The 57,671-nt window shown below is 32.2% G+C and carries 49 protein-coding genes and 1 riboswitch (1 of these 50 running past the window's edge); of the genes, 35 read left to right on the top strand and 14 right to left on the bottom strand.

Features of this window, described 5'->3' with window-relative positions:
• Together thiO and HMPREF2561_RS00260 are read right to left on the bottom strand one after the other, a co-directional pair.
• Positions 1-968, bottom strand: partial view of a glycine oxidase ThiO gene (gene thiO / locus HMPREF2561_RS00265; protein WP_048762224.1) — the 5' portion only. Its footprint begins 148 nt before the window's first position; 968 of the gene's 1,116 nt are visible here — the first part of the coding sequence; its start codon is at positions 966-968; the stop codon falls past the left edge of the window.
• Complete coding sequence (locus tag HMPREF2561_RS00260; RefSeq protein WP_019834974.1) at positions 961-1,551, bottom strand: thiamine phosphate synthase; 591 nt, start codon at positions 1,549-1,551, stop codon at positions 961-963. The genes thiO and HMPREF2561_RS00260 overlap by 8 nt, the downstream gene beginning before the upstream one ends.
• 68 nt (positions 1,552-1,619) lie before the next feature.
• A riboswitch (TPP riboswitch) is annotated at positions 1,620-1,729 on the bottom strand.
• A gap of 347 nt (positions 1,730-2,076) precedes the next feature.
• On the opposite strand from HMPREF2561_RS00260, the gene HMPREF2561_RS00255 reads away from it, so the two are divergent.
• From HMPREF2561_RS00255 to HMPREF2561_RS00160, 20 genes are all read left to right on the top strand, one after another.
• Positions 2,077-3,357 carry a pyruvate MFS transporter gene (locus HMPREF2561_RS00255; RefSeq protein ID WP_048679550.1) on the top strand — a complete coding sequence of 427 codons (1,281 nt, stop codon included), beginning with the start codon at positions 2,077-2,079 and terminating at the stop codon, positions 3,355-3,357.
• A 177-nt stretch (positions 3,358-3,534) separates the two neighbouring features.
• On the top strand, positions 3,535-3,819 hold the full coding sequence (locus tag HMPREF2561_RS00250) for a putative quinol monooxygenase (protein ID WP_002448351.1): 285 nt from the start codon (positions 3,535-3,537) through the stop codon (positions 3,817-3,819).
• A 95-nt stretch (positions 3,820-3,914) separates the two neighbouring features.
• A complete protein-coding gene (locus HMPREF2561_RS00245; RefSeq protein ID WP_176743826.1) occupies positions 3,915-5,852 on the top strand; it encodes an FUSC family protein in 1,938 nt (645 codons plus the stop codon).
• A gap of 72 nt (positions 5,853-5,924) precedes the next feature.
• Positions 5,925-6,338: a DUF2188 domain-containing protein gene (locus HMPREF2561_RS00240; RefSeq protein ID WP_048683330.1), complete on the top strand. Its 414-nt coding sequence runs from the start codon at positions 5,925-5,927 to the stop codon at positions 6,336-6,338.
• A 155-nt stretch (positions 6,339-6,493) separates the two neighbouring features.
• A complete protein-coding gene (locus tag HMPREF2561_RS00235) occupies positions 6,494-7,195 on the top strand; it encodes a GTP pyrophosphokinase (RefSeq protein WP_048762219.1) in 702 nt (233 codons plus the stop codon).
• 123 nt (positions 7,196-7,318) lie between these two features.
• A complete protein-coding gene (locus HMPREF2561_RS00230) occupies positions 7,319-8,194 on the top strand; it encodes an alpha/beta fold hydrolase (protein ID WP_049413694.1) in 876 nt (291 codons plus the stop codon).
• Between the two features lie 91 nt (positions 8,195-8,285).
• The gene (locus HMPREF2561_RS00225) at positions 8,286-9,008 is read left to right on the top strand and encodes a MerR family transcriptional regulator (protein WP_070468219.1); all 723 of its coding nucleotides are present in this window, start codon (positions 8,286-8,288) and stop codon (positions 9,006-9,008) included.
• A 117-nt stretch (positions 9,009-9,125) separates the two neighbouring features.
• The gene (locus HMPREF2561_RS00220; RefSeq protein ID WP_049434387.1) at positions 9,126-9,806 is read left to right on the top strand and encodes a GntR family transcriptional regulator; all 681 of its coding nucleotides are present in this window, start codon (positions 9,126-9,128) and stop codon (positions 9,804-9,806) included.
• 22 nt (positions 9,807-9,828) lie between these two features.
• On the top strand, positions 9,829-11,367 hold the full coding sequence (gene gntK / locus HMPREF2561_RS00215) for a gluconokinase (protein WP_070468217.1): 1,539 nt from the start codon (positions 9,829-9,831) through the stop codon (positions 11,365-11,367).
• Positions 11,368-11,410: 43 nt separating this feature from the next.
• Positions 11,411-12,766, top strand: a complete 1,356-nt coding sequence (locus HMPREF2561_RS00210; protein ID WP_070468215.1) for a gluconate:H+ symporter — start codon at positions 11,411-11,413, stop codon at positions 12,764-12,766.
• Between the two features lie 157 nt (positions 12,767-12,923).
• Complete coding sequence (gene galU / locus HMPREF2561_RS00205; protein WP_048680479.1) at positions 12,924-13,790, top strand: UTP--glucose-1-phosphate uridylyltransferase GalU; 867 nt, start codon at positions 12,924-12,926, stop codon at positions 13,788-13,790.
• Between the two features lie 384 nt (positions 13,791-14,174).
• Complete coding sequence (locus HMPREF2561_RS00200) at positions 14,175-15,782, top strand: hypothetical protein (RefSeq protein WP_049379292.1); 1,608 nt, start codon at positions 14,175-14,177, stop codon at positions 15,780-15,782.
• Between the two features lie 65 nt (positions 15,783-15,847).
• A complete protein-coding gene (dcm, locus tag HMPREF2561_RS00195) occupies positions 15,848-17,062 on the top strand; it encodes a DNA (cytosine-5-)-methyltransferase (protein ID WP_049379293.1) in 1,215 nt (404 codons plus the stop codon).
• A 142-nt stretch (positions 17,063-17,204) separates the two neighbouring features.
• On the top strand, positions 17,205-19,973 hold the full coding sequence (locus tag HMPREF2561_RS00190; protein WP_049379294.1) for a Z1 domain-containing protein: 2,769 nt from the start codon (positions 17,205-17,207) through the stop codon (positions 19,971-19,973).
• Positions 19,970-22,006, top strand: coding sequence for a hypothetical protein (locus HMPREF2561_RS00185; RefSeq protein ID WP_049379295.1), 2,037 nt, complete (start codon positions 19,970-19,972; stop codon positions 22,004-22,006). The genes HMPREF2561_RS00190 and HMPREF2561_RS00185 overlap by 4 nt, the downstream gene beginning before the upstream one ends.
• A 2-nt stretch (positions 22,007-22,008) precedes the next feature.
• Complete coding sequence (locus tag HMPREF2561_RS00180) at positions 22,009-22,965, top strand: hypothetical protein (protein WP_049379296.1); 957 nt, start codon at positions 22,009-22,011, stop codon at positions 22,963-22,965.
• A 1-nt stretch (position 22,966) separates the two neighbouring features.
• Complete coding sequence (locus HMPREF2561_RS00175) at positions 22,967-23,653, top strand: DUF6339 family protein (protein WP_048680958.1); 687 nt, start codon at positions 22,967-22,969, stop codon at positions 23,651-23,653.
• A 5-nt stretch (positions 23,654-23,658) separates the two neighbouring features.
• A complete protein-coding gene (locus HMPREF2561_RS00170) occupies positions 23,659-24,621 on the top strand; it encodes a phospholipase D family protein (protein ID WP_049379297.1) in 963 nt (320 codons plus the stop codon).
• A gap of 199 nt (positions 24,622-24,820) precedes the next feature.
• On the top strand, positions 24,821-25,891 hold the full coding sequence (gene dcm / locus HMPREF2561_RS00165) for a DNA (cytosine-5-)-methyltransferase (RefSeq protein WP_239682551.1): 1,071 nt from the start codon (positions 24,821-24,823) through the stop codon (positions 25,889-25,891).
• 259 nt (positions 25,892-26,150) lie between these two features.
• Entirely contained in the window at positions 26,151-26,342 is a 192-nt protein-coding gene (locus HMPREF2561_RS00160; protein ID WP_002448449.1) for a hypothetical protein, read from the top strand.
• 155 nt (positions 26,343-26,497) lie between these two features.
• Here HMPREF2561_RS00160 and HMPREF2561_RS00155 read toward each other — a convergent pair whose 3' ends face one another.
• Positions 26,498-26,779: a DUF1413 domain-containing protein gene (locus HMPREF2561_RS00155; protein ID WP_049379299.1), complete on the bottom strand. Its 282-nt coding sequence runs from the start codon at positions 26,777-26,779 to the stop codon at positions 26,498-26,500.
• A 156-nt stretch (positions 26,780-26,935) separates the two neighbouring features.
• Here HMPREF2561_RS00155 and HMPREF2561_RS00150 point away from each other — a divergent pair, with 156 nt between their 5' ends.
• Both HMPREF2561_RS00150 and HMPREF2561_RS00145 read left to right on the top strand, forming a co-directional pair.
• The gene (locus HMPREF2561_RS00150) at positions 26,936-27,631 is read left to right on the top strand and encodes an SDR family oxidoreductase (protein ID WP_049379300.1); all 696 of its coding nucleotides are present in this window, start codon (positions 26,936-26,938) and stop codon (positions 27,629-27,631) included.
• A gap of 125 nt (positions 27,632-27,756) precedes the next feature.
• Positions 27,757-28,989: an acetylornithine deacetylase gene (locus HMPREF2561_RS00145; protein WP_048762209.1), complete on the top strand. Its 1,233-nt coding sequence runs from the start codon at positions 27,757-27,759 to the stop codon at positions 28,987-28,989.
• Between the two features lie 56 nt (positions 28,990-29,045).
• Here the strand turns inward: HMPREF2561_RS00145 and HMPREF2561_RS00140 are convergent, their stop codons facing one another.
• Positions 29,046-31,211, bottom strand: a complete 2,166-nt coding sequence (locus HMPREF2561_RS00140) for an RNA degradosome polyphosphate kinase (RefSeq protein ID WP_049379301.1) — start codon at positions 31,209-31,211, stop codon at positions 29,046-29,048.
• 102 nt (positions 31,212-31,313) lie between these two features.
• Complete coding sequence (ppx, locus tag HMPREF2561_RS00135; RefSeq protein ID WP_049379302.1) at positions 31,314-32,855, bottom strand: exopolyphosphatase; 1,542 nt, start codon at positions 32,853-32,855, stop codon at positions 31,314-31,316.
• A gap of 215 nt (positions 32,856-33,070) precedes the next feature.
• Here ppx and HMPREF2561_RS00130 point away from each other — a divergent pair, with 215 nt between their 5' ends.
• On the top strand, positions 33,071-33,889 hold the full coding sequence (locus HMPREF2561_RS00130; RefSeq protein ID WP_049379303.1) for an SDR family oxidoreductase: 819 nt from the start codon (positions 33,071-33,073) through the stop codon (positions 33,887-33,889).
• 387 nt (positions 33,890-34,276) lie between these two features.
• Here the strand turns inward: HMPREF2561_RS00130 and HMPREF2561_RS00125 are convergent, their stop codons facing one another.
• The gene (locus tag HMPREF2561_RS00125; protein ID WP_049379304.1) at positions 34,277-35,353 is read right to left on the bottom strand and encodes a M42 family metallopeptidase; all 1,077 of its coding nucleotides are present in this window, start codon (positions 35,351-35,353) and stop codon (positions 34,277-34,279) included.
• Positions 35,354-35,517: 164 nt separating this feature from the next.
• Between HMPREF2561_RS00125 and HMPREF2561_RS00120 the strand changes: the two genes are divergently transcribed.
• The gene (locus tag HMPREF2561_RS00120; protein WP_029376762.1) at positions 35,518-35,976 is read left to right on the top strand and encodes a DUF1307 domain-containing protein; all 459 of its coding nucleotides are present in this window, start codon (positions 35,518-35,520) and stop codon (positions 35,974-35,976) included.
• 53 nt (positions 35,977-36,029) lie between these two features.
• Here HMPREF2561_RS00120 and HMPREF2561_RS00115 read toward each other — a convergent pair whose 3' ends face one another.
• The gene (locus tag HMPREF2561_RS00115; RefSeq protein ID WP_048762202.1) at positions 36,030-37,610 is read right to left on the bottom strand and encodes an FMN-binding glutamate synthase family protein; all 1,581 of its coding nucleotides are present in this window, start codon (positions 37,608-37,610) and stop codon (positions 36,030-36,032) included.
• A 183-nt stretch (positions 37,611-37,793) separates the two neighbouring features.
• On the opposite strand from HMPREF2561_RS00115, the gene lnsB reads away from it, so the two are divergent.
• The 5 genes from lnsB to HMPREF2561_RS00090 all read left to right on the top strand — a co-directional run bounded on the left by lnsB (position 37,794) and on the right by HMPREF2561_RS00090 (position 42,276).
• Positions 37,794-38,576, top strand: a complete 783-nt coding sequence (gene lnsB / locus HMPREF2561_RS00110) for a CPBP family lipoprotein N-acylation protein LnsB (RefSeq protein WP_048762200.1) — start codon at positions 37,794-37,796, stop codon at positions 38,574-38,576.
• 22 nt (positions 38,577-38,598) lie between these two features.
• Entirely contained in the window at positions 38,599-39,408 is an 810-nt protein-coding gene (locus tag HMPREF2561_RS00105; RefSeq protein ID WP_017175004.1) for a CPBP family intramembrane glutamic endopeptidase, read from the top strand.
• A gap of 129 nt (positions 39,409-39,537) precedes the next feature.
• A complete protein-coding gene (locus HMPREF2561_RS00100; protein WP_049379305.1) occupies positions 39,538-40,200 on the top strand; it encodes an ABC transporter ATP-binding protein in 663 nt (220 codons plus the stop codon).
• Positions 40,193-40,969 (top strand): ABC transporter permease, encoded by a 777-nt coding sequence (fetB, locus tag HMPREF2561_RS00095; protein ID WP_048682571.1) that lies wholly within the window; start codon positions 40,193-40,195, stop codon positions 40,967-40,969. The genes HMPREF2561_RS00100 and fetB overlap by 8 nt, the downstream gene beginning before the upstream one ends.
• A gap of 131 nt (positions 40,970-41,100) precedes the next feature.
• On the top strand, positions 41,101-42,276 hold the full coding sequence (locus HMPREF2561_RS00090) for an MFS transporter (protein WP_049379306.1): 1,176 nt from the start codon (positions 41,101-41,103) through the stop codon (positions 42,274-42,276).
• Positions 42,277-42,324: 48 nt separating this feature from the next.
• Here the strand turns inward: HMPREF2561_RS00090 and HMPREF2561_RS00085 are convergent, their stop codons facing one another.
• From HMPREF2561_RS00085 to HMPREF2561_RS00075, 3 genes are all read right to left on the bottom strand, one after another.
• Positions 42,325-43,674 (bottom strand): carboxylesterase family protein, encoded by a 1,350-nt coding sequence (locus HMPREF2561_RS00085; protein WP_049379307.1) that lies wholly within the window; start codon positions 43,672-43,674, stop codon positions 42,325-42,327.
• Positions 43,675-43,775: 101 nt separating this feature from the next.
• Positions 43,776-45,419, bottom strand: a complete 1,644-nt coding sequence (locus HMPREF2561_RS00080) for an APC family permease (RefSeq protein ID WP_049379308.1) — start codon at positions 45,417-45,419, stop codon at positions 43,776-43,778.
• A 298-nt stretch (positions 45,420-45,717) separates the two neighbouring features.
• Entirely contained in the window at positions 45,718-46,773 is a 1,056-nt protein-coding gene (locus HMPREF2561_RS00075; RefSeq protein WP_029376761.1) for a 2,3-butanediol dehydrogenase, read from the bottom strand.
• Between the two features lie 447 nt (positions 46,774-47,220).
• Between HMPREF2561_RS00075 and HMPREF2561_RS00070 the strand changes: the two genes are divergently transcribed.
• From HMPREF2561_RS00070 to HMPREF2561_RS00055, 4 genes are read left to right on the top strand one after another with little or no spacing between them, the layout of a single operon-like run.
• Entirely contained in the window at positions 47,221-48,519 is a 1,299-nt protein-coding gene (locus HMPREF2561_RS00070; RefSeq protein WP_017174997.1) for a betaine/proline/choline family ABC transporter ATP-binding protein, read from the top strand.
• A complete protein-coding gene (locus tag HMPREF2561_RS00065; protein ID WP_017174996.1) occupies positions 48,519-49,154 on the top strand; it encodes an ABC transporter permease in 636 nt (211 codons plus the stop codon). Before HMPREF2561_RS00070 ends, HMPREF2561_RS00065 begins: the two co-directional genes overlap by 1 nt.
• Positions 49,155-49,178: 24 nt before the next feature.
• On the top strand, positions 49,179-50,117 hold the full coding sequence (locus tag HMPREF2561_RS00060; RefSeq protein WP_048762189.1) for an osmoprotectant ABC transporter substrate-binding protein: 939 nt from the start codon (positions 49,179-49,181) through the stop codon (positions 50,115-50,117).
• A 2-nt stretch (positions 50,118-50,119) separates the two neighbouring features.
• Positions 50,120-50,797, top strand: a complete 678-nt coding sequence (locus HMPREF2561_RS00055; protein ID WP_002448417.1) for an ABC transporter permease — start codon at positions 50,120-50,122, stop codon at positions 50,795-50,797.
• Positions 50,798-50,860: 63 nt separating this feature from the next.
• Here the strand turns inward: HMPREF2561_RS00055 and lrgB are convergent, their stop codons facing one another.
• The 4 genes from lrgB to HMPREF2561_RS00035 all read right to left on the bottom strand — a co-directional run bounded on the left by lrgB (position 50,861) and on the right by HMPREF2561_RS00035 (position 54,778).
• The gene (lrgB, locus tag HMPREF2561_RS00050) at positions 50,861-51,562 is read right to left on the bottom strand and encodes an antiholin-like protein LrgB (RefSeq protein WP_002448343.1); all 702 of its coding nucleotides are present in this window, start codon (positions 51,560-51,562) and stop codon (positions 50,861-50,863) included.
• The gene (lrgA, locus tag HMPREF2561_RS00045; RefSeq protein ID WP_017174993.1) at positions 51,562-52,017 is read right to left on the bottom strand and encodes an antiholin-like murein hydrolase modulator LrgA; all 456 of its coding nucleotides are present in this window, start codon (positions 52,015-52,017) and stop codon (positions 51,562-51,564) included. The genes lrgB and lrgA overlap by 1 nt, the downstream gene beginning before the upstream one ends.
• A gap of 235 nt (positions 52,018-52,252) precedes the next feature.
• Complete coding sequence (locus tag HMPREF2561_RS00040; protein ID WP_070468212.1) at positions 52,253-53,023, bottom strand: response regulator transcription factor LytR; 771 nt, start codon at positions 53,021-53,023, stop codon at positions 52,253-52,255.
• Positions 53,024-54,778, bottom strand: coding sequence for a sensor histidine kinase (locus HMPREF2561_RS00035; protein WP_048762185.1), 1,755 nt, complete (start codon positions 54,776-54,778; stop codon positions 53,024-53,026).
• A gap of 264 nt (positions 54,779-55,042) precedes the next feature.
• Between HMPREF2561_RS00035 and HMPREF2561_RS00030 the strand changes: the two genes are divergently transcribed.
• Together HMPREF2561_RS00030 and HMPREF2561_RS00025 are read left to right on the top strand one after the other, a co-directional pair.
• On the top strand, positions 55,043-56,443 hold the full coding sequence (locus HMPREF2561_RS00030; protein WP_017174990.1) for an MFS transporter: 1,401 nt from the start codon (positions 55,043-55,045) through the stop codon (positions 56,441-56,443).
• A 256-nt stretch (positions 56,444-56,699) separates the two neighbouring features.
• Entirely contained in the window at positions 56,700-57,632 is a 933-nt protein-coding gene (locus HMPREF2561_RS00025; protein ID WP_048678842.1) for a 2-dehydropantoate 2-reductase, read from the top strand.
• The last annotated feature ends 39 nt before the right edge of the window (positions 57,633-57,671 follow it).

Below are 57,671 nucleotides of genomic sequence, written 5' to 3'. Positions count from 1 at the left end.
TATAAATCTTCATCAATACGGTCCATTATCGGTATTTCTCCTTCAGTATATGGACGGACACCAGACCATTGTTTAATGACTTTGCCGTGTGCGAGTTCTGGTATACGTTCATTTGCAAAGTGGTGTAACCAAGAGATACCATCGTCTGTATTACCAACTGAATAGTTATCAAACTCGCTTGTGGCACCAATTAAGAAACGATTTGGATATTTTGGTACGATGTAACAGCCATTGGTCATAAATACGGTTTCTTTTAAATCCAAATGATCATTTTCAATCAGTAAGACTTCACCTTTTACACCGACTACATCTCTAGGTAATGAGTATTGATTTAATAATTTAGATGTCCATGCGCCCGCTGCCACAATGACTTTCTTAGCTTGTAATGTGCCTTGTGACGTTTCAACATCGTAGTACCCATTTTGGCGATGAACAGATTGTACCTCTGTATTAAAATATCGCTTAATTTGACGTTGCTTTAAAGCTGTAAATAAAGCTTTAGTGTAGTGATTGGCATTAATTTGTCCATCTTGTGGAATGTAAATAGCCATTTCACTTGATGTTACTGTACCATTCGTTAAATGAGTAAGTTCCTCATCTGAAAGAACAATGACGCTAGAATCTAAACCGCTTAAAAATTGATACTGCTTTTCTAAACTTTCAACATCTTCAGGACGATTAGCCACTTTAATTAATCCTGAATTTTGAAACTGAATATCAATACCTGTCTCATCTTCTAAATCTTGACATAATTGTGGAAAGAGACTTCGTGATTCAAGAGCAAGTCTAAATAAATCAGTATCTTCAGTAAATTCATTTTGAGCACCTAACATACCACCTGCTTTATATGATGCGTGTTTACCTGGCACGTCACGATCGATAAGTGCAATGTCAAGGTGAGATTGGCTTAATTGTCGCGCAATAGACATGCCAATCACGCCCGAACCTATGATTAAAACATCATGCATCTTTCAACCACTCCTTTCGCAACAGTTCAATTTGTTGTAAAGATGCGTTCATAAAAAAAGAAATCGCACAAATTCCTTTAAAACCATGAGGTAATTGAGGAATCGTTTTTTCAGTGATACCTCCAATGGCATAAATTGGAATAGGAATCTCTAGCACACGTTGAATCTCTGCTTTTGATCGAGGCAATTGATTAGGTTTTGAAGGTGTCTTAAAAATGTGTCCAAAAAAAACATAATCAAGATCGTGTTCATAAGCTGCTTTAACAGATTCAATTGAATGTGTAGACATACTCACTTCAATCTCTGGATGTATGGATTTATAGCTAAATGCATCTTCATCCATTTCTCGAAAATGAATATGAGAGAGATGAAGTTGTTCAAGTAAATGTACATCACTATGAATAATGATTTTTGATTTATGAAATCCTTTTTCTATAAGTGTTTTTAAAAATGAAGACAAGTCACTTGATGACATGGGAGTACGAAACAATAACCCATCTATTCCATCCGAGATATCAAGAAAATGTTGTACATCATCATTGGTTAAATCTTTATATTTCGTTATCGCTATAAAAATGAACATCACTCCTTAGTAAACAAAAAAACGCTATTTCCCTGTAGTAGGGAAATAGCGTTTTGCTTAACTTTATGATATCCTAGTCGCCACTTTCCTACGCCAGTACAAACTGGATCAGGTTCCAGGAATTATAAAGTTCGTTCTTTACTCTCAGCCTTAAACAAAGGCACTTCCAGTGGATCGTTTATTCAGTTGTGTTTAAAATAAACATCAGCATTTTTGCTTCATTTTTATTCTACAACCTTTTTTAATAGAGTTCAAATGCAAAAACAAATTAGATTTATAGCAATATACTTTTTAATCAGGAAAACACGTTTTACATAGCCATGTATAAATTAAATAAAAAATATTCAAAAAGTAATTGTAAACGTTTACAAAAACTGTTAATATTATAAAAAATATATCAGAAAGCCTATGAGATGAGGCTCGAAAGGCGGTTGGAAACAACAGGGAAAGACGTGATTGGGAGTTTTCATTGTCAACGTATAAGTAGAATCAACACAATTTTAAAGGGAAGCAGGAAAAATAATTATGGTACAAAGACAAAAGAAAAGTAAGGTTCGTTGGTATTTCGCTATCGCATTCTTTATTATTGGGGTTATTGCATATATGGATAGATCTAATATCTCATTTATTGCACCTCAAATGATGGAAGATCTTCACATGACAAAGCAACAATTTGGTTTATTAGCTTCATTCTTCTCACTGGGTTATGCATTGATGCAAGTCCCTTCAGGTATGTTAGCAGAGAAGTTTGGTCCGCGTAAGATGATTTCAATCGCATTATTATGGTGGAGTGCATTTACAATTTTAACGGGAATGATTAAACATCATGGTCTATTATATTTAGTACGTTTCTTATTTGGTATCGGAGAAGCGCCAATGTATCCATCTAATGCAGTATTCAATTCAACTTGGTTTGCTAAAGATGAAAAAGGGAGAGCATCGAGTGCGTTGTTAGCAGGATCATATTTCGGTCCAGTATTAGCACCAGTAGTTACCATCGCAATTGTTAATGTATTTAACTGGCAAGCTGTATTCTATATTTTCGGTGCGGTTGGTATTGTGATTGCAGCACTTTGGGCAATTATTGCAAAAGATTTACCAGAGCAACATCGCATGGTCAATGAAGCAGAAAAACAGTATATCATGCAACATCGTGATTTAGTAGAAACAACTAAATCCGTAGCACCTTGGAATCAATTTTTTAAACGCATGAGTTTCTATGCCATTGCAGGGCAATATTTCGTAGTTCAATTTGTTATTGCTCTATTCTTAATTTGGTTACCTACTTATTTAACTGAGCAATATCATGTACAATTTAAAGATATGACAATTAGTGCTTTACCATGGTTTATTATGTTTATTTTAATTTTATCTGCGGGTGCGATTTCAGATAAAATTTTGCATAGCGGTCAAAGTCGTTTTGTAGCGAGAGGGTTAATTGCAATTGTTGGATTTATCGTATTTGCTATCTCCATCTTCTTTGCAGTTCATACACAAAACTTATATGTGACCATCTTTTGGTTATCACTTGGCTTAGGTGGTATGGGTATTTCAATGGGAATGAGTTGGGCAGCAGCAAATGACATTGGACGTAACTTTGCTGGTACAGTATCGGGTTGGATGAACTTATGGGGAAATATTGGTGCGTTAATCAGTCCGTTTTTAGCAGGTGCATTAGTATCATCACTTGGCTGGACAATGACATTCCAATTATTAATTATTCCAGCGGTGATTGCAGCTGTATTATGGTTCTTCGTGACACCAGACAAACCATTAATTAAAGACGAAAGCAGACATATTAAATAATATTTATACATTATCTACAAAAGTAAAAGCTTGGGACATCATCAGTTGTCTCAGGCATTTTTAATATATTGACTATCGATGACTGAATTGAAAATCAATGTTACCGCGCTTCTTCCTACTGTTTTCTTTTTATAATATCCGGGTAAAACGTTATAATTATATTTGGAAGGTGATTATATGATTATTATTAATGCGAAACTTAAAATTAAAGAAGATGTGCGTAATGACTATTTAGATTTAATGAACAAATTAGTTCAAAGTTCACGTCAAGAACCGGGTAATACATTTTATGCTCATTATGAAGATGTAGCAGAACACAACACATTCGTTGTTGTTGAAAATTATAAAGACCAAGAAGCGGTTCAAGCACATAACCATTCAGATCATTTCAAAGCATTTAGTGAAAATATAGGAAAATATGTCGCTGAAGAACCTGTCATTGATGTAGCAGAAACAAAATAATAACTAAACTTGCCTTGTCTAAGTGATATTTGTGCTTAGGCAAGGCGTTTTTCATGTTATGATAAGATGTATGAAAAATGAAAGGAAAGATAGTAGTGGGACATGTGATTGCTTCATTAATAAGGTTTGATAAGCCTAAAATTAATCTATGGAAAGGTATACGCCAAGGATTATTAATGATTATCCCAACATTGATAGGGTATTTACTAGGACATTTTAGTTTTGGTCTACTCGTAGCAACTGGAACTTTGGCACATACTTATGTATTTAAAGGTTCAGCACAATCCATGTTAAGAACAGTCATTATTTGTACGTTATCCTTTACCATTTGTATGATGCTTGGAACATTAACTGTCAATCAGCCAGTTCTGTACGGCGTATTATTATTAATCGTTACTGTCATTCCATTCTATGTATTTAATGTGTTAAAAATTGCGGGTCCTTCATCCACATTCTTTTTAGTTACATTTTGCTTATCCAGTAACTTACCTGACGCTCCAGAACAAGCACCGATTCGTGGCTTAGCGATTTTTATTGGAGGAATGTTAGCGACATTAGTCGTCATTTTAACTATTGTATTCCAAAAACAAAAAGCTGAAGATCGAGCGATTACCTCTGACTTTCAGACGATTAATAATTTAATGCATCACTTTAATGATGCTGAAAAATTTAAAGACATTTCACAAGACACAGTAACGAAATTTAAAAATTCAGAGAAACTATTGATTACATCGACTACTGCGATGAGTGAAAAGTTAAGTTCTCGCTTTGAAAAGTTATTGCTTCTTCATACATCAGCCCAAGGAATTTATGCCGAGTTACTTGAACTAAATGAAAAAAATATTCGTCCCATCCCTCAAGAATTGATTGAGATGATGGATATGATTACAAGAAATGCCTATAAATTATCTTCAAAACGAGAAAAATGGACTAAAAAAGTCGATGTGGATGAACCATTTGAAAGTTTGATGCAACACATACTTAAAATAGACGAAATTGCACAATTACAACCAGAACAAATAGAATCTGAAGCGAGTATTCGTAAGCCATTATATAGTAAACGTATCGTTCAAAACTTAACACTCGATTCCATTATTTTCCGCAATGCATTAACGTATGCTGTTATTATGGGCGCAGCTATTTTTGTCTCGTTATTTTTCAATATCCAACGTTCATATTGGATTCCATTATCCGCCCATACAGTATTATTAGGATTAACGACGATTCGGATGTTAGACCGTTCATTAGCACGTGGTCTTGGAACAATTGTAGGGACTTTACTTCTATCAGCCATACTCTTTTTCCAACCTCATTTAATTGTCGCAGTCATTTTAATGGGGCTGTCTGCTATGATGACAGAAGGATTTGTCGCAGCAAATTATGCGTTTGCAGTTATTTTTATTACAACACAAGTCATCCTGTTAAATGGTTTAGCCTCTGGTAATTTATCCATTGATATTGCGTATACACGAATTGTTGACGTATTGATTGGGATTGTGATTGCGGTCATTGGTATTTTAATCATTAATCGAAAAAATGCTTCAACCATGTTACCTACTGTGATTGCAGAAGTGGTACGTAAAGAAGCGGTTATTTTCCAATATTTATTTTCAGAAAATAAATACCAAGATACAGCACGTGATAGAACAGAAAGTTTATCATTATCTGTGAAAATGAATAACATGACACAAGTGTACAATTCAGCCAATGGCGAATTATTCTCGAATAAAGAGGCCATTCGTTATTATTATCCAAGTATGTTTGCCTTAGAAGAAATTAGCTTTATGTTAATGCGTGCAATGCAAGACAAACAACGTCAACGCATTTCAGATAAACAAATGGGAGAATATCTTGTCACATTTGAAAATGTAGCAAAACACTTTGAATTGCGCGGTAGTCTTAATGAAAAAGAATTGACGGATTTACCACAGTATAATTATTTAAAATCGGCCTTAATGAAGTTACAAGATAATTGTGTAGCAACACGTAAAGACGTTGATCATACAAATCATCAGAAAACGGTGGACGCTTAATATCAATGTATGACGTTTCATTATAGCGTAGGGTGGTAAAGCTTACTAAACACTATAGAGGAGCGTGACATCATGCCTTGGACAATGAATGATTATCCACAAACTTGGAAACATTTAGATGAATTAGAGCGTAAAAAAGCAATTGATATTGCAAATGCGATGTTAAAAGACGGCTACAAAGAGGGAGACGCTATTCCTATTGCAACAAAACAAGCAGAAGAATGGTACAAAGATGCCAGTAAAGAAGAATTAGAAGAATTAAAACATAAACATATTACTCAACATCAAAAAGATCCATCAGCACGACCTGAACTTAATGATGAAGATGTTCATGTATATTATGAAGATCATGAATGGAAAGTCAAAACAGAAGATGCAAAACAAGCGTCTGATACATTTAGTACTAAAAAAGAAGCAAAACAACGTGCTAAAGAAATTGCTGATAATCGTGATACACAAGTGATTGAACATAAAAAAGATGAATAATGTATAAAGTCCGAATAGCAATTAAACCTGCTATTCGGCTTTTTTTATGACTAAATGACTCAGACTAAATGAGTAGCGTAAAGTCTAGGTTATCATTTTTAGTTCACTTAAGAGTTAGATATAATATACAGTGATGATTAAAGGAGGCAACAAATATGTACGTAGAGAGAAAACCATCATTGTACATTGAAGAGTTACGCAGTGAATTCAAAGAAAATATTAATAAGTTTAAGAATGGAGATGAAGCATTCGATAAACTCGTGGGTTTCGTAGAACTCGATCATTTATACTCTTCTGCATTAAAAGAGATTAGTACAAAATTAGATATTTTAGATGACAATTTTAATCATATTTACAAACATAATCCAATTCATCATATGGAACGTCGCGTCAAAGAAATGACGAGTTTAGTTAAAAAATTGCAACGTAAAGGTTTAACTATAGATGCAGAAACAGCGAAAGCCAATATTTTAGATATCGCTGGTATCCGTGTGGTGTGTAATTATCTTGAAGATATTTATGTGATTGAGAAGTTATTATTAAAACAAGAGGACGTTAAATTACTTAAACGTAAAGATTATATTGAACATCCAAAAGAAAATGGTTATCGCAGTCTTCATATAGTCGTGTCGATTCCAGTTTTTCTAGCCGATAGAGTAGAGGCTACACCAGTAGAAATTCAAATTCGAACAATAGGTATGGACATGTGGGCAAGTTTAGAACATAAAATTCGTTATAAAAATAATACCAATACTGAGGACTATAAAGATAAACTTAAAGAATGTGCAGTAGAAATCTCAGATGTCGAAGCAAAAATGCAAACCATTCACTCAGACATTCAAGATAAAGATAAATAATTTAGTCATATAGCGAAACGATAGAAACGTATAGCTATTGTTTCGCTTTTTTATGTAAGATAAAATGATATATTTTTATGATAAAATAAATGAATAGTAATATATATTTTTTGGAGTTTTAAAATGATTGAGCAGAATTTTAAGTCACAACGATATGAACTAAAACAATTTAAGGGTGAACACATTGAAGTCGCATTTGCCGGAAATAGGGATGCAGATAAAACCATCGTATTTATACATGGAGCAATGATGACATATCGCATTATGTTGTTGTTTGAACCTTATTTTAGAGACAACAACCTGATTTTTGTTAATTGTCCAAGTAGAGGCGAAAGCTCTAACATTGTAAGAGAACAACATACGTTAGATGATTATTCTGAGCGTATCAATGATGTGCTTTCACAAGTTATAGAAACATACGGTATTAAAAATTTAGTTATCATAGGTTATTCTATGGGAGGGATGATTGGCACACGCTTATTAAAATTTAATACTTTACCTATTTCACATCTAGTTTATTTAAATAGCGCCGCACGTATTACACCAAATCAAAGCATGTTGTCACGTTTATTTACTTCAAATAGTAAAAGAGATCATTTTAAAGATGAGATGATTGCTTTTAAAAATTTACCGCAATATATTTTGAAAAAATCTTTTCATAACAAAAATAATAGCATTCGTAATTTATTTTCATATATTGCACCCATTAAAACGATTATTACAGATATCATTTATTCTACAAACGCAGATTACCTTCCAGATATAGAAGAAATAGAACAATTTCCTAAACTTTTATTTATTTCAGGTGAAGATGACGAAATCATTCCTTACACGGATTCACAAGAAACAATGAAAATGTATAAAAAATATGGCGGTGAAGTAAATGAAGTCATATATTCTGGTATCGGACATATCGACTTTCCTGCTGTCTTGGATAATCTGCCTAATGGCACAATAGGTATTATTGACCACATTAAACAGTGGATTCAAGAAGAATGAGACCTCCGGCAGACTTCATAAGCAAATGTTAAAATAATACTTGCTTATGACGTAGCGTCATTAGCTATGTTAACAGTAGGAGGTGAATGATATGTCACACTATACGATTGGAGAATTGGCAAAACAGAGTAAAGTCACGATTCGAACATTACAATATTACGATCGAAGAGGATTACTTATAGCTCATCGACAAACTGACTCTAATCGCAGATATTATACTGACGAACATGTAAAGCAGCTTGAACTGATTTTAGTATTAAAACAATTAGGATGTACGTTAGATGAAATAAAGACATTACTTGATGAAGATACAAATATGAACACGTTTAAAACATTACTTTCATTGAGAAAAGATGCGTTACATTCAAAAGTAGAGATGTACAGTCATACGTTAAATCAAATTGAAAAAGTCGAAACATACATTTCTGAACAGTCAAGTGCGCCTATAAACCATCTTACTGACATAGATGACGCTATGAAACAAGAATATAAAATAGCATACTTTAGAAAAAAGATTTGGATAAGTGCTGGAATCTTAGGGATCATACAATATAGTGGTTTACTATTAAGTCTATTAGAACGTTCAATTAAGCCATTGATTGTTATATTCCCCATCTTAATCACATATGCCATTGCGCTGACAGCAATATATTTAAAAAAAGTGTTATATCTATGTCCGAATTGCCAGCATACATTTAAACCTACATTAGGTGCCTTCGTGAAAGCGAAACATACACCTAAAACAAGACAATTAACATGTCCCAACTGCCATCAAACACATTATTGTATCGAAGTATATCAAAACGAATCGTAATAAACACCTGGCTTATCATGAGCTAGGTGTTTTAAATTACAAAAAAGTAAGCGCTTGCAAAATTTGAAATGGTGTATTACTATACTTGTATACAAGTTAACGTATTGAGGTGAAAAGATGGAACAGCATTATCCGAAACAATGGAAAAACAGAATGACTACAGGGGAAAGTATCGCTGCGGAACTCAGGTTTCAGATTGTTAACAGTACACTTGAACCCGATACATTACTAACTGAAAATCAAGTGGCTAAACAATTCGATGTGAGTCGCTCTCCAGTTAGAGATGCATTTAAATTGCTGCAAACGAATCAACTCATTCACCTCGAGCGCATGGGTGCAAGGGTTCTTGAATTTGGTGAACAAGAAAAGAAAGAATTATATGATTTAAGATTAATGCTTGAATCCTTTGCATTTTCAAAATTAAAGCATATGGATAGAAAAAAAGTGATTAAAGAAATGAAAAAACATTTAGAAATGATGAAAGTCGCTGTTCAATTTGAAGATGCTGAATCATTTACGCAACACGATCTTCAATTTCATGAAGCATTGATTCATGCCTCTCGACATCATTATCTTCAAACATTTTGGAATCATTTGAAACCCATTGTAGAAGTGCTTGTATTATGTTCAATGAGAGAGCGAATGAGAACAAATAAAGAAGATTTTGATAGAATACACCGTAATCATTCGATATTTATAGAAGCGGTAGAACGTTATGATACGGATACGTTAAGAGAAGCGTTTCATTTAAACTTTGACGATGTAGGTAAGGATATTGAAAGCTTTTGGTTACAATAAATAGAAGGAAGAAGGAATACATATGAAATACATGATTGGAGTAGATATTGGAACAACAAGTACAAAGTCAGTACTTTATGATGAACAAGGTCAATTTATTACAAAGCATAATATTGGCTATCCATTACATACGCCAAATGTTGATGTTTCAGAAGAAAATCCTGATGAATTATTCGATGCCGTATTAATGACAGTCAAACATGTGATTCGCGAATATGGGGTGCATAAAGAAGATATTAAACTCATTTCTTTTAGTGCGCAAATGCATAGCTTAATTGCATTAGATAGCCAACACGAGCGTTTAACTGAAAGCATGATTTGGGCGGATAACCGTGCGAATCAATATGCTGACTTGATAAATGAACAATATGAGGGGCATGACATTTATAAACGCACAGGTACACCCATTCATCCTATGTCACCACTCTCTAAAATCTTTTGGATGAAACATGAACAACCAGATATTTATCAAAATACTGCAATGTTTGCGGATATTAAAACATATATTTTCTATCAACTTTATGGAGAATACGTGATTGATCACTCTATGGCTTCAGCAACAGGTATGTTTAACTTACAGCAATTAGACTGGGATCAAGAAGCACTTGAATTACTCGGTATTTCAGCCTCTCAATTGCCTCAACTTGTACCAACGACCCATATTTTAAAAGGGATGAAAAAACGTTATGCCACATTGATGGGCATCGATGAAAATACGCCGGTTGTAGTTGGCGCAAGTGATGGCGTGTTATCAAATTTAGGCGTCAATAGTTATAAAAAAGGGGAAGTTGCAGTCACAATTGGGACATCAGGTGCGATTCGTACAGTTATTGATAAGCCGCGTACAGATTATAAAGGTCGCATTTTCTGTTATGTCTTAGATGAAGACCATTATGTGATTGGTGGACCGGTCAACAACGGGGGTGTCATTCTTCGATGGTTAAGAGATGAATTACTCGCCAGTGAAGTTGAAACAGCTAAACGCTTGGGAGTGGATCCTTACGATGTGCTTACTAAAATAGCGAGTCGTGTTAAGCCAGGTGCAGATGGCTTAATTTTCCATCCGTATCTTGCAGGAGAACGTGCACCCTTATGGAATGCGAATGCGCGTGGTTCATTCTTTGGCTTAACATTGTCACATCAAAAAGAACACATGATACGCGCTGCACTTGAAGGGGTGTTGTATAACCTTTATACCGTTTATTTAGCACTTATCGAAGTAATGAATGAAACACCAAATACGATTAAAGCAACAGGTGGCTTTGCGAAAAGTGAAGTATGGCGTCAAATGATGGCAGATATTTTTGATACGGATGTCATCGTACCAGAAAGTTATGAAAGTTCTTGTCTAGGTGCGTGTGTCCTTGGTTTAAAAGCATTGGGAGATATTGAAGATTATTCAATTATCGAAAATATGGTTGGTACGACTTATGCACATCAACCGAACCAAGATACAGTAAATATGTATCAACAACTTGTAACGATATTCATAAACTTAAGCCGTACACTCGAAGATCGCTATGAAGAAATTGCAGATTTTCAACGTAAACATATGAATTAATCGACGTATTTAAATAAATGAAACATTAAAGGGGAGAAGACAAATGGGAACAATATGGACACTAGCAAGTGTGGTTATTGGAATCGTATTACTATTAACATTGATTATTTTCTTAAAACTCAACACATTTATTTCATTAATTATTACATCTATTGTAACGGCCATCTTATTAGGTATGCCTTTAAATAAAGTAATGGAAACGATAGAAGCAGGTATGGGCGGCACCCTAGGTCATATTGCACTGATTTTTGGATTAGGCGCAATACTTGGTAAATTACTGGCAGATGGTGGAGGTGCCAACCGTATTGCGGATACACTGATTGATAAATTTGGACAAAAACATGTTCAATGGGCAATGTTGATTGCAGCTTTCATCGTTGGTATTGCATTATTCTTTGAAGTAGGATTAGTATTACTCATTCCACTTGTTTTTACAATTGCTAAACGTGCGAAAGTGTCACCACTGAAACTAGGATTACCTATGGTAACAGCATTATCTGTGACACATGGTTTTTTACCACCACATCCTGGTCCAGTAGTTATAGCAAAAGAATTAAAAGCGAATATTGGACATGTGTTACTATATGGGATTATTATTGCCATTCCAGTGACACTCATTGCAGGTCCAATCTTTAATAAATTTGCACAAAAACTCATCCCATCAGCTTATACACGTGAAGGGGATATTTCAGCACTTGGTTCACAAAAAGAATTTAAAGAATCTGAAATGCCAAGTTTTGGTTTAAGTATTCTCACTGCTGTATTACCTGTGATTTTAATGTTATTATCAACGGTTGTTCAATTAGTGACTGGACATGAAAATGCTAAAAATCTGTTTGAACAAATCATTTACTTTATCGGTACAGCAGGTACAGCGATGTTAATTTCAGTCATCTTTGCTATTTTTTCAATGGGCTTACATAGAGGAAGAAAAATGGATGACATTATGAAATCTGTAACGAATGCTATTTACCCAATTGGGATGATGATTTTAATTATTGGTGGTGGCGGTACATTTAAACAAGTTCTCATTGATGGCGGTGTAGGGGATACGATTGCTAAGCTATTCGAAGGTTCAACTATGTCACCTATCTTACTAGCATGGATTGTCGCTGCAGTATTACGTATTGCACTAGGTTCAGCAACAGTCGCAGCAATTTCAACAACAGGTATCGTCTTACCATTATTACAACATTCAGATGCCAATGTGGCACTTGTCGTACTTGCTATTGGCGCAGGGAGCGTTATCTTATCACACGTTAACGATGCTGGATTTTGGATGTTTAAAGAATATTTCGGATTGACTGTGAAAGAAACATTCTTAACTTGGTCATTACTTGAAACCATCATTTCAGTATCGGGCATCATCTTTATCTTATTCATTAGTTTATTTGTATAACTTATCAAAGAAGTGAGAGAGAAATCATTGAATTTCAATCTTGCTTCTTATTTTTTATATCATGGAAGAATACAGTCAATCGCTATGAATGACAATAAAAGAATGATAAACTTACTTATAATATAAAAGACAGAATGCGCAAAGGAGATATTCGAGTTTGAAACAGATAAAGAAAGCCATCATACCTGCGGCTGGTTTAGGGACACGTTTTTTACCAGCGACAAAAGCCATGCCTAAGGAAATGCTTCCTATTTTAGATAAGCCAACGATTCAATATATTGTTGAAGAAGCAGCACGTGCGGGCATTGAAGATATTATTATTGTGACTGGTAAACATAAACGTGCGATTGAAGATCACTTCGATAATCAAAAAGAATTAGAAATGGTCCTTGAAGAAAAAGGTAAAACAGACTTACTAGAAAAAGTACATTATTCTACAGATTTAGCGAATATCTTCTATGTACGCCAAAAAGAACAAAAAGGATTAGGACATGCCATTTATACTGCACGTCAATTCATTGGTAACGAACCATTTGCAGTATTATTAGGCGATGATATCGTAGAGTCTGAAGAGCCAGCGATTAAACAATTAATGAATGTATATGAAGAAACAGGACATTCTGTTATTGGGGTGCAAGAAGTGCCTGAAAATGTAACTCACCGTTATGGCATAATTGATCCATTAGAGAAACAGGGTCGTCGCTATGAGGTGAAACAATTTGTTGAAAAACCTGAACAAGGTACAGCACCTTCTAATTTAGCGATTATGGGACGTTATATTTTAACGCCAGAAATTTTCGATTATTTAAAAACACAAAAAGAAGGCGCCGGTAATGAGATTCAATTAACCGACGCGATTGAACGTATGAATAGTGCTGTTCCAGTGTATGCATATGACTTTGATGGTGATCGTTATGATGTTGGAGAAAAATTAGGATTCGTTAAAACGACAATAGAATATGCGTTAAAAGATCCTAAAATGAAAGAAGAACTTGTAACTTTTATTAAACATTTAGGATTATAATAATTAAAGTGCCTAAGACATTGAAGAACAAGTGGTTATTCTTCAATCTTCTTAGACACTTCAATCTCATCAAAACTAAACCTAAAAACAGGACACACCCTATTTTCCGCTAAGGCGTGCCCTGATTAGAGAAGATATAAATTGTCGACAAACACTTCTCTAATCATAAATCCTCAACATCCCAGAAAATTTTTTTCTGAGAAACTTTTCCTCAGCGTCTTAGGACTTCTCCTAAGACATTTTTATTATATAATATAAAATTTGAATATCATAGATGTTGCAATAGCAATAATTCGACTAATAATAGCACTTTTAGGGAAAATTAATGTATATTTTAAATAGTAAGTATTAAAATAATTTAATTTTGTAATTAGGTGAATAAATATGTGGTTTACTCTAGACAAAGATGAAAAAGCAAAATATAAAAATTTAATAACTAATTTTGCTAGTCTAAGTGAAGCTTTTTCTCAAAAAAGTGAAGATATTAATACAACAGTTGCTCCTATAGTGAATTCAAAATTTCAAGAAACAGTTTTTCAAAAATCATTTGGAGCTGTTGGTGAAGATATCGCAAACACTTCATATGATGCTTCATTATTGATTGACGAAAATAAAAAATATTTAATTGGTATTAAATCATTTGGATTATATTCAGGAGATCAAAAAATAGCTCAATTTAAAAAAAATAGTCAAATTGATAATTGGGGAAATATATTAAATAAAATAACTGTGAATGCCAAAAATTCTGAAACAAAAGAACAAGCAAATGAGAAAAATAAACAATTATATAAAAAATTAGCTTTTAAAATAGCAACTTTAAGAAATAAAAGAATTAAATCATCTAAAGAACAAATAAAAGGATTTAAAGGAACTGATGTAGAAGTAGAATCTGTATATCATGTATTGATGCCATCTAAAAAAGGTGAAAAACCTCAAATACATGTTGGAGAAACTTCCTATAATTTCATAAACTTAGAGAAGTTAGAAATTATAGGTGCTACAAGTTTAAAAAATCCTACAAATTTTAAATTTAAAGATGATAAGCATGAATACAAATATACTTCAGCAGATAGTCAATTACTTATGACTTTTAATAATAGAGAAATTATAGTAGAGTCTTGGGACGTGAACTATATAGAAGATCCATTTGAGGTTTTTGAGCAATTAAATAGACAAAAAGATAATAATGATTATTTTAGTCAACTGCTAGAAGATGAAATTGAGGACTCTGTATCTTGGATAATTTATAATAAAAATGGAAGAGTTGAAGAAAGTTCTGGTTTTAATGGTTTTAATGGTGGTTTTAAATTAGGTAAATCTAATAATAATAGAGAAAAAAGAATAAAAAATATAATAAGTAAATATAAAGATCATGTTAATATACAAAAGTTAGATTATATTGAGAATGAATTAAAAACACTTTTATTAAATGAATGGAAATCTAAAGATAAAAAAGAAGAAATGAGAAATATCCGTAATAATTTAATGGAATATGTTGAAAACATTGGAAATAAAAATTTAGAAAAAGAAATAGAGAAAACAATTTTTAGACCAATAAGTGAAATGTATATTCCCATTCCTAATTCTAGAACATTTCACAATCAAAAACCTGATTTTTTTGGTAAAGACATTGGTAAGTTTAAAGAGAATTCAAATAAATTATTACTACCAAAGGAAAAAAGAATTTTCAACTTAGAATTTATATCTTCAAAAAATATTATAAAAGCTTATATAAATCAAGATAATGGTAAAAGTATACAATCTTACAAAGATCAACAGATACTTGGTGAATGGATTTTAAGAGGAGTATTTCAACTTGAACCTAGAGAAGTATTAACTAAGCAAAAATTAATTGAAGTTGGTATTAATGGAATAAGGTTGTATAAATTTAAAGATTATAAAAGAGGAATTGGAATAGAATTTATTTGGATTGATGAAAATAATCCGCCATTAGATTCGATTGGTTGGGTATCTGAAAATAGATTAAAATAGAACGTAAGTACGCATTTAGAAGTTAATGTTATAGTTTAAAAAATATCTGAAAGTGAGTGAATAAAATGTCGTCCAAGAGCAATAAAGTTAAGAATAAAAAATATTCACTTGCTGCTTTTTTTAGTGGTGTTGGAGGAATTGAATTAGGTTTTGAACAAACTAATAAATTTAAAGTTCATTACGCGAATGAGTTTGATAAAAATGCTCAATTAACTTATAAGGAAAATTACGATAGTACATTTTTAGATACTAGAGATATTCATATAGTTAATGAAAATGAAGTTCCTGAAAGTGACGTTATAGTTGGTGGCTTTCCTTGCCAAGCATTTAGTATTGCTGGTTATAGAAAAGGATTTGAAGATGAAAGAGGAGATTTATTTTTTGAGTTACTACGAATTATAAAGAAAAAAGAACCTAGAGCTATTTTTATAGAGAATGTAAAAAATATGGTAACACATGATGATGGAAATACTTTTAAAGTTATTAAAGAGGCATTGACTATGAACGGATACTTTATAAAATGGAAAGTATTAAATGCTAAAGATTATGGTAATATTCCTCAAAATCGTGAACGTATATATATCGTTGGTTTTAAATCATATGAAGCTTTTGATAGTTTTAATTTTCCAAAAGCTATTGAGCTAAAGACTTCATTAGAAGAAGTAATAGATTTTGCTGACCCTAAAGATGAGAGATATTATTACAGAAAAGGAAAACAACCTTTTTATGATACTTTGAATGAAAGCATAGTAGACTCTAATATAGTTTATCAGTGGAGAAGAAAATATGTTAGAGCTAATAGAAACGGTGTAGTTCCTACACTTACCGCAAATATGGGTACTGGAGGGCATAATGTCCCTTTAATTAAAACAAAATATGGAATTAGAAAGCTAACACCTCGTGAAACTTTTAATGTTCAAGGATTTCCTAAAGAATTTAAGTTACCTAAAGAAGTATCACATGGTCAATTATATAAGCAAGCGGGTAATAGTGTCGTGGTTTCAGTAATTAGAAGAATTGCAAATAATATTTCTAAAGCTTTAGAAAATGATAAATTAAATTTTTCTTTTGATATTAATGGATATTATAATGTTTTATATACTAAAATGTTAGGGAAATTTGAAGGTGAAAGTTACCTAATCAATAGCTTTGATAGTAAAGGTGAATTAGATTTATTCACAAATTCAACTACTATAAATTATGTATCGGATGAAGAATACCAAAAAATTATAAAAAACAAAAAAAATATAGAGTTTTTAACCTTAAATATTATGAATTAAATAAAGATATCATAAAAAACTGCTAAGTCAGTATTTTATGATATCTTTTTTGTTTTATAGTATTATGGTTTGCAATATATTTATTTATACATATACATATTATATAATTAATATATTAAAAATACTTTATAAGGGGATATTTATGAAAATAAACGATAGTAAATACGAAGTATATGTAAATCATATTCATCATAGATTAAATAAGATAGGTCAAAGTTGGGAAGAAATCAAAAATTTAGGTAATGAAAATACCGATACACAACAAATGTTAGATAATCTATCTTCTGCTTTGATTGCTGAGAGATTGACAGTACAAGAATGGGAAGAACTTGTTGATGAAATGTATCAGTTAGAAAAGGAAGTTAATATTGTCAAATTAGGAAGAAACGCTGAAAATGATGCTAAAATACCTAATACTATTTATTCATCTTGGCAAACATATAAACAAAAACTTGAAGATAAAGGTTTTTCTGAAAAATCAATTACTAATATAGAAAAATCTTCATTTGAGATATTAAAATCATTACAATTTGATACTCGAGAGAGCGGACCTATAAAAGGTTTAGTAGTTGGTAATGTTCAGTCTGGGAAAACAGCTAATATGGCAGGATTAATGGCTATGGCTGCTGATAATGGTTTTAATTATTTTATTGTTTTATCAGGTGTCATAGAAAACTTAAGACGACAAACAGCTTCAAGATTATACGATGATTTAAAAAATGTGAAGTTGAGAAATTTGGATTGGACACGTGTAGATAACCCGACTATTAGATCTAGAGAACCTGAACACGATATTAGCAAATATAATTTAAGTAATAACTCTAGGGATAAGTATTTTACTGTGTGTCTGAAAAATAAAGGAAGACTGGAAAGTTTGATTAAATGGCTAAAATCAGACCCTAATAAAGCAAAGCAATTGAGAATACTAGTAATAGACGATGAAGCTGATCAAGCAAGTATTAATACTAAGGATATAGAAGAAGAAAATTCAACAATTAATAAATTAATTAAAAAATTAGTGAACGATAAATCATTCTTAGCGATGAATTATATATCTTATACTGCAACTCCTTATGCAAATGTATTAAATGAAACTAGTAAAGACTCTTTATATCCTAAAGACTTTATAACTTTATTAGAACCATCCGAAGATTATATAGGACCTACACAAATTTTTGGTATGGAAGAGCCAGAAAAAAGTCCAAAAGTTGAAATTATAAAAGAAATTAGTGAAACAGATGCAAATTTGGTAAAAGATATTCAAAAGGGGGAAACTGGACAAAATATACCAAGAAGTTTTAAAGATTCAATAAGATGGTTTATATTGACGGTTTGTGCTATAAGAACATATTCACTAAAAAAACCTATTAGTATGTTAATACATACAAGTTTTAAAATAGATCATCATGAAATCATTGCTGACAAAGTTCAAAATTATATTAAATATTTAAAAGATAATTTTGACGAACAAGTGTTATCAGAATTTCATGAATTATATAAATCTGAACAATATGTTATGAATAAACGAGTTTTTCTTGAGGGTATGGGAAGTTATTCTACACCAGAGCTTGTGCCAGAATATCCGATATGGGAAAAAGTTAAAGAACAATTAATTAAAATGATTTCTCTTGATGATGATGAATTTATAAGTTATATACCATTAAATGAGGAAAAGGCCCCAGTATTTCATAATGGAATACATTTAGCAATAGATAATAGTAGAACAAGAGTAAATAATCAACAAGTAAGATTAATATATCCTGATAAAAATAATATGCCTGAGGTTGCTCCAGCATTTATTGTTATAGGTGGAAACACTTTATCAAGAGGTTTAACATTAGAAGGATTAACTACTACTTATTTCTTACGTACCACAAATCAAGCTGATACTTTAATGCAAATGGGAAGATGGTTTGGTTATAGAAAAGGATATGAAATTTTTCCTAGAGTATGGTTAGATGAAAATGCTAATAGACGCTTCTTATTTTTAAGTCAAATGAATGAAGAATTAAGAGAAGAAATACAACAATATGCCATAAATGGAAATACACCTATAGACTATGCTCCACGTATTAAGAACTCACCAGATTATCAACTAATTAGAATTACATCAAATAATAAACAACAGTCATCTATTGAAAGAGAATTTGACTTTTTTGGATTTAATAGTCAAACAGTATATTTCGAAAAAAATAGTGACATGTTAAAACATAATTTAAATATAACAAAAGGGTTTCTTGAAGAGTTAAAGAACTGTGAAGTTAAAAATAATAAACTTATATGGAGAAATGTTGATAATTCGAAAATTAAGGCTTTCTTAGAAGATTATAAAGTATCACAAATAGATACTAAAATGCGAGCGTTACCTGCCTTAATTGAATGGCTCGAAACAAATGGAGGTACCCTTAACGGTTGGAGTGTTATTTTATCAGGAACAGGAAAGGTTTCTTCTTCAGAAAACCATAAGTGGAATATCAATGGATTTCATGTGAATTCAGTTGTTCGTACGAAATTGGTTAAAAGAAGTCAAGGAGATACAATTTCAATTGGCACCCTAAGAGTACCAGAAGATTTATATTCTGATATAGAAACTCCTCTTGAAAAAAAAGAAGGAAGATCAGCTAAAATGATAGATGTTCGTAATACTAGGGAAAAATATGGATATGGTAATGTGCCTCAATTAATTATTTATAGAATTAATAAGGGAGATAAGGATATTAAAGTCAAAAATCCAGAATCTAGAGAAAAACTAGATTTTCCAGAGGACATTATTGGAATAAATATTATGCTTCCAGGAGTCTCTAAAGGTAATAATACTACTTATATTTCTGCAAAAATTGATTTTAAAGATGAAATGATAGATGAAGATGAATTTAAAGAAGATTTTAAAAATGAGGAGAAAGAAAAATGAAATTAAAAAATGCTCCCAATGATTTACAAAGCATGGCTCAAGATGGTGATGCAATTTTAAGATCGTTACAAAATAAGAGTTTACCTATTGTAGATCTTATGGTTAGAGAGTCTTTACAAAATAGTTTAGATGCTACACTACCAGAAAGTAGTGAAACAATTGTAGATTTTACATTAGGAAATTTCAATTCTTATCAACTTGCAACTAATCTTGAAGGTGTAGAAGACAATTTAAATAGTAAATACAATAAATATGAAAATTTCATTGCAATAAGAGATAAAAATACTTCTGGTTTAACAGGAAATTATAGTTCTACTGACCCAGAAGAATTAAATAAAAGTAATTTTTATAAATTAGTATTTGGAATAGGCAAAAATCAAGAAGCAGAAGGAGCAGGTGGTAGCTGGGGTTTAGGAAAAACGAGTTATTTCAGAATTGGAGCAGGAATAGTTATCTATTATACTCGTGTGAAGACTGATAATGGTTTTGAAGAAAGACTAATTGCTTCGCTTATAGAAAGTCCAAAACAAAAAGAGAAACTACTACCGAATAATGTAAGAGGCATTGCTTGGTGGGGAGAATATAAAGATGAATCAGATGAAAGAATCTTTCCTCTGACTGATTCAGAAAAAATTAAAGAGTTCTTAGAAATATTTGGATTAAGTCAATATACAAATGAAGAAACAGGCACAACGATTATCATACCTTACTTAAAAGATTTTAATTTAAATGAAGATGAAGAAAAGCTTTATCCTTGGGAAGAAGATAAAGAGATAGCATTAAAATATGCAATTCAAAGATGGTATAATCCAAGATTAAATAATGAAGAATATAGAAAGCTAGTTAATAATTCTAAATTAATTGCACGAGTAAATGAAGAACCATTACTTGATAACTATAATATAGAACCATTTTTTGAACTTATGAAAGAGTTATATACAAGTGCTTTAAAGGGAGAAAGTAGAGACAAAACTATAGTCACTCAACCCATTTATCTAAAGAAAAATGGTATGGATAAGCCGAGCAAAACACCGGTAGGACATATTGCTTTTAAAAAAGTTTCTAAAGAAGAGCTTAAAATGACACCCCCTGATAATAGATATTCACCGCTAGAATTAATTGGCCTAAAAAATGAGAAAAAAGTCTTAGAAAATACTTCTAAAATAATTGCTTATTGTAGAAAACCAGGGATGATTGTTGAGTATAGTATTGATGGTGAATGGGCACCTAAAGCAAGTTTGTTTAATGAAAATGATTTACTAATTGGTTTTTTTGTACCTAATTCAGAAGGACCATTAGCAATAAAATTTCAAAAAGAAGGCTATGATAAGCTTGAACAATATTTAAGAGCAACAGAAAATGCTGATCATGCTAATTGGATAGACGAAGATGGATTCGGTATTATAAATAGAATGAAAATTACAACAAGTAAAACAATAAGTGATTTTTATCAAGGTAATGATAGTGAAAAACAATCATCAGCTACGTCAGGCATTTCGAGAAAATTTGGTAAGTTATTTTTACCTCCAAAAAATTACGGAAGAACTTCTACAAGTAAGAGAAAAAATATTACTAATTCTAGAATCTCAAGTGATAAGAATAGATTAGCTGATATCAATATTTTATCTTCTGAACCAATTGATAGAAATACAGTGAAAGTAGAGTTTGAAGCAAGTATTAAAAATACAGCTACTAGTGTTGTTTATCTTGAAGTTTTATCTCAAGAGAAAAAAATGACGAAAAAAGACTGGATAAAAACGATGGGAGAAGAAATTCAGTTTCCTTTTGAAATTAGTGACATTAAAATAAATAAAATTAATGAACAGATTTTAAATAAAAATATTGAACAATTTAATGATGAACAAATATCAATTTATCAAGAGTCTAATAATTTAGATGAATTTATTATAAAAAATATGAGTAACGATAAAGTTATTGTCTCTGGAGAAATGGTTATAAAAACTAATACCTTAGACTTTATACCTAATGTTTCTATAGCTTCAGATAAATATAAAGAGAAAGGAGATGATTAATTTTGACTCTTTCGACAAATCAAATAGCATTATATAGAAAGCTAAATGAGAAGTTTATTGATGAAGCAGGGGTTAAATTTGAACAACTCAGACTATATTATTCTTCTAATGATTTGGAAGAAGAAAAAGAAATTTCAATAGATAGCGAAAATGGAGTTTCTATTAATATTAATGAATTTGACTCAATGTGGTCTCCTTACGATAACAATCTTAGATTAGAGCAAAAATTGATTATTGAAAAACCATATTTATTATTCGGTAAAAATGGTATCACATGTACTGATAATACTATAGGTTTAGCAGTACATATTTATTCAAAAAGCTCTAGCTTTCAAGAAACAGTGAGAATTGCATCTTTTAAAAATCAAGCAAATAAACTAGAAATTACATTTGATTATAATTTTGAGCCTTCAACGATTAGAGGAGTAATCAATCTAGATTTCTTTTTATACTTAAAAGAAGTAAAAGATACGCTACCATATATGGCAAATACACAAGGAATGACTTTATCTTATGAAGATTTAAATCCTATTGAATTAGTAGTGGATGGAGTAGGATCTAGTTTTCCTATTACAGAGTTTGAAGATAAAGAAGGACCATTGTGGAAAATTGAAAAAAATTGGATATCGCCAGATGAAGATACATTAGATGCATCTAATGTAAGTATTGCATTTAATATTAAACATCCTCTGTTTTCAGAAGTGAAAAAAGAAACAAGAAAAATTAATCTTGGATATATGAATCATATTATTATGCAAGCTATGGCACTTATTATTCAAGAGGTAATTCTCATTGAACAATATTCTATAGACGATGAAGAAAATTTACTTCCTGGTACAATTCTTTCAGCTGTTTCATATTGGGTAAAAACTTTTAATGTAGATACTAGTGATATATTTTCTATCCAAAATAGCCTTATGAATGGTATTGAAAATTTAAATCAGGAGGAAACAAATTAATATGATTAATTGGGAAAATATAAGATACGATATAAGTAATGCCAATAAAGACTTTGATAAACTAATCGTTAATATAAATGAAATTGAACCTATTAATCCTCCAAAAGAATTTGAACATTTACGTGAACAATTAATTGAAGCTAGAGATTCATTATATGATGAATATAATTTTGATAATGCGAATAAATTGGACTATCAATTTGACGTTTTATTTGGATTAAAGTTATATGATATTTTAAGAAAAGATGATAATTTTTCTAATAGAGTAGCGGCAAATGACGAAATTTGGAGATTTTTATCTATTAAAGTGATACCAGATATTGTACATGCTAGATGGGGAATGAATGCTTCTCATTTTTATCAAACATCACGTAGAATTTGGTTGAAAACGATATGGTGGTATATTCATTTGTCATGGCAAAATAGTATTGACGAAACTTACAAAATTTTAATAGGTAATACTACTGATACTATACTTCAATTAGTTGAAAGACCAGGTTTAGGATATAATGTTGAATTATTTAGAGAAATTATGAAACAATATGCAAATTATAGTGATAGCTCAAGAAATTTATTTAGAACAGTTTTAAAATTAAATACTGCCAAAATTCTTACTACATCTCCTGAGTTAGTAGATGGAGGAATTGAAAAATATGTTGATAGTTTGTTTAAAATGGCTAAGGTCTAATAGTAATGATTTATAATAATGAACTATATTTAAATGTACTAAAAGAAAACTGTAAAATTTATGATAAGTTATCGATTATTTCAGGATATGCTTCAGCATCTTTTTTAGAACGAATTATAGAAGAATTTCCTGATTTAAAAATAGAGTTATTCATTGGTATGAGTCAAGAAGGCGTATTAAAAGCTAATCATAAACAGTATTTAAGAATTATGAGTATAAATAAAAATGTAAATATTTATTATCAGTATAAGGCAGCTTTAACTCATATTAAAGCATATGTTTTTTCTAACTATGAAGAGACTAAAAGCTTCGTGGGCTCTGCAAACTTTACAGAAAATGGATTTATATTTAATAATGAATTATTATGTGAAACTAATGAGTCTTTAAATGAATTATTCAATGATCAAAAAGAGAAGTCAAAATTATGTAATGATAACTCGATAAATGAGTATTTGCAATTTGTAGATAATAGAAATTTGAGAGAAGATATTTTTAACGATATCGATTCTATTAAAAAAAATATTAAAGAATTTAATAAGAAAAATAATATAAAATCTGACTTAAAAGTGGATAATTCAGATGTTTTTATTAAATTACCAATTGTTGTACCTTTAAAAGCTAATAAGAGATGGGATAGTTCAGGAATAAATGGCGAATTTTCTAATAGGAATCCTCATTTAATTAAATCTAATTATAATAATGTAGCCGATATGAAAAGCTTTTTTATTCAAGATGCTGAACTTGACATCATTGATTTTAAGGGAGAATCTATAAAAGGTAAATTAGATGGGGAATTTAATAGAGAATTACATTTTTTAAATATTAATTTGTATGATTATTTTAGTAATATAATTGGTTTAAAAGAAAAAACCCCTATAACTCATGAACATCTAGAGTATTTTGGTTATAAATTCTTTACTTTCAAAAAAGTTGATAGTAATAAATATTTATTAACATTTACAAATTAAAGGGGGAATTAAAATTTTTAGAGTAATAGAAACGTTTAGTGGTATAGGCAGCCAAGCTCAAGCATTAAAAAACTTAAATATTGATTATTCAGTAGTAGCAACTGTTGAATGGGAAATTGGCGCTTTATATGCATATGATATCATTCATAATGGTTCACAAGATCTTAAACCACTAAGACATCATACGAGAGAATCTATTTTGAAAATTTTGTCAAAATATAGTTTATCTAATGATGGAAAACAACCGATGACTCAAAGAGGTTTAAGTGCATTAAATATGACACAACTTAAGTCAATATTAATTGCAATTGGAAGAACAAATAATTTAGTAGATATCACTTCGGTAAAAGCTATAGATTTGCCTGATGCTGATTTACTTACATATTCATTTCCGTGCCAAGATTTATCAAAAAGCGGTCATTGGCATAAAAATGAAGGTGGTATAGATAGAAATGCCAATAATAGAAGTACATTGTTATGGCAAATTGAAAGAATATTAAAAGAGTATATTGAACAAGATAAAACGCTACCTAGCTTTTTATTAATGGAAAACGTAAGTGAAATTTTATCAGATAAGCATAAAGATAATTTTATTGAGTGGTGTGAGTTTTTAGAATCTTTGGGATATGTAAATCAAATATATACATTAGATTCTAGAAATTTTGGAGTGCCACAAAGTCGAATAAGAACTTACATGATGAGTATTAAAGTCAATAATGAATATCAACAAAGAAAATTAGAACAATACTTATTTGAAAATAACTTAGAACATTATCAGTCTATTAACTTTCATCCTTTATCTGAGTATTTAAAGCTTGATTATAATAATGATATATATAGACATGAAGCTATAGAAAGCACTCCAACCTTTACTCCATCTCGAGAAAAAATATTAAAATTAAATAGACATCTTGCTAAAGATAATATTGCATTTGATAATACTATTGCTAGAACTATTACTACCAAACAAGATAGACATCCTAATTCGGGTATTATTTTATATGATCAAATTAAGTTGGTAGAAAAAAATAAAATGTATCGAAACCTTACTCCTAGAGAATGTTTTTTATTAATGGGTTTTGATGAAAAAGATTTTGATAACTTAATGAGAAATAATATTGTTTTTGAAAATGATAGAAAAATCTTACCTAATTCTAAGCTTATTCGTTTAGCTGGTAATAGTATCGTTGTGAATGTTCTTGAAAAAATATTTTCTCAAATGCTAGAAATTGAAAAGACGATTATAAATAATCAATTTCTTAAAAGCTAAGACTTAGTATGTTTTTAAGTCTTTTATTTATGCGTGCATTTGCGACATTCCTGAAGGAACAGGATAAGGAGCAAAATAGCACGCATTTTTTCTATTCACTAACATACTTGTCATTTAAATTCAACTTACATGTGAAAAAATGAACAAACAAATTTTTAAATTATTGAACTATTTGTGAAAATCATCACATACCCCTTTTAAAATAAAAAAAAGCGTGTATGATAAGAATTGTAAGGAATAAGTAATTGGAGTGATACTAATGAGAAAGGTAATAGAAGGCGTTATTTTTTCTGAAGAAGGTAGCTACGATATTTATTTAAAAACAGGCGTAAACCAAGGATTAATTAGTGATATAAAAGATGGATATATGACAATTGATTCAATGTCTTATTTAGATGCTGAACGTTTATACTTCTATGGTCTCGAACGTAAAACACTAGTTACAAATTAAAATACAGAATTGAATGACCTCCTATAACATTCATGAACGTATAATATCATGCCCTCGTTGGTGAGCAATCGAGGGCATACCCTAAATATACCCCCAATCATTTTTGGATAATGTGTTAAAACCCACATCTCACTTCCCTTGATGTGGGTTTTTTATTATAAAGATTTAAAGTTGTTCTTCACTTCGTTATATTGATACTCTTGATTATACAATTTGAACTTATAGCCATCTTCACTAGAAAAAGGCATTCGAATATTTGGAATGTGATCCATTCGTGCAATAAATTCTCTTTCTTGACGTGTGCGTTCTTTGACACTCATGTGTAACCATTCTTCTTTAGTAAATAAATCTTCGAAACGAAATGAAAAACTTGTGCGACCTACTTTTTGACGTAATGCTTGAACTAATGGACTAAAATCTTTCGCAATCACAGACATATTCTATTCCCCTTTATTTATAGTAATATATATCTTCACTTTATTACGTTTACTTTTAAATTACAATCTATAATTGAGACTTTAAATTGATACAGACGTTTATTTATAGAGAATTATGGAAATTGAATGAATAAATAACAATAAAGGATGATGAATATGGCTAAATTAACAGATACAGTTGCGATTATTACAGGTGCGAGTAGTGGAATTGGTGAAGCAACAGCCAAACGACTTGCTGAAGAAGGCGCTAAAGTTGTACTAGCTGGTCGTAGTGATGAGAAGTTACAACGTGTTGCAGAACATTTGAATGAAGGAGACTACCTTATTACGCCAACCAATGTGATGTATCGTGATGACGTTGATGCGCTCGTAGAAAATGCGATTGCTAAATTTGGAAAAATCGATATCTTTGTCAATTGTGCAGGCATTAACTTATCTTCTAAAATCACAGATTACAAAGTAGACGATTGGGATAAAATGGTTGATACGAATATTAAAGGGTTATTATATGGTCTGAATGCCGTACTTCCTCATTTTGAAGAACAATCTAGTGGTCATATTGTCAATATGGCATCTATTTCAGGCTTTGAAGTTAATAAGACAAGTGCATTATACAGTGCAACGAAATCTGCTGTATTACGTATCGTAGAAGCTTTAGAAAAAGAGCTTGCGCGAACAGGCATTAAATCAACAAGTATTTTACCAGGAATGGTAGATACGCCTATGACAGAAGGATATGACTTTGGTGATAGAAAGAAATTAGATCCTGAGAATATAGCTGATGCGGTGATCTATGCAGTGACACAACCTGCACATGTGAATGTTAATGAAGTCATCGTTCGTCCAGTTTAAATCTAATGAGAATAAGAGCGTTTCTTGCCTATGGTAGGGAACGCTCCTTTTTTATCCGTCAATATGAGTGTTGAAATGTTACACTTATATTGAAAGATAATATAACTTAAAAGGGTGATAAAGTAATGGAACAACGTTTATTTGAATTGCTAGATGTATTAGTCAAATATAATACGGAGAGTCCTCCTGGACGTAATACGGATCCTTTACAAGATGAGATTGAGCACATATTAAAAACACTAAACTTTGATATTCAACGTGAACATTTATATGAAAATGATAGTGTGATCGTCGCAACATTAAAAGGGGAAGATGAGGATGCACCTAAATTAATTCTCAATGGTCATGTAGATGTGGCAAATGTGGACGATGATTCTAATTGGCAATATCCACCGTTTCAATTGACTGAAAAAGAGGGATGGCTATATGGTCGTGGTGTGAGTGATATGAAAGGCGGTATGGCCTCGCTGTTTTATGTGCTTGAAAAACTACATCAAGAAGGACGACGACCTAAAGGAGATATTGTCGTGCAATCTGTAGTAGGAGAAGAAGTGGGTGAAGCGGGAACAAAACGTGCATGTGAAATCGGTCCTCAAGCAGATTTAGCATTAGTATTAGATACAAGTGAAAATATGGCACTTGGACAAGGCGGGGTCATTACAGGGTGGATTACTGTTAAAAGTAAGAATACCATTCATGATGGCGCACGTAGTCAAACGATTCATGCTGGCGGAGGTTTATTTGGTGCGAGTGCAATTGAAAAAATGACTAAAATCATTCAAGCACTGAATGAACTTGAACAACACTGGGCAGTAATGAAACATAGTCCTGGGATGCCACCAGGTGCGAATACAATTAATCCAGCAGTTATTGAAGGGGGACGTCATCCTGCTTTTATTGCTGATGAATGTCGTTTATGGATTACGGTTCATTATTTACCGAATGAAAGTTATGACGACGTTACAAAAGAGATAGAAGCGTATTTAAATCGTGTTGCAGATGCAGACATTTGGTTGAGAGAGAACCCGTTACAGTTTGAATGGGGCGGTGAATCAATGATAGAAGATAAGGGAGAAATTTTCCCAAGTTTTACTATTCCATTAGAACATCCAGGCTTTAAACAATTACAAGATGCGCATTATCACGTTCATCATAGCGAAATGAAACATGGTATGAGTACTACAGTGACAGATGGAGGTTGGACGGCTCATTTTGATATTCCAACAATTTTATATGGTCCAGGTAGTTTAGAAGAAGCCCATAGTGTAGATGAAAAGATAGAAGCACAAGAACTTCAAACTTATAGTGATGTGTTATATACATTCTTAAAACACTGGTATGAACATCCTGAGAAATAAAATAAAAAGCCAAGTCGTGCTTATGAATGACACGACTTGGCTATTTTATATTCATATTATTTTTTTAATGTTTTTCGAAGACGATTGACCCAGCTAGCTCTTCTTTTGGAAACGACGGGCATTCCTGAAGGCTGGGTTGTCTCCTTTTTTAGCTTTTTACCATATTTAACTGCTTCTTTCATCAAGTAAGCTTGTGAATTTAATGGTGATAAATCATTTTGAACGTAATGATAATCACCATATTGATCTTGATAACGTCCTTTTTGATTATCAGATAATTGTAAATTCATAAAGTCTACAAGACGTTTACCGATTTCTTTATCTTCTACAGGGAATAAGATTTCAACACGTTTAATCATGTTACGTGTCATTACGTCTGCAGATGATAAATAAATACGTTCGTCACCATTATTGTAGAAGTAGTAAATACGAGAGTGTTCTAATAGACGACCTACAATACTGACAACTTCAATATTTTCGCTGACCCCTGGAATGCCTGGTTTTAGGCAACAGATACCGCGAATAATGAGTTGAATGTTAACACCTGCTTGAGATGCTTCAAATAATTTTTCAATGATGGCCTTATCAGTTAAGGAATTCATTTTCATCATAATTTTACCGTTACCATGTTGACGATGACTTGCAATTTCTTTATCAATCCGATCAATAAAGACGTCACGAATATCGAAGGGTGCGACAATTAATTTATTATATTCAGGTTTAACTGAATAACCACTTAAATAGTTAAAGAAATTAATGGCATCTTCAGCAATTAATGTATCTGTCGTAATCACACCCATATCTGTGTATAGTTTTGCAGTTTTATCGTTATAGTTACCTGTACCTAAGTGTACGAATGAAGTTAATTTGCCTCCGATGCGTTTAACGACTAGAGCAATTTTACTATGCGTTTTTAAATGGGTCATACCATAAATAACATGACAACCAGCATCTTCTAACATACGTGCCCAATGAACGTTATTTTCTTCGTCGAAACGCGCTTTTAATTCTACAAGGACAGTCACTTGTTTACCATTTTCAGCCGCTTCTTTTAAGCTTTTAATAATGGGTGAATCTTTACTTACGCGATAAAGCGTTTGTTTAATCGCAATCGTGTTAGGATCTTCAGCTGCTTCACGAATAAAGTCGACGATAGGTTCAAATGATTCATATGGATGATGGAAAAAGACATCACGTTTTAATGCAAGATCATACACATTATTGTTACCTAATGAACGTGGAATTTGTGGTGTGTATTTATCATATGTTAAGTATTTTAATTTATGGGATAGATGATCAACTAAGCCAAAGATAAATGTTAAATCTAAAGGTCCATTAAGTAAGTAAACGTCTTGTTCATCCACTTCTAAAGTGTCTGTTAACCATCCTAAATCTTCGATAGAAGCGGTACGATTGTCGACTTCTAAACGTACAGCAGAACCACTTTTACGTTCTTTTAAGAAACGTTCGATTTCGATAAGTAAGTCTTCAGCGCCATCTTCATGAATCGTTAAATCAGCATTTCTAGTAATTCTAAATGTAAAGGTATTTAATACTTCATAGCCTGTAAATAAGTGATTGATGAAGTGTGTAATGACATCTTCTACCATGACTACATATTGTTTTGAGCCTTCATTATAAGTTAAGAATCTAGGGATAAGAGATGGAATTTGAACAATAGCTGAGTTAATGGCATCATCTGTATCGATATCTACGAAGATATTTAGACTTTTATTATTTAGTTTTGGGAAAGGATGGTATGCATCTATACCAAGTGGTGTTAACGTTGGTAAAATAGTTAGTTTAAAATCTCTTTCTAACTTGCTTAAAATAGAGTCAGATAAGTTTTCTGGTTTACACATCACAATGTCATAATTGCGTAATTCTTCGATAAGTTCGTTATAGCGTTCATATTGCATATTGACATATTTTTTAGCTTTTTCTTGAATAGCATCTACTTGTTCTTGTGGTGTCATTTGTGTTTTGTTTTCAGGTTTATCGAATCCCATTTTTACTTGGTCTTTTAAACCAGCCACACGCACCATAAAGAATTCATCTAAGTTCGAACTAAAGATAGATACGAAATTTAATTTTTCTAATAGTGGATTGTTGTTATCATAAGCTTCTTGTAATACACGATAGTTGAAATCTAACCAACTGAGTTCGCGATTATTATAGTACTTCGGCAAGCTAATATCATAGTCTCCCAATTGAGTTTGCATATTCAAAATACACCTCGTCATTTCTTCGATTATCAATCTTTCTATTTGTAAAAATATATAGTCTATGACAGAACTATCTACCTATAATATAGCATACAAATTTTAAGATTTTGTAAAGACAATGGATACTGATCCTTTAAGAATCTTTTCGATATGCTTTTTCTGTCTTAATGCTTGATATTTCTCAGCAATCGGTTCGCCTTCAGTATAATGTACGGTCAGTTCATAATCGTCATTGCCTTTTTTCGTTTCTTTTAAAGTCACGTCTTCAACAAAGCTAGTTTGTGAAATATTTAAAGCATTCACAAATTTAATAATGCCACCTAATGCTTGAATGGTTTCAATTTCCTTATTACTGAACCAATCTGTTTCTTTACAATAGAACTTAAGTAAAGATTTATTTTTAAAACTTGCTAAAAGGGCGAGTTTAACGCGATCTTTATGTGTATAACCATTAATCATTGAGTTCGCAATAATATAATACGTATGTGGAGAACTTGAATCTGAATCAATAAATCTACCTAAATAATAAATATAGGTCGCTTCTTCAAAGAGACGTTGCTCTGTGTCATTAATCTTTAAATCACCTAAATCCATTAATTGTTTTAATAAAGATTGCGCTAATTTTAGACGACCTTGTGAACTACGTTCTTCGATGTGATAATCATGTGCTAAGAAATAAATCGATTCTTTACGCACATTATTTTTGTCAAATACATCTGGATAGCGTGAGCGAATTTGTTTAATAATATAGCCTTCACGTAAGCCATTTCTTGAAAATGTGAATTGCTTTGCATCTATTTTTTTATAAAGTGTCTTAAATACTGACACTGCCGGAAGAATAATATCTGCACGATCGCGACTTAACCCATCTAGGTTATTTAACTCATCACGTGAACTTTTACGTATAATATCGTACACTTCATCAATATCTTTATCTGACATTGTATAATTGTGTACACCACTTATAGGATAAGTGTGTTCAGATTGATGGATACGTGCTACGTTACGTGCAGAACCACCGACACCGACTAATGCAACGTCTTGATCTTTAAGCCAATCTAATGTACTAAATTGTTGAGATAAGAATTTCTCCATATCTTTGATCGCGCCTTTATCATTGTGGTCTTTGCCATCAAAGAATTTACGTTTTAACGTTACTACACCGAAAGGAAAACTATGTGATTCAAATAATTCTTTATCCTTAAATAAAGTAACTTCAGTTGAACCACCACCGATGTCTACAGATACACCATTTTCAATTTCAGTAGTATGAGTAATAGCATAGTAACCATAATATGCTTCGTCTTTTTCAGGGATAATTGAAATTTCAATATCAAGTTCATCTTTTACTTTTTTAACAATGTCATCCTTATTCTCAGATTGACGAATCGCTGCTGTTGCGATAGGATGCAATTCTTTTACGTTAAATTTTTCAGATACAGATTTAAAACTGCGTAATGCTTCAATGAGCACTTTAATACCTTCTTGGCTCATTTTATTTTCTTTTGTCAAATATTGACTCAAGCGAGCAGGCGTTTTAATGTTGAGCAATTCATTTAATCCTGCATCTTTGCTAAATCTAAAGATAACTAATCTAATCGTATTCGAGCCAATATCTATTAATCCTATACGTTCTTCCATCATGCCCTCCTAAGTCTTTCAATACTTCCTAATATAGTTTTATTTTACATGAATTTTATTAATAGAAAAAGATACGAATCATATTTACATTTCTTTGGATATAGAAAAGAATTCAAATGTAAAACGATTTCATTTTTAGTATCACGTTTAATCTAAACTGTTTAGTGGAAGAATAAGGTTGTATTAGAAAACATGTTCACTAGGAGTGTGACAAGATGAAACGTTTAGAGAATAAAATTGCAGTCATCACAGGTGCAAGTACAGGTATTGGACAAGCATCAGCAAAAGTGTTAGCGAAAGAAGGAGCGCATGTCTTAGCACTTGATATTTCAGATGAATTAGAAAAAACTGTAGATGACATTAATCAAGAAGGCGGTAAAGCGACAGCTTATAAAGTTGATATCTCTCAAGATCAACAAGTGAAAGATTTTGCTGATAAAGTTAAACAAGACTATGGTCACATTGATATTATCTTCAACAATGCAGGTGTAGATAATGGGGCAGGACGTATTCATGAATATCCAGTTGAAGTATTTGATAAAATTATGTCTGTCGATATGAGAGGTACATTCTTAGTAACGAAATTCTTATTACCATTAATGTTGGATAATGGAGGTTCAATCATTAATACAGCTTCATTCTCGGGACAAGCAGCAGACTTGTATCGTTCTGGTTATAATGCCGCTAAAGGTGGCGTCATTAATTTCACTAAATCGATTGCGATTGAATATGGCCGTGAAAATATTCGTGCGAACGCGATTGCACCAGGTACCATTGAAACACCGCTTGTAGATCATTTAGCTGGTACATCTGAAGATGAAGCGGGTAAAACATTCCGCGATAATCAAAAATGGGTCACTCCACTTGGTCGTTTAGGACAACCTGAAGAAGTAGGTAAATTGGTTGCTTTCCTAGCATCAGATGATAGTTCATTTATTACAGGTGAAACGATTCGTATTGATGGTGGTGTGATGGCATACACTTGGCCTGGTGAAATGTTAAGTGAAGATAAATGGAAACATTCTGTAGAATAAATCATAGTGGATATATTAGCGTTTAAGTGTGAGAGATGGCTTCAGTATGAGGCTGTCTCTCGCTTTTTATATAGTTAGATAAATTATTCTATTTTATAAAAATGTTATAATGTTGTTGTCGTCTTTCCTTTAGACGGTAGTACGTTTAAAGGAGGTGAAGTTATGACGTTAATATTTGTACTCGTTATTGCACCTATATTAAATAGGTGGCTCAATATATTGTTTGATTATTGGTTTGAACAATATAAGAATAAAAAAGACGGCAGATAATCCAATACACAAAGAACCCCTAGTCTAGGGCAATAGACTAGGGGTTCGCATCGTTATGACGTTAATACTCGTTAATGTGATATTAACATAAGTAGATGTAACATTTCAATATTCAAATTACCATTTGATTTGATTATACGTTTGGTCATTTAAAGAACGTACAATTTCAGTGATTAATCGTACTGAATTTTCATAATCATCTGTATGGAGAACAGATACATTTGAGTGCATATAGCGTAATGCCACACCAATAGCAATTGTTGGAATACCATCGTTAGCAACATGGATACTACCAGCATCTGTACCACCGCGTGGTGTAGTATCCCATTGAACCGTAATATAATGTTTTTTTGCCACTTCTTTAATATGTTGACGTAAGCCTTGATGTGCCACATTTGAAGCATCCATTAAAATAATTACTGGGCCGTCACCAATGGCTGTATCACTACCATATTGTGCCATTCCAGGTGTATCGTATGCGACCGCAACGTCGACTGCGATAGCTAAATCGGGGTTGATTTTATTTGCTGCGACTTTAGCGCCACGTAAACCAACTTCTTCTTGTACAGTGCCACCTGCATATAAATTAATACCGATCGATTCATCTTTAAGATTGTTAAGTACGTCAATAGCAAGTGCACAACCGTATCGATTATCAAATGCTTTGGCAGTTAAATATTTACCATTTGCAAGTTGTTCAAACTCACTATAAGGTGTAATCATATTTCCAATTTCAATACCGTATTGTTCAGCATCTGCTTTACTTCTAATACCAATATCAATAAACATGTCTTTGATATCGATAGACTTTTTGCGTGCTTCTGGTTCAAGTACATGTGGAGGTTTAGAACCAATAATACCTCGTATTTCTTTACCATCGTCAGTCGTGATGGTTACTTTTTGAGATAACATCACTTGGCTCCACCAACCGCCAATAGGTTGGAATTTAATAAACCCATTATTGTCAATTTTAGTGACGATGAATCCAATTTCATCTAAATGACCAGCTAACATTAATGATTTAGATCCCGTTTTACTTTCCTTTTTACCGAAGATACCACCCAAACCATCTTCGATAATCTCATCACTAATAGGTGTTAAATAGTCTCGCATTTTTTCTTTAACTTGGTATTCATAACCAGCGATACCATTAACATCTGTTAATGTTTTGAGCAATTCGATAGATTCTTTCATACATTGAGTCCTCCTAAAAACGTTGTTAAGTGTATTGTAGCATGGATAAAATGAATTTTATGAACAATAGTTTATCATATCTATGCAAATTAAATGTATCCCATTCATAGTTGGTAAGTGATATAATTTGTTTAAAATTAAATATGGGGAAGTAGATGAGCATAATGAAAAAAGTCTTAACATTATTTGTGTTGTCAGTGTTAAGTGTTTGTATATTAGGGGCTTGTAGTCAATCACGTTCAAAAACATACGAAGGTGATATTGATGGTAAGCATGTTCTTACAACATTAACTTATAAAAAAAATAAAGTGATTAAACAATCAACTGTCAGTACTTTAAAATATGATGATCTGGGAATGTCTAAACAAGAAGGTGAAAAATCTTTTAAAGACTATCGTCCATTAAAAGGGGAAAAGGGCGTAACATATACGCTAAGTAGTAGGCATCAAAAAATAGTTGAAAACATAGATATTGATTATAACAAAGCAAACTTAAAAGACGTTAGTCGTTACTTTGCATTAGCACATTATTCTAAAAACTATAAAAAAGTGACAATGGATGGTACGGTCAAAGAACTTAAAAAAATTGGATTCAAGAAAAAAAGCAATATGAATGAAGAATAATAAAAAAGTGAGACAACCTTTCGATGATATAGATTGTCTCACTTTTTTGTTGACTATTGAATAAGTTTTAATTTATAACTTGCGATATCTTCAATATGTCCATTTTTTCTTTTAATCACAATATGATCTTCTGTAATTTCATTTGGACTTTTAACACCTACTGCAGCTGCAACATTAAATAATCCCTCGTGTAAACTCGTCACATAGTTTGTGACACGATATTGCTTTTCTTCAACAATTAAAGCCTTTTCTTTTTTAGGATCCGTTGTTGCGACGCCAACTGGGCAAGTATTTAAATGACATTGTTGGCTCATAATGCAACCAATGCTGATCATCATACCTCTTGCAATATTACATAAATCAGCACCAAGTCCAAGTGCAATGGCTATTTTATCTGGTGTAATAAGTTTTCCAGATGCGAATATCTTCATATATTTGCGTGCATCATAACGTTCTAAAACACCAGTAACGATTGGAAGGGCAGTAAAAAGTGGGAGGCCAACACCATCTTGTAATTCTTGGAAAGTTGCCCCTGTTCCACCTTCACCACCATCAACAGTAATAAAGTTTGGATAAATATCTAGGTTAATCATTTCTTGAACAAGGGCTTCAACTTCATCAACTCTGCTTACCACAATTTTAAAGCCCACAGGTTTCTGACCGAGTTTTTGCAACTTAGCTACAAATTCTAATAACTCTTTTGGATTATTAATGAAATCGAAGCGGTTAGGTGAGTTGATTGTCTTATAGGGTTCGATATTACGAATTTTAGCAATTTCTTCTGTAACTTTATTGCCCTCCATATGACCACCACGTGTCTTAGCACCTTGTGCAAGCTTAATTTCAAATGCTTTAACTTCTTTATGGTTTGCCACATTTAAGAAAGCTTCTTCACTAAAACCACCGTCTTTATCTCTCACGCCGAATAAACCTGGTCCAATTTGATAAATAATATCGCAGCCACCTTTAAGATGATATTCAGATAATCCACCTTCCCCTGTATTCATCCATGTGCCAGCACGTGCAAGTCCTTGAGATAATGCAGTAATCGCGCGCCCACCTAATGAGCCATAACTCATACCAGATTGGCCTACTAAACGTTTGACTTTAAAGGGATGTGCTAATTCTTCGCCTATAATAACTGCATGATCATCTGATAAATAATAAGGATCGATGTGTTTATTCTCACGATGTTCTTCACGCTTAAACAATCGTTCATTATCGATTGAATAAATAAATGTTGAAATCATTGAATGGTTATCAATTTGAAGTTCTGACTTTTGTAATGGAAACATAGCGTTTCGAATATAAAAGCCTTCTTCATAGTTTTTTTCTGTACCAAAACTAGTCATTCTTGAATGATATTTACCTGCTAAAACGATATCAGTATATTGATTTCTTGAAAATGGTTTTCCTTCGGTATCATTTGCAAATAAATATTGACGTAATTCTGGTCCTATTTTCTCTGAAAAGTAACGTACTCTGCCTAATACAGGAAAGTTACGTAACACACTATGTTGTTCTTGTCTTTTATCTTTGAATAAAAGATATAACCCAACCATTAATATAGAAAGTAACACCATAATAATAAGAATATTAACTATAAATTGCATGACAGTAAGTAAAGTTGTCATGCCCATCCCCCCTCAATTCTCTTTATACTGTAAATCTTACATCAAAAAATTTTATTTACAAATATAAATAAATAGATTTAATATTTATCTTTAAATATCAAATTGTGGAAAAGTTAGAATCTCTTATGACAATAATGTTTTTAAATGATAAAGTACTATATGCGTAGATAGTTGAGGTGATATATGAAAAAAGAAAAAGATGTGATCACACAAGTGGTATCAAAAAATCGATGGAGTAGTCCTAAAATAATAAAAAAGGATTTTCTACTCATTCCTTTATTTATCTTTTTCCAAATTTTAACGCCTATTATTATTGTTTTTGGCGTATTAGGTGTGACGGCTATGGTTACCCAACAACCACCGCCATCTTATTTATATAATGTGATGCTAAGTCTAAGTTTTGTGATTGCCCAATTTATTGTGTTAGGATTATTTTTCACATTACATAAGTTTTATATTGCGAATGTTGTACGACGACAATATCGTATTGCGATTCATCAGTATTTGAAATTTATGATCATCATCGTAATGGTTAGTGTGATGTTATATTATGGTTTTAATGCATTGGCACACATATTACCGCATCCTTTTGGCTATGTAGACACACAAGCACAACGTCGTTTAGAAGGATTGTTTATTCATCCAAGTGCACTGATATTCACTTTTATTTCAGTAGTATTATTACGCCCCTTAATTGATGAGTTACTATTTCGTCATCTATTGATTCATGAATTAGGTAAAAAATTTAATCTTTTAGTAATGATGATTGTTAGTGTGTTAATAGAAACTATTGTCCAAGTATATGATTTAATTTCAATATTGGAAGCCATACCTTACATGATTATTTCAATAGGTGCAGTGATTGTATATATGAAAAGTGGGAAAAATTTAGCAGCGTCCTATCTTTATCATAGTACTGTACAACTCATCATATTTATTATTACAATGATTGATAAGCTTGTTTAAATAAAAAGAATAGGAGAGTTATATGACTTCGGAACATAATGATACATACTACCAAACCTCAGAGCAGCGACCGATAAGAAATGAATTTGATTCAAAACGTATTGTTAAACGTGATTTTTGGCTCATACCTACATATTTAGTCATGAATATTGTTTTTCCGTTGATTCTTACATTTATTGTGATGGGAATAATTTCAGGCATCACAGGAGGTCATATATCGGAAAGTAAGTTTACAAAATATTATTTAGGATATGCCCAAGTCTTTACGTTAATTGGTCAATGTCTTGTATTAGTAGTCTTTTATTTAATGCATCGCAAAACCATTATTCCTATTGCCATCTCACGATTCAAAGCTTTAAAAAAACATATTCCACTCATTATCATTGTGATGGTGGCCCTTTATGTGTTGCAAGGCGCATATGGTTATTTAATGGAATTTTTACCGAAACAATATCAGTTTGATGATACAGAAAATAACAAAATGATTATTAAAATGTTTGAAATCAATTGGCTTTGGCCTGTTTTATTTTTAGATATTGTGATTATTACACCTTTTGTAGAAGAATTATTATTTAGACATTTGTTAATTCATGAGTTAGGTAAAAAATTAACGTATGGTGTGATGTATGTCGTGTCAGTGCTCGGATTTGCAGGATTACATATGACAAGTGCATCATCACCATTTGAAGTTGGTCCTTATTTAATTATGGCTACAGGATTTGTTGTGGCATATCACTTAAGTGGTCGAAATTTAGCGATGACGATTACCCTTCATATGATAAATAATTTTATTTCTTTTATAGCGATTATTATGAGTATCATTTGGGGTTAAGAGTAAGAGGTAGAGTCATTGAAATTCAAAAAATAGTAACATTGAATTTCATTACTTTGCCTCTTTTTTTGTTATGATAAAAAAGAATATGTCATCTCATTAAAGAGTAAAGATAAGGAGGAAACGCTTGTGTTATTAGAAGTAAAACATCTGACCTACAAAGCAGATCAACGAACGATACTCAATAATATTAATTTTAAATTAGATCAAGGTGAAACCGTTGCAGTGGTTGGTCCTTCTGGAAGCGGAAAAAGTACATTCTTAAAGCAACTCAACAATTTAATTAGTCCGACTGAAGGAGAATTGTTATTTAAAGGAAAACCATATGATGAGTATCGTCCTGAAGAATTACGTTCTAAAATTAGTTACATGATGCAACAAAGTGAATTATTTGGAACGACAGTAGAAGATAATATGGCTTTCCCAGCATTAACGCATCATGATCAATTTGATGAAGATAAAGCGAATGATTTACTTAATAAAGTCGGCTTGTCAAACTATAGTCTAGATTCAAAAGTAAAACATATGTCTGGTGGAGAACGTCAACGTATTGCTATTGCACGCCAGTTAATGTATCAACCAGAAATATTACTTCTAGATGAATCAACGAGTGCACTTGATACGCAAAATAAAGAAAAAATTGAAGATATTATCTTTAAATTAGCAGATGAAGGCGTCGCTATATTATGGATTACGCATAGTAATGATCAAAGTATGAGAAATTTCCAAAGAAGAATTACTATTAAAGATGGTCAGATTACAAATGAGGAGGTGTTAAGTCATAATGAGTAATACAGCGCTTTGTTTAACAGCATTATTATTATTAATTCCTATTATTATTTCATATAAAGAAGGCTTACATATTATCAAAGATTTAGTCGTCGCTTCGATTAGAGCGGTGGTTCAATTATTAATTTTAGGATTGATATTAGAATATATTTTTAAAATTGATCAAGTATGGATATTATTGATTGCAGTATTAGTCATTATTATTAACGCTTCTTGGAATACAATTCATCGTGCATCGCCTGTTATGCATCATGTGTTTTGGATTTCTTTTGTTTCTATATTTATATCAACAGCAATTCCGTTAGCATGTGCAGTGCTTGCTGGTGCTATCGATTTTAAAGCAAATGATGTCATTCCTATCGGTGGTATGCTTGCAAATAATGGTTTAATTGCCATTAATTTGGCATATCAAAATTTAGATCGTGCGTTCGTTCGAGATGTAGATGATATTGAATCTAAGTTAACATTAGCAGCAACGCCAAAGCTTGCGTCTAAAGGGGCGATTCGTGAAAGTATTCGTTTAGCGATTGTTCCAACAATTGATTCTGTAAAAACATATGGATTAGTGTCTATTCCGGGTATGATGACAGGATTAATTATTGGAGGTATGGCACCATTACAAGCCATCAAATTCCAATTACTTGTTGTGTTTATTCATACTACTGCAACGATTATGTCTGCATTGATTGCAACGTATTTAAGTTATGGTCAATTCTTTAATGCACGTCATCAACTCGTAGCACGTACAACGAATATAAAAGACAATAACTAAATCTCAATGACATATTTTTTCGCACAAAAATTTAAAAAATTATTATATAATGAAACAGTTACGAATGATAAAGGTTACCATTGCGTAACTGTTTTTTTATACCAAAATATATAAAGAAAGGAGTTCTATGCATGTCTGTCATGCGAGTGGCAACCTTCATTATTAGTGTGTTTATCGTCGGTATGGTTGAGATGATGGTTGCAGGAATTATGAATTTAATGAGTGGAGATCTCGGTGTCTCTGAAGCGATTATTGGTCAGCTTGTGACTTTATATGCATTAACATTTGCTATTTGTGGCCCCATACTTGTTAAGCTTACGAATCGCTTTGCAGTACGACCGGTCTTATTATGGACACTCGTTGCATTTATCATTGGAAATGCCATGATTGCGGTGGCGCCTAACTTTACTATTTTAGTGATTGGACGTATCTTATCTTCAGCAGCCGCGTCACTCATTATCGTTAAAGTCTTAGCTTTAACAGCGATGTTAACGATACCTAAAAACAGAGGAAAAATGATTGGTGTCGTTTATACTGGATTTAGTGGGGCTAACGTATTTGGCGTCCCGATCGGTACGATGATTGGGGATGCAATAGGTTGGAGATTTACGTTCTTATTTATTATTATTGTGAGTGTGATAGCTGGTGTACTGATGATGGTATATTTACCATCAACATCAGAATTAAATCAAGTTCAACGTCAATGGGGTTCAACTTCAAATAAACAGCCAAATACATCTAAAATTTTAAGACCGGTGGAGGTAGTCAAATATTTAGCAATTACTTTTTTAATTTTAGTAGCAAATTCTGTGACATTTGTTTATATTAATCCTCTTATTTTGAATCATGGTCATCAAATGGGATTTGTATCATTGGCGTTATTAGTGAATGGGATTGCAGGAGTGATTGGTACGTCGTTAGGTGGCATATTAGCAGATAAACTTAGCAGTAAACGTTGGCTAATCATTGCCTTTTCTATTTTTATAGTTATGATGTTGATAATGAATCTTATTTTGCATACTGTTACCCTATTATTAATTGGATTGTTTATATGGAATATTGTACAGTGGAGTACCAACCCAGCAATTCAAAGTGGTATAATTGAACACGTTGAAGGTGATACGAGTCAAGTGATGAGTTGGAATATGTCGAGTCTGAATGCGGGAATAGGATTTGGGGGCATTATTGGAGGACTCGTTGTTTCAAATATCTCTGTTCAAGCAGTCACGATTGTGAGCGCGATGGTTGGAGCTATGGGTCTTATTATTGTCATAAGTTTAAAAAATATGTCTTATATAAAAAATTAAGTAGGAAGTGGAACAGAATTCATTTTGAATTCATTGTTCCGCTTCTTTTTATTTATATATATAACAATAAGGTGTTTGAGGAGAATAAGATGGCCACGGCATAGTGTGGTATGTCGCAAAATAGATTAAATCATCTATCATGTGTTTACTGAGATAACGTTCATGTTCTAATGAGTTCACACCATGCGCTTTTAAAATCTCTAATTTTCCAAACCAAAACACTAAATCTAAAATATGATAAGCAGATTGAAACGGTGATGCATTAGAAAGGCACCAGTCAAAACGTAATTTCCAACAATGGGGATTGTTGTCAAGTTGATTTAAAAATGAAATTGCAGGTGTTTCAAAATAATGCGTTGTCACCATACGGGCTTGGTCTTTACCAGTTTGAGCTTGAGAAATGTGAAGGTGTATATCATTTAATGTCATAACTTCCACAAAGCGCTCAGGTGATAATTTTCTAGATTCATTGCGAATATAAATATTGCCTTCCTCTTTCGTAGTACCTATAACAACCGGTTTAGTAAATTGAGAAAGGGGACGAGACATGTTTGACTCTTGAATAGGTGCATAAATCAATTCAAGACCTTTTGATTTTCCGCGTGATGCTTCATCATAAGCCATTAATGATAATATCTCTAAAGTTGTTAAATGAGTCATTCTTTTTTTAGGAAAATAGGTATCTTTCAGATAGGCAAAATGGGCTGCTTTCTTTTGTCCTAATAAATGAGAATCAAGACGTAGCGTTCCACTTAATAACATCACTTGATGATAGTATTTATCTAATTCTGGTCGTTGCATTAATGCCATAATACTCATACTACCAGCAGACTGTCCCATTAATGTTATATTGTTTGAATCTCCACCGAAATATTTAATAAACGTATGTACCCATTTGAGTGCATTAATTTGATCAGACAAACCATTGTTTTTATTATAATCGCTATTGAAGTAAGACCAGTCTAAAAACCCTAAAGCACCTAAACGATAATTAAACGTAATTACAATGACATCATATCGAGCAACAATATGTTCAGGTGTATAAAGTTCTTGAGAACCATGTCCGTTCACAAAGCCACCACCATAAAAATAGATAATGACAGGCTTATTGTTATATTGATTGTTTTGACACCAAATATTTAAATATAAGCAGTCTTCACTTTGATTAAATAATTGAGCATGTGATGAGAAGAAGGTTTCGAGTTTGTTGTAGGGTTGTGGTGGTATAGATTTAAACGATGTTGCCTCAATGGTCTTATCCCAAGTTTTTAAGCATTTCGAGTGTTTAAATCGATGTTCATTAATAGGTTGATCAGCATAAGGAATCCCGAGAAAGTAATTAATTTTCTTTTTAGTATAGCCTTTAATATCTCCGCCATGTGTTTTAATTAAAGTCAATAGTATCATCTCCATACTTATCTTATGTCTAATATAACATTAAAAAAAACGTCTGAAACAAGTTGAGACAATTCTCTAACTTGTTTCAGACGTTTGAATGATTATTCGTTACCTTTAGCAGCTGCTTCAGCTTCTTCTGGTGAGCCGTCTTTCATTTTTTTATTGATTTTCTTAGCACGTTTGAAGTAAATACTATTGAAGTGACTTGAAGAACCAATTTTATAAAAAATGAGTGACAACACAATAATAGCAATAAAGTCATATGGGTAGTGAATCCAGTTCATACCTTTAAATTCCTTACTACCTACAAATGACATAGCAGCTAATAAAATAAGATAGACAATAATCCATAAGCTACCGCCAATTTGTTTTTTAGTATTTTTCCAATTCATTTTATATTCATAGAAGAAGTAAATTGGTAAACCTAAAATAATAATTAAAATAACTTCTGCTGTAGTAGGCCACATTGCCCAATAAATGGCCAGTGATGCTAATACGAATGATAAAGGTGCCATGATTTTTAATAATTTACCACGGAAGGGACGATGCAATTTAGGTCCCATTTTACGTAACGAAATAACTGTAGTAGGGCCTGTAAGATAGGCTACTAATGTTGCAGTCGAAATAACAGCTGCAAGTACGCCCCAATCACGGAATAACGTTACCATGATCATACTCATGACAGCATTAAATGCAATCGCAACACGTGGAATATTATATTTTGAATTAATTTTTCCTAAGAATTTAGGAATATGACCATTTTTCTCCATAGCGCTTAATACACGACCAGTAATGGCTACAAATGATACGCCAGTACCAAATGGAGATACTACGGCTTCAATATAAAGTAAAATGGCTAACCAATTAATACTTAATAAAATTGCCATGTCTGCAAATGGTGAATTAAAGTTAATACCGTGCCAACCATGTGAATGAATCATTGATTGTGGCATTGAAGTGATAAATGTACTTTGTAAGATAATATATAAAATTGCACTTAATATTAGTGAAATGCCGATACCACGTGCAATGTTTTTCTCAGGATTTTTAATTTCTGAGCCCATATTAATGATCGTTTGGAATGCATTAAATGAGAAGATAATACCTGATGTTGTTGTTGCTGCAAAGATAGGAGCACTACCATATGGCATAAATGTATTCAAGGAATGACCATAGTTTCCTGAATCAAACCCTGAGATCGTTAACATAATAATTGTTAGGAGTGGCACCCCTAATTTAAATACAGAAATTAAACTTGTAAATGAGGTTAATAATTTTACAGACCAATAATTTAATAATGAAAAGACAATGATGATAATGTAAACAACAAATAAACCAACTGTACTTATTGAACCATTATGCATCAATGCCTGAGTTGGCTTAGCCCAGTCCCAAGGCCAAGAGCTGATATATTGGACTGCAGATACTGCTTCAATTGGAATAATCGTTACGAGTGAGACCCAATTTGCCCATGCAGCAATGAAGCCAAGTAATGAACCATGTGTATATTGAGCATAGTTACTCATGCCACCAGATTGTGGAAACATTGTTCCTATTTCAATATAGTTATAAGAAATCGTTCCAATAACTATGAAGCCTATGACCCATGAGATAATGGCTGCTGGTCCAGCAACTGAAGATGCTTCCCAAGCTCCAAAGAGCCAACCAGAACCAATTAACGAACCTAAACCGAGTAACACGAGTTGCGTCAAGCTAATTTTATTATCGTTTTTATTCTTTCCCATAAATACTCCTTTTAATTTATTTTATTTTTTATAAAAAAAACACGATATAATTATACGCTTATCATTTAATTAGTCAAACTAAATATTTAAGAGATTTCAAAATATTATTAAAAGGAGTTTATTAAATTTTTTCTATAATATAATGATGATAATGTTATGAAAAAGTATGTAGTGAAACCGATGTAGAAAGGGAATAAATGATAAATAAAAATAGAGATGATAGGCATAGAATCGTATGATTTGAAATAATACAAAAAACCCTGTAAAGAAGTTTTCTTTACAGGGTTAAAACATTTAATTAATATTTTTGGTCACCATTTAATTTAACTAGGATTTTAGCTTGTGATTTATCATTAACTAATTGATTGAATCCTGATTCAACGATGTCAGCTAATTCAATTTTATCTGTGACAACGCTCTTAACATCTAAGCTGCCATTTGCGATTAAATCAATTGTTTGTTGGAATGTTGTTGGTGTATAAGCAATAGTAGACGTTAATTTAACACCAGAGTTTGTCAATAACATTGGATCAAAGTTAACTTCGTGTGCAAAGATTGAAACAATGACAACACTACCTCTTGGGCGTGTTACTTTTACAGATTGTGCTAATGTTACGCCAACACCAGCTACTTCAAAGGTTACATCTACACCGTTTTCAGTATGTTCGTTTACGAATTCTAATGGGTCAGTATTACCAGAGTTTACAACGTGAGTTGCGCCCACTTCTTTAGCTTTAGCTAAACGTTCTTCTGATAAATCAAATACAAAGATTTTACTAGCACCAGCTGCTTTAGCTGCAACGACTGTTAATAAACCAATTGGACCTGCACCAAAGATAGCCACTGTATCACCAAATAATAAGTTACCTTCTTTAACAGCTTGCACTGCTACTGCTGTTGGTTCAACTAATGCACCTTCTTGAGCAGACACATTTTCAGGTAAGTGATACACATTGTCTTCAGGTGCATTAGTAAATTCAGCGAAACCACCATCTGAACCCAATCCGATGAATGTATACCCATCATATAAATCTAAATTTTCTTCTTTTTCACGTGCAGAAACAGTTGGGTTTACAACGACACGGTCACCTTTTTTATATTTTGTAACGTCTTTCCCCACTTCTTCAACGATACCTGAGAATTCATGTCCTAAAGTTACAGGTGCTTTTTGACCTAAGAATGGATCAGGTTTGTCAGTGGAAATAAATACTGGACCTTCTAAATATTCGTGTAAGTCAGTACCACAAATACCAGCCCAAGATACTTTAACTTTTACTTCGTTATCTTTTAATTCTTTTGGTTCACGATCTTCAACGCGAACATCTTTTTGACCATACCATACTGCTGCTTTCATGATATATAACATCCCTTTCATAATAAAAAACACTTTGTAATTATAGATTAATACGAGGAACTCAGAAATTCAAATATATATAAATGAATTGTTAAACACTTTAGAAAAATTTGACAATTTTTCGAACTTTAATTGTAGACAATATAAAAAAGTTGGAATGTACTATTTACAAAGAATAGTTGTATATAAGTAATGTTAAATTTAAAAACTTAAAAAAATAATTAGGTAAAAAAATTAATTATTACATATAAATAATGTTTCAAAAAATTATAAAGGGTATATAAGTATAGGTGGTGGAATTTTAACGATTTCTATTAAAATGCAATTTTTTAAAACTTTATTACGCAATGGCCATATGGTTCTTGATTGAGACAATCAAAAATAGAATACTTTGGCTTTTTTGTATTTAAAATTTTCCATCATTAATACGATAGAAGGGGACATCCTATGACGCTTAGTATAAAGAACCTTACTAAAATTTATTCTGGAAATAAGAAAGCAGTCGATAATATTTCTTTAAATATTGAAGCTGGAGAATTTGTTGCATTTATTGGAACAAGTGGTAGTGGTAAAACAACAGCATTAAGAATGATTAATCGCATGATTGAACCTACAGAGGGTTCAATTGAAATGAATGGTAAAGATGTACGTAACATGAATCCAGTAGAATTACGTCGTAGTATTGGATACGTGATTCAACAAATTGGATTAATGCCACATATGACTATCAGAGAAAATATTGTGCTCGTTCCAAAACTTTTAAAATGGTCTAAAGAAAAGAAAGATGCTAAAGCAAAAGAGTTGATTAAATTAGTCGATTTACCTGAGGATTACTTAGATCGTTATCCGTCTGAACTGTCGGGTGGACAACAACAACGTATTGGTGTAGTTAGAGCGCTTGCAGCAGAACAAGACATTATTTTGATGGACGAACCGTTCGGTGCATTAGATCCTATAACTAGAGATACGTTACAAGATTTAGTTAAAGATTTACAAAAAAAGTTAGGAAAAACGTTTATTTTTGTAACTCATGATATGGATGAAGCGATTAAGCTAGCAGACAAAATTTGTATTATGTCGAAAGGCCAGATCGTTCAATATGATACACCGGACAATGTTTTAAGATATCCAGCAAATGATTTTGTTAGAGAATTTATTGGACAAAATAGACTGATTCAAGATCGACCAAACATGAGAACGGTTGAAGATGCAATGATCAAACCAATTACGATTCAAGCTGACGATTCTCTTAATGATGCAGTCAATATTATGAGAACCCATCGTATAGACACTATTTTTGTAGTGAATAATAAACATCGTCTTTTAGGGTTTTTAGATATTGAAGATATAAATCAAGGATTACGTCAAGGTAAAGAATTAATTGATACGATGCAGCGTGATGTTTATAAAGTACATATCGATTCAAAACTACAAGATTCAGTGCGAACTATTTTAAAGCGTAATGTACGTAATGTGCCTGTAGTAGATGATCATGATACATTAATTGGACTGATTACACGAGCAAACTTAGTAGATATTGTGTATGACTCCATTTGGGGTGAAGAGAATGAAACGAGTCACTCTTCTAAAACCTATTCAAATGAAGTTGAGCGAGAGAATGAACGTCAAAATGAAACACAACAACGTTTAACAACACAAGGTACACAACGTTATCATGAAGATATTATGAACGGAACAGATAGAGAACATACCCATAATACGGATGATACGGGAGTGGATCGTTAATGAGAGACTTTTTTGCACAATACGGAGAAGAACTCGTATCGAAAACGATAGAACATTTCTATATTTCTATTATTTCGTTACTTATTGCTATTGTCGTAGCTGTACCACTTGGTATTTTATTATCAAAAACAAAACGTACGGCGAATGTTGTATTGACTATTGCAGGTGTACTTCAAACGGTACCAACACTTGCCATTTTAGCGCTTATGATTCCAATTTTTGGTGTAGGTAAGACACCAGCAATTGTAGCTTTATTTATCTATGTATTATTACCTATCTTAAATAATACAGTATTAGGAGTTCAAAATATTGATAAAAACATTATTGAAGCTGGAACAAGTATGGGGATGACAAAACTTCAATTAATGAAAGATGTGGAATTACCCCTTGCCTTACCATTAATTATTAGTGGTATACGTCTTGCAAGTGTATATGTCATTAGCTGGGCTACACTTGCGAGTTATATTGGTGCAGGTGGTTTAGGTGATTTAGTATTTAATGGCTTAACTCTCTATGAACCACCAATGATTATTAGTGCTACAATTTTAGTGACTTGCTTGGCACTGATTGTGGATTTCTTATTATCTTTAGTTGAAAAATGGGCTGTACCTAAAGGTCTTAAAGTATCTAGATAGTTTAAAAGGGAGGAATGAACAGCTATGAAAAATATTAAATATATATTTATCGTTCTTACATTGTCTCTCGTAGTATTATCTGGATGCGGCTTACCCGGTTTAGGTGACAGTAATTCGAAAGACAGTGTGAAAATTACAGCGACTGAAAGTAGTGAAACCAAAATAGTAGCAAATATTGAGAAATTAATGATTGAACATTATACAAATGGAGATATCAAACCAATCATTATTGGAAATTTAGGTTCAAGTATTGTTCAACATAATGCACTTATGCGTGGAGATGCTAATATGTCAGCGGTGCGTTTTACAGGAACAGAGTTAACCAGTGTACTCGATGCACCCCCAACTAGAGATGCGAATAAAGCCATGGATGAGTCACAGCGATTATTTAAAAAGAAATATGATCAAAAATATTATCATTCACTTGGCTTTGAAAACACGTATGCGTTTATGGTAACAAAAGAAACTGCTGATAAATATCACTTAGAAAAAGTATCAGACTTAGAAAAATATAAAGATCAGTTACGCTTGGGTATGGATACTCAATGGATGAATCGTGCCGGAGATGGATACCCAGCTTTCCAAAAAGAGTATGGCTTTAAGTTCAAAAGTGCACGTCCAATGCAAATTGGTTTAGTGTATGATGCACTTAAAAACAAAAAATTAGATATTGCCGTTGGTTACTCCACAGACGGACGTATTGCGGCATATAATTTGAAAATCTTAAAAGATGACCGTAACTTTTTCCCTCCATATGATGGCAGTCCATTAGCCACAGAAGAATTAATTAAAGACCATCCAGAGATTGATAAAGCTTTAACAAAATTAGAAAATACAATAAGTACAAAAGAAATGCAAAAACTGAATTATGAAGCAGATGGAAAAGGAAAAGAACCAGCCGTCATTGCAGAAGAATTTATTAAAAAACATAACTATTTTGAAGATAAGAAAGGTGGTCAATAACAGTGAAAGGGAATGTGTTAAGTTCGCTTTATGAATATTACACTTTGAATTTTGGCTATCTGATGGAACTCTTTTTTAAACATTTATTGATGTCTATATATGGAGTATTGTTTGCATGTATTATTGGCATTCCAATTGGTATTTTAATTGCACGTTATTCAAAAATAGCATGGCCAGTGATTACTATTGCTAATATTATTCAAACCGTGCCAGCTATTGCAATGCTTGCCATACTTATGTTGGCGTTAGGACTCGGTCCATCAACAGTTGTATTTGCAGTATTTTTATATGCCTTGCTACCGATCATAAAAAACACCTACACAGGTATTACAGAAGTTGACTACAATATTAAAGACGCAGGTAAAGGTATGGGAATGACCAATAACCAAGTTATGCGTATGATTGAGCTTCCACTATCGCTATCTGTAATCATCGGTGGTATTCGTATTGCACTTGTTGTAGCAATAGGAATTGTTGCTATTGGTTCATTTATTGGTGCACCGACGCTAGGAGACATTATTATTCGTGGAACGAATTCTACTGATGGTACAGTCTTTATTCTTGCAGGTGCGATTCCAATTGCATTAATTGCGATTTTAATTGATATTGGTCTACGTTTATTAGAGAAAAAATTAGATCCCACACATCGTTCTAGTAAACAAGTACAAAGTTTAAGATAAATTAAAAGCGTTGCTTAGACGATGACTAAGTTGTTACTTAGTTCGTCAGCAACGCTTTTTTTATTAGAATAATAGTGAAGCAAGTGGTGGTACGATTACAACAATAATCACACCTACAATTACTACTGCAATACTTCCCATTGATTCTTCTGTTTCTCCTAGTTCTTTAGCAGCGGCAACACCAAGTGTGTGTCCACTTGTACCAAGAGCTAAACCACGTGCAATTGGATTTGAAATTTTAAACATTTTTACAATTTTTCCACCTAATGCTGAAATAACGACAGCGTTAAGGATAACTGCTAATGATGTTAATTCTTTTACACCACCGATACCGTCAGATACTGGTAAGGCAATCGCAGTTGTTGCAGCTTGAGGTAACATAGACGCACTAATTTGATCACCTAAGTGGAATAATGTTGCAACTAAATAGATTAAGATTAAAGCTACTAGTGTACCCACAGCAATACCACCAAAAATTTGTAACCAATACTTTCTAAGTACTTGACGTTTTTTATAAAGTGGAATCGCGAAACTAATTGTTGCAGCTTCTAAGAAGAAGTTGATAATATCTCCACCAATTTTATAGTTATCATAACTAATACCTGTTACTTTTAAAAAGACAATTCCTGCCACCATCGCTACAAATAAAGGTGCCAGTAGGAAAAAGCCATTTGTTTTTTTATAGAAATATTGTGCAATAATATATGGAATTAATGAGACTAAAATACCAAAATAAGGTGTTGTAATACCTAAGTGATCAGCCATTAGTTTTCCTCCTTAAGTCGTGTTTTTTCATTTTGTTCTTCAGTAGGGAATAATGTTTTTGTTACAAATAATTGTGATACATAGCCCACACTGACTAATAATAATAATGTTGAAATAATAATTAATAGAATAATTAAAATTGGATGTTGACTTAAAAGTGGTAACGAATTAATAACTGATACACCGGCTGGTACGAATAAGAAGCCGATATTATTTGTTAGAGCGGTTCCCACACCCTCTACTTGACGTAATTTTACGACTCCTGAACTTAATAAAATAAATAATAATACGAGTCCGATTACCGATGCAGGCATTGGAAACGGAATAAATGATTCAATAATTTTTGAAACAAATAATACAGCAACAATAGTTAATACTTGGATAAAGAAATTGTAAGTTTTACCTGCTTTCTTATTTCCTTGAGTATTAGCGGTAGTTGAATTGTTTTTCGCCATATTGATACTCTCCCTCTTTTTCTTTTCTCTTGATGTTAGTATAAAATGAAACCGCTTTCTTGAGTTAGATTTAGAAGTGAGTTACGAAAATTAATAGGTGAGTTGCAGTATTTTCCAGTTGAAAATCAGAAAGTGTTTATAGAACAATAAATGAACTATGATGGCATTAAAAAAGCTCTTAATCTAACACTTGATCATATGAAGTGTTAGGTTAAAAGCTAACTTAGAATATATATTAAGCAAGACCAATTTCTTGTTTAAATGATTTCATAAATGAACGACTAACTTGAAATTTAACATTCGTTGTCATTGTCACTTGATACGTATAATTAAACCAGTGTTCGACACTTTCGATATACTGCTTGTTAATAATCGTAGCTCTATGAATTTTTATAAACAACTGCTTAGGTAATTTCTTCTCATAATAATTGAGCGGTTCTGTCGTTTCATATGTTTTTTTTAAAGTCGTAATAGTCGAAATTCCATTGTTCACAGAAATTGCAACAATATCGTCTAAATTGATGACATAAATACGATCATCCACTTCGATAGGAAGTACACTTTGATGATTAGTATAAGAAGAAGTATTCGTTTGTGATTGTGGAGAGTGGATAGGGTCTGACAATGTTTGAATCTGTTGTTTAGCGTTTAATAATCGTTTTACTTTTTGAACTGCTTGTTCAATTCGTTCTAATTCAAAAGGTTTTAATATATAATCAACTGCATCTAATTCAAATGCTTTTACTGCAAACGTATCATGTGCCGTAGCAAAAATGATATAAGGGGATTGTTTCATTTTTCGAATTTTATGAGCTAAATCAATCCCATTTTCATCCATTAAATTAATATCTAAAAACACTAAATCATAGGTGTGACAGAGCAGTTTTTCTAAAGTGTCTTCAATATTTTCAGCTTCATCGATTATTTCGAAATCAGATATTTCATTTAATAAGTAATGTAATTCATTACGTGCTAATGGCTCATCGTCAACAATAAGTGTCCTCATTTAACGTTCCTCCTTGATTAAATGATATGGAATCATACAGGATACTGTTGTTCCGTGCTTAGATGTATCAAAGTGTAATTTTGCATTAGAACCATATAAACCAGTGAGACGGCGATTTAAGTTTTCTAGTGCACTACCAGTTCCAGTTTCTGAAGCCACACTGATTTGTCCAAGTGAGGGTAATTTTTCAGGCGCTATACCATGTCCATTATCACTAACTGATAGTTTTAATGAGGCTTCTTTGTATTGAACGTCTACACAAACAATGTTATCTTTTCGTCGATGTTTGAATGCGTGTTTAATTGCATTTTCCACCAAAATTTGAATGATGAATGGTGGAATTAATACTTGTTTATAGGCATCATCAATATGATATTTAATTGTAAATCGATCTGGAAAACGTGCTTGCTCTAATGATAAATATGCTTTGACTTGTTGTAATTCTTTTTCTAAAGTAATCGTGCTATTACGCGCACCTTGTAAGTTTGATCTGAAAAATTGACTCAATTGCAAAAGTAACTTGCGTGCTTTTTCACTGTCAATACGTACAAGTGCTGAAATGGTGTTAATCGCATTAAAGAAAAAGTGTGGATTAACTTGAGCTTGTAGAGACTTAATTTCAGCATCTCGTAATAATTTACTTTGCGTTTCGGCCAGTCCCAATTCTAATTGACTTGAAAAAATATCTGCTAAACCCCGAGCAAGTTGTTTAGTTGATGTCGTAATATGATTATAGTCTGTAAAATAAAATTTTAAAGTACCTGCGACGTTTCCATTCGTCATTAAGGGCACAACGATAGCTTCTCGAAGTGGACAATTCGGATTATTACATCCAATGTCCTCTTTTGAATTGGCTTCTTTTAATTGGCCTGTACGTATGACTTCTTTAGATAAATTAGTAATGATTTCTTTTTTAGCGACATGATGATCACTACCCGCGCCTACGTGTGTTAAAATATCGGTTTTATTAGTAATTGCCACAGCAGATACTTTCATTAGCCTCAGTATAATTTCAGCTACAGGACGAGCAGATTTTTCATTTAATCCTGAACGAAAATAAGGTAGTGTTTTGTTTGCTAATTCAAGGACGTCATGAGTTTGAATTGCACGTGTTTGCTCTTCTTGTTTTAAAGTAGACAGAATAATAGATAAAAATAACGCAGTTCCAATACTATTAATTAATATCATCGGTAAAGCAATAAATTTTACCAATGCCCAAGCATTAGAAACATCATCAGCAAAAATTAAAATACAAGCCATCTGAATACTTTCGTTTATTAATCCAATCATGGCACCTATTAAAACAGTTGGATAGCGATTATGTCTCATGGTGCGATATCCATAAAATCCAGAAATTAATGCAATGATGACTGATGAAAATAGGTAAATATAAGCATTTGCGCCACCAATGAGGATTCGTGATAAGCCCGAGATAATACCAACGATAATCGCTACAAAAGGACCACCAATTAAACCAGACATTCCAATCGTTAATACCCGTGTATTCGCAAGTGACGTTTCATTATTTAGATGATAGTAAATATTACTAGAAATAATTTTGCCATGCTCAATTTCAATTCCAGTAAAGTTAGAAATAATTGCGAATAATGAAAATAAGATGGTGAGTTCTATTTGAGCACGTAATTTTTCACGTGCACTCATAATCGTCTTGAAGTGATTAATATTCATTAAAATGTAAGCAATAATAATAATTAAGCCTACACGTTCAAGTAATAAAATAAATAAATTAAACATTTTTGCACCTATTAAGTATATTAATAAAATTCAAAATTTTTACTACACTTTTTATTATAGTATGGAAAATTTAAAGTTGATAGTTTAAAATGTTCACTTATAAATACTTAGCACTTAATTTATATTAAATGATAATTTATTTTGGAAAATAATATTTAAAAAGAAAAAAAGATTTTTATATCCCATTATAGTAAGCTATGATAAAATTTTAATGTAGTTTAAAATTATATAGTTTTTGGGCAAGGTAGGAGGAATTTTTTTATAATGGAGTCTTCAAAAGAATTTAAGGGAGATAATCGGTTACTCGTTGGAATTATTATTAGTGTATTAACATTTTGGTTGTTTGCGCAATCGTTACTTAATATTGTGCCAACACTACAATCATCATTTAATACCGATTTGGGTACCATTAATATTGCAGTGAGCTTATCTGCCTTATTTTCTGGTTTGTTTATTGTAGGTGCTGGAGATGTTGCTGATAAATTTGGTCGCGTCAAAATGACTTATTTGGGACTAGGCTTAAATATCATTGGTTCATTATTATTGATTATTACACCAGTTCCATGGTTATTACTGATTGGACGTGCTTTGCAAGGTTTATCAGGTGCATTCATTATGCCATCAACTCTTGCGATAATTAATGAATATTACATAGGAAAAGAAAGACAACGTGCATTAAGTTTTTGGTCTATTGGCTCATGGGGCGGAAGTGGAATATGTTCATTGTTCGGTGGATTTATCGCTTCAACAATAGGATGGCAATGGATTTTTATTATTTCTATTGCTTTGTCAATACTTTCATTTTTCTTAATTAAACACACGCCAGAAACAAAAAATGAACCAGATACGGATACAGACAATAGCGGTTCAAAATTTGATTTTATAGGTTTGATTTTATTAGTTATTACATTATTAAGTGTCAATGTGATGGTAACACAAGCTTCTGATCGTGGATTATTATCACCTGTCATTCTATCGTTATTTGGAATATTTTTAATTGCTGGTATATTCTTTGTTCTTCGTGAATTTAAAACTGAGAACCCACTTGTTGATTTTAGTTTATTTAAGAATAAAGGATATAGTGGTGCTACACTTTCAAACTTCATGCTAAATGGAGTAGCAGGTGGTACGCTTATCGTAGTAAATACATATTACCAAAGTCATTTAGGTTTCACTTCATTACAAGCAGGTTTAATCTCTATCACTTATTTAGTAGCAGTGCTTGTAATGATTCGTGTAGGTGAAAAACTATTACAAAAATTAGGTGCTAAAAAGCCATTGCTTATAGGTAGTGGATTTACATTTTTAGGGTTACTACTTTTATCCCTCACCTTCTTACCTAATTTGTTTTATATTATTTCAAGTATTATTGGTTACCTACTATTTGGTATTGGGCTTGGTATGTATGCCACACCATCTACAGATACAGCAGTTGATCAAGCGCCAGATGATAAAGTGGGTGTTGCCTCTGGATTGTATAAAATGGCTTCATCACTAGGAAATGCATTTGGTGTAGCTTTATCAAGTACGATTTATGGTGTTTGTGCAGCGAAAATGAATTTAGAACTTGGTGGTTTAGCGGGCGTACTCTTTAATGCCATCATCGTTTTAACTGCTTTCTTTGTCATTTTCTTCTTAATTCCAAATAAAGCTAAACGTGCTTAATTAAAACTGGATATTAATAAAATTTAAATCTGAGGTGCGAATAGAGTACCTCAGATTTTTTATATTGAATAAAAGAATAAATGTAAACATAATAATGAGTACTTATACAGGGGGATAATGACTTCTACGTCAATTATTGAAAAATAAAAAAAGTTCTAAATTTATCAAATTATTTAGAATATTCTGTTTATATTATTGACGATACTTTATTAAAGTAGTATTTTAAAAATAATATTAAAAGAAGGAGTCGAATATTATGAAAATAGCAATTGCTGGTTCAGGAGCGTTGGGAAGTGGTTTCGGTGCAATGTTATATCGCCAAGGTAATGATGTGACACTCATTGATGGTTGGGAGCCACAAGCAACAGCTGTAAAACATGAAGGTTTACATATTGATATAAATGGAGAAGACTATCATTTAAATATTCCTATGTATCAAGATACAAAAATACCAAGTGATCTTCAATTTGATATTGTATTTTTATTTACAAAAGCTATGCAACTTGAGAGCATGCTAACACATATCCAGCCACATATTCATGATACAACAATTATGGTTTGTACAATGAATGGTCTAAAACATGAAGAACGTATTGTAAATTATGTAGATAAATCACGTATTGTTCGTGGTGTAACTACGTGGACGGCCGGCTTAGAATCACCTGGACATACTCATTTAATGGGTAGTGGTCCAGTAGAGATAGGTTCTCTTGTGCCAGAGGGACAGAATAATGTTGAAGTGATATATAATCTATTAGAACAAGCGAAGCTCAATCCACATAAAAGTGAAGACTTGCAACAATCTATTTGGAAGAAGATTTGTGTAAATGGGACAGCAAATGCGCTATGTACAATTTTAGAATGTCGTTTATCAACATTAAATGAAAGTGAATATGCAAGAAAACTTGTATATGACATTACTAAAGAGATAGTAGAAGTTGCTACTGTTGATGGTGTACATTTAAATGCAGATGAAGTCTATCACTATCTTGTCGATTTAAATGATAAAGTAGGTCCACATTTCCCATCAATGTATCAAGATTTGATTAATAATAATCGACGTACTGAAATTGATTACATTAACGGAGCAGTGGCTCGCTTAGGTTCAGAACATCATATCGATGCGCCAATTAATCAATTTGTAGCGAACATGGTACATGCCAAAGAAGAGCAACGTCAAGCTAAGTAAATAGAATGCAAAGAGGCTGGGACATAATTCCTAACAAAA

This window comes from Staphylococcus sp. HMSC069E10, assembly GCF_001809205.1.
Lineage (GTDB): Bacteria > Bacillota > Bacilli > Staphylococcales > Staphylococcaceae > Staphylococcus > Staphylococcus hominis.
Note: the sequence above shows the minus strand (reverse complement) of the source record. Positions and strands in the feature narration are given on the sequence as shown.

Bases quoted from the DNA above. Each gene is read 5' to 3' on its own strand.
- HMPREF2561_RS00260 (WP_019834974.1), bottom strand. From the start codon at position 1,551: ATGTTCATTTTTATAGCGATAACGAAATATAAAGATTTAACCAATGAT.
- HMPREF2561_RS00255 (WP_048679550.1), top strand. From the start codon at position 2,077: ATGGTACAAAGACAAAAGAAAAGTAAGGTTCGTTGGTATTTCGCTATC.
- HMPREF2561_RS00250 (WP_002448351.1), top strand. From the start codon at position 3,535: ATGATTATTATTAATGCGAAACTTAAAATTAAAGAAGATGTGCGTAAT.
- HMPREF2561_RS00240 (WP_048683330.1), top strand. From the start codon at position 5,925: ATGCCTTGGACAATGAATGATTATCCACAAACTTGGAAACATTTAGAT.
- HMPREF2561_RS00235 (WP_048762219.1), top strand. From the start codon at position 6,494: ATGTACGTAGAGAGAAAACCATCATTGTACATTGAAGAGTTACGCAGT.
- HMPREF2561_RS00230 (WP_049413694.1), top strand. From the start codon at position 7,319: ATGATTGAGCAGAATTTTAAGTCACAACGATATGAACTAAAACAATTT.
- HMPREF2561_RS00225 (WP_070468219.1), top strand. From the start codon at position 8,286: ATGTCACACTATACGATTGGAGAATTGGCAAAACAGAGTAAAGTCACG.
- HMPREF2561_RS00220 (WP_049434387.1), top strand. From the start codon at position 9,126: ATGGAACAGCATTATCCGAAACAATGGAAAAACAGAATGACTACAGGG.
- gntK (WP_070468217.1), top strand. From the start codon at position 9,829: ATGAAATACATGATTGGAGTAGATATTGGAACAACAAGTACAAAGTCA.
- HMPREF2561_RS00210 (WP_070468215.1), top strand. From the start codon at position 11,411: ATGGGAACAATATGGACACTAGCAAGTGTGGTTATTGGAATCGTATTA.
- HMPREF2561_RS00200 (WP_049379292.1), top strand. From the start codon at position 14,175: ATGTGGTTTACTCTAGACAAAGATGAAAAAGCAAAATATAAAAATTTA.
- dcm (WP_049379293.1), top strand. From the start codon at position 15,848: ATGTCGTCCAAGAGCAATAAAGTTAAGAATAAAAAATATTCACTTGCT.
- HMPREF2561_RS00190 (WP_049379294.1), top strand. From the start codon at position 17,205: ATGAAAATAAACGATAGTAAATACGAAGTATATGTAAATCATATTCAT.
- HMPREF2561_RS00185 (WP_049379295.1), top strand. From the start codon at position 19,970: ATGAAATTAAAAAATGCTCCCAATGATTTACAAAGCATGGCTCAAGAT.
- HMPREF2561_RS00175 (WP_048680958.1), top strand. From the start codon at position 22,967: ATGATTAATTGGGAAAATATAAGATACGATATAAGTAATGCCAATAAA.
- HMPREF2561_RS00170 (WP_049379297.1), top strand. From the start codon at position 23,659: ATGATTTATAATAATGAACTATATTTAAATGTACTAAAAGAAAACTGT.
- HMPREF2561_RS00160 (WP_002448449.1), top strand. From the start codon at position 26,151: ATGAGAAAGGTAATAGAAGGCGTTATTTTTTCTGAAGAAGGTAGCTAC.
- HMPREF2561_RS00155 (WP_049379299.1), bottom strand. From the start codon at position 26,779: ATGTCTGTGATTGCGAAAGATTTTAGTCCATTAGTTCAAGCATTACGT.
- HMPREF2561_RS00150 (WP_049379300.1), top strand. From the start codon at position 26,936: ATGGCTAAATTAACAGATACAGTTGCGATTATTACAGGTGCGAGTAGT.
- HMPREF2561_RS00145 (WP_048762209.1), top strand. From the start codon at position 27,757: ATGGAACAACGTTTATTTGAATTGCTAGATGTATTAGTCAAATATAAT.
- HMPREF2561_RS00140 (WP_049379301.1), bottom strand. From the start codon at position 31,211: ATGCAAACTCAATTGGGAGACTATGATATTAGCTTGCCGAAGTACTAT.
- ppx (WP_049379302.1), bottom strand. From the start codon at position 32,855: ATGGAAGAACGTATAGGATTAATAGATATTGGCTCGAATACGATTAGA.
- HMPREF2561_RS00130 (WP_049379303.1), top strand. From the start codon at position 33,071: ATGAAACGTTTAGAGAATAAAATTGCAGTCATCACAGGTGCAAGTACA.
- HMPREF2561_RS00125 (WP_049379304.1), bottom strand. From the start codon at position 35,353: ATGAAAGAATCTATCGAATTGCTCAAAACATTAACAGATGTTAATGGT.
- HMPREF2561_RS00120 (WP_029376762.1), top strand. From the start codon at position 35,518: ATGAAAAAAGTCTTAACATTATTTGTGTTGTCAGTGTTAAGTGTTTGT.
- HMPREF2561_RS00115 (WP_048762202.1), bottom strand. From the start codon at position 37,610: ATGACAACTTTACTTACTGTCATGCAATTTATAGTTAATATTCTTATT.
- lnsB (WP_048762200.1), top strand. From the start codon at position 37,794: ATGAAAAAAGAAAAAGATGTGATCACACAAGTGGTATCAAAAAATCGA.
- HMPREF2561_RS00105 (WP_017175004.1), top strand. From the start codon at position 38,599: ATGACTTCGGAACATAATGATACATACTACCAAACCTCAGAGCAGCGA.
- fetB (WP_048682571.1), top strand. From the start codon at position 40,193: ATGAGTAATACAGCGCTTTGTTTAACAGCATTATTATTATTAATTCCT.
- HMPREF2561_RS00090 (WP_049379306.1), top strand. From the start codon at position 41,101: ATGTCTGTCATGCGAGTGGCAACCTTCATTATTAGTGTGTTTATCGTC.
- HMPREF2561_RS00080 (WP_049379308.1), bottom strand. From the start codon at position 45,419: ATGGGAAAGAATAAAAACGATAATAAAATTAGCTTGACGCAACTCGTG.
- HMPREF2561_RS00075 (WP_029376761.1), bottom strand. From the start codon at position 46,773: ATGAAAGCAGCAGTATGGTATGGTCAAAAAGATGTTCGCGTTGAAGAT.
- HMPREF2561_RS00070 (WP_017174997.1), top strand. From the start codon at position 47,221: ATGACGCTTAGTATAAAGAACCTTACTAAAATTTATTCTGGAAATAAG.
- HMPREF2561_RS00065 (WP_017174996.1), top strand. From the start codon at position 48,519: ATGAGAGACTTTTTTGCACAATACGGAGAAGAACTCGTATCGAAAACG.
- HMPREF2561_RS00060 (WP_048762189.1), top strand. From the start codon at position 49,179: ATGAAAAATATTAAATATATATTTATCGTTCTTACATTGTCTCTCGTA.
- lrgB (WP_002448343.1), bottom strand. From the start codon at position 51,562: ATGGCTGATCACTTAGGTATTACAACACCTTATTTTGGTATTTTAGTC.
- lrgA (WP_017174993.1), bottom strand. From the start codon at position 52,017: ATGGCGAAAAACAATTCAACTACCGCTAATACTCAAGGAAATAAGAAA.
- HMPREF2561_RS00040 (WP_070468212.1), bottom strand. From the start codon at position 53,023: ATGAGGACACTTATTGTTGACGATGAGCCATTAGCACGTAATGAATTA.
- HMPREF2561_RS00035 (WP_048762185.1), bottom strand. From the start codon at position 54,778: ATGTTTAATTTATTTATTTTATTACTTGAACGTGTAGGCTTAATTATT.
- HMPREF2561_RS00030 (WP_017174990.1), top strand. From the start codon at position 55,043: ATGGAGTCTTCAAAAGAATTTAAGGGAGATAATCGGTTACTCGTTGGA.
- HMPREF2561_RS00025 (WP_048678842.1), top strand. From the start codon at position 56,700: ATGAAAATAGCAATTGCTGGTTCAGGAGCGTTGGGAAGTGGTTTCGGT.